This is a genomic window from Streptomyces sp. NPDC059003, assembly GCF_042740445.1.
Lineage (GTDB): Bacteria > Actinomycetota > Actinomycetes > Streptomycetales > Streptomycetaceae > Streptomyces.
This window is the reverse complement of the sequence record NZ_JBHYJH010000065.1, coordinates 1-49,550: the sequence shown is the minus strand read 5'-3', so window position 1 is coordinate 49,550 and position 49,550 is coordinate 1. Positions and strand designations below refer to the sequence as shown.

General features: G+C 72.2%; 39 protein-coding genes, 1 tRNA gene and 1 pseudogene. 10 read left to right on the top strand and 31 right to left on the bottom strand.

Annotated features, from left to right (window positions below):
• Positions 1 to 21: 21 nt before the first annotated feature.
• Entirely contained in the window at positions 22 to 1,350 is a 1,329-nt protein-coding gene (locus ACFWZ5_RS22805; RefSeq protein WP_384798105.1) for a lysine N(6)-hydroxylase/L-ornithine N(5)-oxygenase family protein, read from the bottom strand.
• A 381-nt stretch (positions 1,351 to 1,731) separates the two neighbouring features.
• Here ACFWZ5_RS22805 and ACFWZ5_RS22800 point away from each other — a divergent pair, with 381 nt between their 5' ends.
• The gene (locus ACFWZ5_RS22800) at positions 1,732 to 2,376 is read left to right on the top strand and encodes an FMN-binding negative transcriptional regulator (RefSeq protein ID WP_384798108.1); all 645 of its coding nucleotides are present in this window, start codon (positions 1,732 to 1,734) and stop codon (positions 2,374 to 2,376) included.
• 78 nt (positions 2,377 to 2,454) lie between these two features.
• Here ACFWZ5_RS22800 and ACFWZ5_RS22795 read toward each other — a convergent pair whose 3' ends face one another.
• Positions 2,455 to 3,147: an LmbU family transcriptional regulator gene (locus ACFWZ5_RS22795; RefSeq protein ID WP_384798110.1), complete on the bottom strand. Its 693-nt coding sequence runs from the start codon at positions 3,145 to 3,147 to the stop codon at positions 2,455 to 2,457.
• Positions 3,148 to 4,583: 1,436 nt separating this feature from the next.
• Here ACFWZ5_RS22795 and ACFWZ5_RS22790 point away from each other — a divergent pair.
• Complete coding sequence (locus ACFWZ5_RS22790) at positions 4,584 to 5,774, top strand: IS701 family transposase (protein ID WP_384798113.1); 1,191 nt, start codon at positions 4,584 to 4,586, stop codon at positions 5,772 to 5,774.
• Positions 5,775 to 6,307: 533 nt separating this feature from the next.
• Here the strand turns inward: ACFWZ5_RS22790 and ACFWZ5_RS22785 are convergent.
• Together ACFWZ5_RS22785 and ACFWZ5_RS22780 are read right to left on the bottom strand one after the other, a co-directional pair.
• A complete protein-coding gene (locus ACFWZ5_RS22785; protein ID WP_384798116.1) occupies positions 6,308 to 6,847 on the bottom strand; it encodes a hypothetical protein in 540 nt (179 codons plus the stop codon).
• Positions 6,848 to 7,081: 234 nt separating this feature from the next.
• A tRNA-Pro gene (locus ACFWZ5_RS22780) sits at positions 7,082 to 7,155 on the bottom strand.
• A 128-nt stretch (positions 7,156 to 7,283) separates the two neighbouring features.
• Between ACFWZ5_RS22780 and ACFWZ5_RS22775 the strand changes: the two genes are divergently transcribed.
• Together ACFWZ5_RS22775 and ACFWZ5_RS22770 are read left to right on the top strand one after the other, a co-directional pair.
• Positions 7,284 to 7,979 (top strand): transketolase, encoded by a 696-nt coding sequence (locus ACFWZ5_RS22775; protein ID WP_384798119.1) that lies wholly within the window; start codon positions 7,284 to 7,286, stop codon positions 7,977 to 7,979.
• Between the two features lie 145 nt (positions 7,980 to 8,124).
• Positions 8,125 to 9,048: a transketolase family protein gene (locus ACFWZ5_RS22770; protein ID WP_384798122.1), complete on the top strand. Its 924-nt coding sequence runs from the start codon at positions 8,125 to 8,127 to the stop codon at positions 9,046 to 9,048.
• 21 nt (positions 9,049 to 9,069) lie between these two features.
• Here ACFWZ5_RS22770 and ACFWZ5_RS22765 read toward each other — a convergent pair whose 3' ends face one another.
• On the bottom strand, positions 9,070 to 9,435 hold the full coding sequence (locus tag ACFWZ5_RS22765; RefSeq protein ID WP_384798125.1) for an MmcQ/YjbR family DNA-binding protein: 366 nt from the start codon (positions 9,433 to 9,435) through the stop codon (positions 9,070 to 9,072).
• A 66-nt stretch (positions 9,436 to 9,501) separates the two neighbouring features.
• Positions 9,502 to 10,497 carry an alpha/beta fold hydrolase gene (locus ACFWZ5_RS22760; protein ID WP_384798128.1) on the bottom strand — a complete coding sequence of 332 codons (996 nt, stop codon included), beginning with the start codon at positions 10,495 to 10,497 and terminating at the stop codon, positions 9,502 to 9,504.
• Between the two features lie 271 nt (positions 10,498 to 10,768).
• On the opposite strand from ACFWZ5_RS22760, the gene ACFWZ5_RS22755 reads away from it, so the two are divergent.
• Positions 10,769 to 14,251, top strand: a complete 3,483-nt coding sequence (locus ACFWZ5_RS22755; RefSeq protein WP_384798131.1) for a ThuA domain-containing protein — start codon at positions 10,769 to 10,771, stop codon at positions 14,249 to 14,251.
• A gap of 41 nt (positions 14,252 to 14,292) precedes the next feature.
• Here ACFWZ5_RS22755 and ACFWZ5_RS22750 read toward each other — a convergent pair whose 3' ends face one another.
• The 11 genes from ACFWZ5_RS22750 to ACFWZ5_RS22700 form a co-directional block, all read right to left on the bottom strand.
• On the bottom strand, positions 14,293 to 15,456 hold the full coding sequence (locus ACFWZ5_RS22750; protein ID WP_384798134.1) for a serine hydrolase domain-containing protein: 1,164 nt from the start codon (positions 15,454 to 15,456) through the stop codon (positions 14,293 to 14,295).
• A 162-nt stretch (positions 15,457 to 15,618) separates the two neighbouring features.
• Complete coding sequence (locus ACFWZ5_RS22745; protein ID WP_384798137.1) at positions 15,619 to 18,801, bottom strand: BTAD domain-containing putative transcriptional regulator; 3,183 nt, start codon at positions 18,799 to 18,801, stop codon at positions 15,619 to 15,621.
• Between the two features lie 50 nt (positions 18,802 to 18,851).
• Positions 18,852 to 19,496: a GNAT family N-acetyltransferase gene (locus ACFWZ5_RS22740; RefSeq protein WP_384798140.1), complete on the bottom strand. Its 645-nt coding sequence runs from the start codon at positions 19,494 to 19,496 to the stop codon at positions 18,852 to 18,854.
• Complete coding sequence (locus tag ACFWZ5_RS22735; RefSeq protein WP_384798143.1) at positions 19,493 to 20,071, bottom strand: helix-turn-helix domain-containing protein; 579 nt, start codon at positions 20,069 to 20,071, stop codon at positions 19,493 to 19,495. Before ACFWZ5_RS22735 ends, ACFWZ5_RS22740 begins: the two co-directional genes overlap by 4 nt.
• A 47-nt stretch (positions 20,072 to 20,118) precedes the next feature.
• Positions 20,119 to 20,934, bottom strand: a complete 816-nt coding sequence (locus ACFWZ5_RS22730; RefSeq protein ID WP_384798147.1) for an ABC transporter ATP-binding protein — start codon at positions 20,932 to 20,934, stop codon at positions 20,119 to 20,121.
• A 3-nt stretch (positions 20,935 to 20,937) separates the two neighbouring features.
• A complete protein-coding gene (locus ACFWZ5_RS22725) occupies positions 20,938 to 21,981 on the bottom strand; it encodes an ABC transporter substrate-binding protein (RefSeq protein WP_384798150.1) in 1,044 nt (347 codons plus the stop codon).
• A 67-nt stretch (positions 21,982 to 22,048) separates the two neighbouring features.
• Positions 22,049 to 22,900: an ABC transporter permease gene (locus ACFWZ5_RS22720; protein WP_384798153.1), complete on the bottom strand. Its 852-nt coding sequence runs from the start codon at positions 22,898 to 22,900 to the stop codon at positions 22,049 to 22,051.
• Positions 22,901 to 23,044: 144 nt separating this feature from the next.
• On the bottom strand, positions 23,045 to 23,950 hold the full coding sequence (locus tag ACFWZ5_RS22715) for a LysR family transcriptional regulator (protein WP_384798156.1): 906 nt from the start codon (positions 23,948 to 23,950) through the stop codon (positions 23,045 to 23,047).
• A gap of 252 nt (positions 23,951 to 24,202) precedes the next feature.
• Entirely contained in the window at positions 24,203 to 25,411 is a 1,209-nt protein-coding gene (locus ACFWZ5_RS22710) for a glycine C-acetyltransferase (protein WP_384797371.1), read from the bottom strand.
• Between the two features lie 82 nt (positions 25,412 to 25,493).
• The gene (gene tdh / locus ACFWZ5_RS22705; RefSeq protein ID WP_384797368.1) at positions 25,494 to 26,522 is read right to left on the bottom strand and encodes an L-threonine 3-dehydrogenase; all 1,029 of its coding nucleotides are present in this window, start codon (positions 26,520 to 26,522) and stop codon (positions 25,494 to 25,496) included.
• A gap of 106 nt (positions 26,523 to 26,628) precedes the next feature.
• Positions 26,629 to 27,852 carry a Gfo/Idh/MocA family protein gene (locus ACFWZ5_RS22700; RefSeq protein ID WP_384797365.1) on the bottom strand — a complete coding sequence of 408 codons (1,224 nt, stop codon included), beginning with the start codon at positions 27,850 to 27,852 and terminating at the stop codon, positions 26,629 to 26,631.
• Between the two features lie 199 nt (positions 27,853 to 28,051).
• Between ACFWZ5_RS22700 and ACFWZ5_RS22695 the strand changes: the two genes are divergently transcribed.
• On the top strand, positions 28,052 to 29,956 hold the full coding sequence (locus ACFWZ5_RS22695; RefSeq protein WP_384797362.1) for a DUF2264 domain-containing protein: 1,905 nt from the start codon (positions 28,052 to 28,054) through the stop codon (positions 29,954 to 29,956).
• A 3-nt stretch (positions 29,957 to 29,959) separates the two neighbouring features.
• Here ACFWZ5_RS22695 and ACFWZ5_RS22690 read toward each other — a convergent pair whose 3' ends face one another.
• The 6 genes from ACFWZ5_RS22690 to ACFWZ5_RS22665 all read right to left on the bottom strand — a co-directional run bounded on the left by ACFWZ5_RS22690 (position 29,960) and on the right by ACFWZ5_RS22665 (position 35,784).
• Complete coding sequence (locus tag ACFWZ5_RS22690) at positions 29,960 to 30,571, bottom strand: GAF domain-containing protein (protein WP_384797359.1); 612 nt, start codon at positions 30,569 to 30,571, stop codon at positions 29,960 to 29,962.
• A 16-nt stretch (positions 30,572 to 30,587) separates the two neighbouring features.
• Complete coding sequence (locus ACFWZ5_RS22685) at positions 30,588 to 31,184, bottom strand: ATP/GTP-binding protein (RefSeq protein ID WP_384797356.1); 597 nt, start codon at positions 31,182 to 31,184, stop codon at positions 30,588 to 30,590.
• Positions 31,162 to 31,533 carry a DUF742 domain-containing protein gene (locus ACFWZ5_RS22680; RefSeq protein WP_384797353.1) on the bottom strand — a complete coding sequence of 124 codons (372 nt, stop codon included), beginning with the start codon at positions 31,531 to 31,533 and terminating at the stop codon, positions 31,162 to 31,164. Before ACFWZ5_RS22680 ends, ACFWZ5_RS22685 begins: the two co-directional genes overlap by 23 nt.
• Positions 31,534 to 31,535: 2 nt before the next feature.
• Entirely contained in the window at positions 31,536 to 31,970 is a 435-nt protein-coding gene (locus ACFWZ5_RS22675) for a roadblock/LC7 domain-containing protein (RefSeq protein ID WP_384797350.1), read from the bottom strand.
• 78 nt (positions 31,971 to 32,048) lie between these two features.
• A complete protein-coding gene (locus tag ACFWZ5_RS22670) occupies positions 32,049 to 34,085 on the bottom strand; it encodes a sensor histidine kinase (protein ID WP_384797347.1) in 2,037 nt (678 codons plus the stop codon).
• 538 nt (positions 34,086 to 34,623) lie between these two features.
• Positions 34,624 to 35,784 (bottom strand): MBL fold metallo-hydrolase, encoded by a 1,161-nt coding sequence (locus tag ACFWZ5_RS22665; RefSeq protein ID WP_384797377.1) that lies wholly within the window; start codon positions 35,782 to 35,784, stop codon positions 34,624 to 34,626.
• A 197-nt stretch (positions 35,785 to 35,981) separates the two neighbouring features.
• Here ACFWZ5_RS22665 and ACFWZ5_RS22660 point away from each other — a divergent pair, with 197 nt between their 5' ends.
• From ACFWZ5_RS22660 to ACFWZ5_RS22650, 3 genes are all read left to right on the top strand, one after another.
• On the top strand, positions 35,982 to 36,560 hold the full coding sequence (locus ACFWZ5_RS22660; protein ID WP_384797344.1) for a carboxymuconolactone decarboxylase family protein: 579 nt from the start codon (positions 35,982 to 35,984) through the stop codon (positions 36,558 to 36,560).
• Positions 36,561 to 36,630: 70 nt separating this feature from the next.
• Positions 36,631 to 37,932, top strand: a complete 1,302-nt coding sequence (locus tag ACFWZ5_RS22655) for a Glu/Leu/Phe/Val dehydrogenase dimerization domain-containing protein (protein ID WP_384797341.1) — start codon at positions 36,631 to 36,633, stop codon at positions 37,930 to 37,932.
• Positions 37,933 to 37,984: 52 nt separating this feature from the next.
• A complete protein-coding gene (locus tag ACFWZ5_RS22650) occupies positions 37,985 to 38,596 on the top strand; it encodes a TetR/AcrR family transcriptional regulator (RefSeq protein ID WP_384797338.1) in 612 nt (203 codons plus the stop codon).
• A 36-nt stretch (positions 38,597 to 38,632) separates the two neighbouring features.
• On the opposite strand, the gene ACFWZ5_RS22645 is transcribed toward ACFWZ5_RS22650, so the two are convergent.
• The 3 genes from ACFWZ5_RS22645 to ACFWZ5_RS22635 form a co-directional block, all read right to left on the bottom strand.
• The gene (locus tag ACFWZ5_RS22645; RefSeq protein WP_384797335.1) at positions 38,633 to 39,424 is read right to left on the bottom strand and encodes an SIMPL domain-containing protein; all 792 of its coding nucleotides are present in this window, start codon (positions 39,422 to 39,424) and stop codon (positions 38,633 to 38,635) included.
• 146 nt (positions 39,425 to 39,570) lie between these two features.
• Positions 39,571 to 40,383 carry an SGNH/GDSL hydrolase family protein gene (locus ACFWZ5_RS22640; protein ID WP_384797332.1) on the bottom strand — a complete coding sequence of 271 codons (813 nt, stop codon included), beginning with the start codon at positions 40,381 to 40,383 and terminating at the stop codon, positions 39,571 to 39,573.
• A 113-nt stretch (positions 40,384 to 40,496) separates the two neighbouring features.
• Complete coding sequence (locus ACFWZ5_RS22635) at positions 40,497 to 42,599, bottom strand: alpha-galactosidase (RefSeq protein WP_384797329.1); 2,103 nt, start codon at positions 42,597 to 42,599, stop codon at positions 40,497 to 40,499.
• Positions 42,600 to 42,871: 272 nt separating this feature from the next.
• On the opposite strand from ACFWZ5_RS22635, the gene ACFWZ5_RS22630 reads away from it, so the two are divergent.
• Positions 42,872 to 43,669, top strand: a complete 798-nt coding sequence (locus ACFWZ5_RS22630) for a tyrosine-protein phosphatase (protein WP_384797326.1) — start codon at positions 42,872 to 42,874, stop codon at positions 43,667 to 43,669.
• Between the two features lie 27 nt (positions 43,670 to 43,696).
• On the opposite strand, the gene ACFWZ5_RS22625 is transcribed toward ACFWZ5_RS22630, so the two are convergent.
• From ACFWZ5_RS22625 to dxs, 5 genes and pseudogenes are all read right to left on the bottom strand, one after another.
• Positions 43,697 to 43,819 carry a DUF6126 family protein gene (locus ACFWZ5_RS22625; protein WP_384797374.1) on the bottom strand — a complete coding sequence of 41 codons (123 nt, stop codon included), beginning with the start codon at positions 43,817 to 43,819 and terminating at the stop codon, positions 43,697 to 43,699.
• A 31-nt stretch (positions 43,820 to 43,850) separates the two neighbouring features.
• Positions 43,851 to 44,483: a helix-turn-helix domain-containing protein gene (locus tag ACFWZ5_RS22620; protein WP_384797323.1), complete on the bottom strand. Its 633-nt coding sequence runs from the start codon at positions 44,481 to 44,483 to the stop codon at positions 43,851 to 43,853.
• 142 nt (positions 44,484 to 44,625) lie between these two features.
• Positions 44,626 to 45,687, bottom strand: coding sequence for a hypothetical protein (locus ACFWZ5_RS22615; protein ID WP_384797320.1), 1,062 nt, complete (start codon positions 45,685 to 45,687; stop codon positions 44,626 to 44,628).
• 210 nt (positions 45,688 to 45,897) lie between these two features.
• Complete coding sequence (locus ACFWZ5_RS22610; protein ID WP_384797317.1) at positions 45,898 to 47,292, bottom strand: aspartate aminotransferase family protein; 1,395 nt, start codon at positions 47,290 to 47,292, stop codon at positions 45,898 to 45,900.
• A 226-nt stretch (positions 47,293 to 47,518) separates the two neighbouring features.
• A pseudogene (gene dxs, locus ACFWZ5_RS22605) lies at positions 47,519 to 49,400 on the bottom strand (1-deoxy-D-xylulose-5-phosphate synthase); the annotation flags it as partial.
• Positions 49,401 to 49,550 lie beyond the last annotated feature (150 nt).

Genomic DNA, 49,550 nt, shown 5'->3' with positions numbered 1-49,550 from the left:
GGGGTCCTGGGGGAAGTCGGCCTAGACCGTGCCGGCGGGGACCTGGCCCAGCTCCGCGCGGCGCCGGACGACGGAGTCGGCGATCTCGCCGCTGCGCACGGCGATGTTCGAAAGCAGCGACGACGTCAGGCCGTGCGTGTGCTCGGTGCCGCCCTGGAGGTAGATGCCGCAGGTCAGCTCGGGCCCCGTGACCACGCGGTAGTCACGCTCCACGCTGTGCTGCCCCTGCTCGTCGCGCCGGCAGAAGCCGTCCAGGTCACCGAGCAGGCCGGTGGCGTCCATGGTGCTGTAGCCGGTCGCGAAGACGAGCGCGTCGACGTCCATCTCGTGCTCCGTCTCGCCGTCGAGCAGCGAGTGCAGGACCACGCGCGTGTCGCTCCCGGAGCGCTTCACCTCCTTGACCCGGGTCAGGTTCAGGAAGTGCAGGCGCTTCTCGCCGGCGACCTCTTCCTCGTACGAGCGCCGGAACAGCTCCCGGATGACGTCGGTGTCCACCACGGAGTAGTTCGTGTTCTTGTGGTAGCGCCAGAACGCGTCCCGGGTGTTCTCGGTGCCGAAGTAGTAGTGGTCCACCGCGGCCGGGTCGAAGACCTGGTTGGCGAAGGGGGTGTCGTCGGCGACGGAGTAGCCGTACGACGGCAGGATCGCGGACACCTGCGCGTGCGGGAGCATGTCGTGCAGGTACTTGGTGATCTCGGCCGCGCTCTGGCCCGCGCCGACCACGGCCACGTTCCGCAGTTCCTCGGGCTTCATCTGCCCGTACTTCGTCAGGAACTCCGAGCTGTGCCAGACGCGCTCGTCGCTGCTCATGCCCTCCGGCATGCGCGGCACGAGGCCCGTGGAGACGGCGACGTTGCGCGCCTTCACCACGCGGGTCGCACCGCTCGTGGTGTCCCGGACCACGATGTCGAGATGCTGCTCCGCGCCCGTTCCCGCGTCCTGCGAAAGGCGGATCTCGGTGACTTCCGTGTTGTACGTGACGCGGTCCCTGAAGCCGGCTTCCGCCCATTCCAGGTACTGGTGGAACTCCTGCCGGGTCGGGAAGAAGTCCTGATTGTTCACGAACTGCACAAGGCGGTTCGAGGCGTGCAGGTACGACACGAAGCTGTACCGCGAGAGCGGATTGCGGAAGGTGGCCAGGTCCTTCAGGAACGAAATCTGCATCGTCGCCTGCGGAAGGAGCATGTTGCGGTGCCAGCCGAACGCGGCCTGCCGCTCGAAGAAGGCCGCGGTGACCGGCTTGTCCCCCGCATTGGCCTGGTGTTCTTCGATGGCGATGGCCAGCGACAGGTTGGACGGGCCGAACCCGATGCCAACGATGTCGTATATCTCGTGTTCACGAGTACCCATAGATAATCTCCCGCTGGTGTAGCTTCGACAGGGACTTCCGCGTCTTCGGTGAGGTAGTTGCGGTTACCCAAGAGGACCTGATTCTGAGATGCCGTCAACTCTCGTTCCTCAGATCCGCCTTATGGTCTCGAACATCTCGACCGGTTGGTCCGGGAGATACGCATTGAGTATTGCGCTGGAGAACACCGCCACGCCAACTTAGAGGGGCCGGACGGACCTTTCAAGAGGACCAGGCCGCACCGTGAGCCGGGCGACGTTGTCCCGCCGACGGGACAGCCGAGCCGCTCGTCCGTAGTTTTTGGTCGCTCTCCGCCAATGCGTAGGTGGCATGGGCAACTTGGCACCGTACCGTGAGTGAGATGATGAAAGGGTGAGCTCCGGATGTTCGTTCCGAGCCAGTACCGCCAGCCGGACAGTTCGTGGATGGTCGACCTGATCCGCGGCAATCCGTTGGCACTGTTTGTGAGCAACGGCAGCACCGAGGCGGGGCCGTTCGCCACGCATCTGCCGGTCATCAAGGATCCGGAGTGGACCGGCGAATGGTCCGAGGACCTGTCGGGCGCCCGGCTGATCGGCCATATGAACCGGGCCAACCCGCACTGGAAGGCGCTCGAGTCGGGCACCGTGAACCTGCTCACGTTCACCGGGCCGCACGGCTATGTGTCGCCGACGGTCTATCAGAAGACGCCCGCCGCACCGACCTGGAACTTCACGTCGGTCCATGTGCACGGCGTCGTGGAGAAGATCGAGGGCATCGAGAACACCCTGGAGGTCGTGAAGGCCACCGTGCGGGCCTACGAGGGCGACTTCGGCGCCGGCTGGGACATGTCCGAGTCCCTCGACTACTTCCGGAAGATCGTGCCCGCCGTGGGCGCGTTCCACTTCAAGGTGACGGGCGCCGAGGGCATGTTCAAGCTCAGCCAGGAGCAGCCTGACGAGGTGCAGGAGCGCGTGCGCAGCTCGTTCGGCGGGCGCGAGTGCACCCGGTACCAGGCCGCGGCCGAGCTCATGGGCAAGCTCCCGTAGGGCGCGGACGCGACATGCGGGGCCCGCACTCCCCAGGAGTGCGGGCCCCGTGTGTGGATACCGTCAGTTGACGGTCAGTCAGGCACTGATGCCCGCCTTGTCGTCCGCTTCCTCTTCCTCGACGAGGGCGCGCTCGGCCGCGTTGTCGAGCGTCGCGAGGACCCACTGCTCGAAGTCGATGCCCGACTGCTCCGCGGCCTTGTGCCACCACTGGAGCCTGCTGCCGGGCACGGCGAGCCGCCGCATCGTCTCGGGCGTCTGCGTCCCGTCACGCGCCTCGTCCTCGCGCGCGAGCCGGATGGCGCTGCGCAGCTGCTTGGTCGTCCACTGCATCTGCTCGGCGCGGTCCAGCCACAGCTCCTGCTCGTCGATCGGCAGGGAGGCCAGCTCGGCGTGGTGCTGGAAGCTCAGCGCCGCGCGTCGTCGGCTGAAGTCGAAACGCCGGGAGACCCATGCGTAGTTCCGCAGCGTCTGGTACTGCAGCCCCGCCGCACGGATGCCGCGCTGGTAGCGGTCGGTGTAGTGGTCCTTGCCGTATACCAGCCAGTCCCCCAGCCACCAAGAAGAGGAGTTTACGATTCCGGAGAGCTGGCGTCCGGCCCGCTCCCAGTCCTCGAAGGTCAGCCCGACCGGCATCTGCAGGCCCACCTTGGTTGTCAGGACCTGGCCACGACGCTCGTCCACTCTGCGCTGTCGCGGCATCGCCTGCGCGGTGCGGCGGAACAGCACTACCTTCGAGTCCTCGAGGTCGCTGACCTGGTTCGTCATCATGCCTCCATGTGAATGAACTTCGTACGGACGCAGGCGTAACAGACCGCATCCGAACGGGAAAAGGCCATGCGGGTATGGCCGCCGTGTCCTGATCCGTCATGGATCGGTCGCCTTCGCGCATCGCGAGGCGCAGGCAGGCCAATGAATCACAGCCGATCGGCCGGATGAGAGCTCTCGCAAGCCACTCGCCGAGTCGGGTCGTCAGAATTCCGTCAACATTCCGTCAACTCGCAGATGGACCCGTCGGCGTGGCCGCGTGAGTACATCCCGCCGCCGGGCCGCCCTCATTGATCGAGGCGGCCGCCGGCACAGAGCACGGGCAGGTCCGGCCGTTCGGCGCATCCTTCAGGACTGCGCGGAAGGCATTCAGTCGGCATGTGTGTGGATACGTACATCAACTACTCGCCCCGTTCAACTACTCGCCCCGTTTCGCCTCGACCACATCTTCCCTGCCATCGGTGCGGCGACGTGTCCCCCGTCGGCACCGATGCCCCGGTTTCGTAGTGGTCTCTTCCAAAGGCCTACCCGAGTAGAACCCGGCACCTGTTGGAGATTCAAGGAAGAGGCTGTCGCTCGTCGCGACTTTTCGAAGTTCGAACAAGATAGCCCAGCTTCGCTATCCCTGTCCTGGTGTGACGCGGCTCTCTCCAGGACCCTCGGGGCGACGCTTTACCGATCAACTTCCGCCATCTGCAGTATGAGTTCGGCCAACCATCCGGTGAAGCGGAACAGTTGCAGACGAGAAGGGGACGTACAGGGGACCGGAGCCTGTCGTCGGGGTTGCAGATCCGAACTCTGCAAATGGTGACGATCCGTCACCATTGAAGCCAGATAGCCGAATCCTCGATCCGTTAGGGAACTCTAGCATTTTCCATACGAACTTTTAACGCCGTTGCGCGACAACCTTCTCGGGAGATCGCAGTCGCCCCATCCACCGCCATCGTTCCCCGGCCTATGCGGAGTTCGGCCGATACCGGTGGATGGCGAGGTCCGGGGCGCGGCGAGAGCGGTAGCGGAGCCTTTCGCGGGACGCATGGAGCCGTCCGTGAAGGAACCGTGGAGGAACGTCAGAGGAACCGTCGGTTGCCGGAACGAGGCCTACCGGGGCGCGTTCGGAGCACATTTCCCCGCCCCGCGCCCCTCAGAAGTCATCGGAGCACTCACCGGCGACCGGCCGCCCGTGCACCACCGGCCGCGCCACACACACCCCTTGCCGCTCCGGACCGCCATCGTCGCCGCTGCGGATGTGCGACGAGCGGCCGGGTGCCCCGGGTTTGCTGGCGCGGTTGCCACACCGGTCACGCCCGCAGCAAGATGGTGCGACGCGCTCTCGGATCCTAGACTCAACGCTCGGCAGCCGCCGCTCAGGGATGTCCGGGAGGGATTGCAGCATGGTTGTGCCCTGCGCATTGCCAATATCGACTCCGGTCAGTGAGGTGCACGGCCCTCAACTCTCATCGCCCTTCGGAGACTTTACAGACCGGGTATTCCAAAACCTGCGCCGCTCCGATCAGCGCAAGTGGGCGGGGGCCTATCTGGCGGGGCTGCTCATCACTCCCGGCAAGAAGTCCGTCCGCCGCCTGGCCGGAGCCGTCTCGGCCTCCCCCACCGCGGTGCAGTCCCTGCGCCAGTTCGTGAGCCTCAGCCCCTGGGACTGGGACCCGGTCATGCACGAGCTCACCCGCTGGGCCGAGAGCCACGGCCCCGCCCCCACGTGGGCGATCGGCCGCGCCGTGCTGCCCAAGCGCGGCGACCGCTCCGTGGGCGTGCACCGCTACTTCGACCCCGCCACCGGCCGCACCCTCAACTGCCAGCTCGGGCTCGGCGCCTTCCTGTGCATCGGCGCCCTCCAGGTCCCGGTCGACTGGCGCCTGCTGCTGCCCGCGCCGTGGACCGAGGACGCGCAGCTGCGCCGCCGCGCGCGCATCCCGGACGAGGTGCGCTACCGCCCCCTGTGGGCCCAGGCCCTGGACCTGGTCGACACCCTGGAGGCCCGGACCGAGCCCACCTCGGCGCCCGTCGTCGCCGACATGAGCGACGACCCCGACGTCGGGCTCTTCCTGCGCGGACTCAGCCAGCGGGCGCGGGACTTCGTCATCGCCGTCCCGCAGCACCTGAAGGTCCTGCCGGTGGGCGAGCGGGCGCAGGGCGGCCCGGAGCCGGTCAGCGCCCGGGCCCATGTGGCGTCGGGCCATACCGACACGGTCCTCGTGACCGCTCCGGACGGGCGGCGGCAGAACCTCCGCGTGCAGTCCGTGCTCGTCCGCCTTCCGGGCGAGCGGGCGGGCGCCACTCCCGAATATCCGTACCGGCTGTTCACAGAGGTGCTTCCGGAAAGCCGGTCGGGGGCCATGTGGATCACGAGCCTCACGCACCGGCAGCTCGACAACGTTGCCTCTCTCGCCGCGCATCGCACCGGCACCACCACCGCGGTCGCCGGCATGGAACGCCACTTCGGGCTCCTCGACTTCGAGGGCCGTTCCTTTCCCGGCTGGTATCACCACATGACGCTCGTTTCGTCGGCGTATACCTATCAGCGGCTGACCCACCGGCCCGTTCCGCCGCATCTCCCGTGCTGCCCCGCCCCCCATCCGCGCAATACTCCGGAACGTCTCCATCTGGTCTGATCCGGGCGCCGGTCGCGGGCCCCGCCGTGTGCTTTCGCATTCATGATCCGCATGCGGAATTTCATGTTCATTACAACAGTGTCAATTTGCTCGCCAAGGACACCGCTTGAACGCGTCGGTATTTCGTCAGGGAGGCTTGACACAGGGAGCCGGGGCTTGACAGGGAAAGCACGGGACAGCGGCCGCCGGGAAACTCGGGCCGCATCCGTATCCACGTCCGTATCCGCACACCGCTTGCCCGCGCCCGTGGACGGCTCGCACGCAATTGCGGCACAGGATGTCCGGCGCCTCAGCCCGTATACGGGCGGGCGCCGGCAGGGGTGCGGCCCTGGAGACCGCCGGGGGAGGTCGGTCTCCAGGGCCGCCGAATCGGTTCCGGTGCGCGGCAGCACATCGGACCGAAGCTCGGTCGGGCGCAGCGTGTGCGCCCCCGCGGACGGTCGGGCTCGGTGCTTCTCGGCGTCGCCGACCGTGGCGCGGACTCTGTTGAACTCTGTTGTTCCTCGGCGCCGTGCGCCCGCGTGGCGGCCCGGCTAGTTCACCCAGCCCGTGTGGCGCTGAGCGCCCCCTGGGGGGCGGGGGCCGCGGTCGTCGAACTCGAGCATCGCGGACACGGCGCGGACCAGCCAGGCGTTGACCGAAAGGCGTTCACGTCCGGCGGCCTCCTCGATCCGGTTCTTCAGCTGCTCGGGCGGCCGGAAGTTGATGCGTAGGGTCGGGCCCTCCTCCCCGGTCGCCGTTGCTGGCGCCAATGACACCAGTGATGGCGCCATGCCGTTGCGCGAGCGACCGTACTCGCGGTCGGGCAGGTCACCGAACGGCCGGTCCCGTGGTGGTGGTGTCACCACGAAGGTCGGGTCGAGACCCCGCAGGCGGAGCTCCACCGACCCCGGGGCCAAGTCCCGGGTGATCTCGTCCGCGGCGGCCGACAGGGCGTCGAGGAGCGTGAGCCGGAAAGCGGAGGTCAGCGGCGCGACAAGGCGCTCCGCGAGTTCACGCATCTCCTCGTCACCCCCCTCGACCGCGACCGAAAGCTCCTGGCGCAGGTCGTCGACGTACCGCGCGAGTTCCATGGCGCCATCGTCGCACCACTATGGCGCCATGCGCAAGCGTTCGAGGCATCACTCTCGGATTGGATGACGCTTCCACCATCCCGGCCCCCGGGCGGGAGCGCGGACGGCCCGTCGCCCAGGCGGCCCGCACGGCGCGGCGCCGCTCGCGCGCCACGGCCCCGTACCGGCGTCCGACAACGACAGAGGCCGCATCGGATTCATCCGATGCGGCCTCTGCCTGTCGACTTCGCAAAGTCGGGACGACAGGATTTGAACCTGCGACCCCTTGACCCCCAGTCAAGTGCGCTACCAAGCTGCGCCACGTCCCGTTGCCCGTGTGACCTGGGGTTTCCCCTGGCCGAACGCGCACCGAAACAATACCGCACTCCGGCCGGTGATCGCTCCCGCCTTTCCGACGCTTGACCTGAACCTCGGTTTAGGTTGCAGGCTCGTCGGCATGACGACCACAACGGAGCGCACCTTCACGTATGCGGACCTGCCCGGCCTGATGGGCCTGATGACGGGCGACGAGAAGCACGGACCCGCCGCGACGTCGACGCTCGACGCGCTGTGGGTGCTCTACGACCGCGTGTTGAGGGTCACACCCGACCGCGTCGACGACCCGGGGCGCGACCGGCTCCTGCTCTCCAAGGGGCACGGGCCGATGGCGTACTACGCGGTCCTCGCCGCCAAGGGCTTTCTGCCCGTCGACTGGCTGGCGGGCTTCGGGGCGTACGACTCGCCGCTCGGCCACCACCCGGACCGGGTGCTCGTGCCGGGCGTGGAGATCGGCAGCGGCTCGCTCGGGCACGGTCTGCCCCTCGCGGTGGGCACGGCCCTCGGCCTGAAGGCCCGCGGCCTCACCGACCCACGGGTGTGGGTGCTCGTCGGCGACGCGGAGCTGGACGAGGGCAGCAACCACGAGGCCATCGCCTACGCCGGGGGCACGGGCCTCGAGCTGCTGCACACCGTCGTGATCGACAACGCGTCGGCGAGCTACGCGCGGCCCGGCGGGATCGCCGCCCGCTTCGAGGCGGCCGGCTGGTCCGCCCTGACCGTCGACGGGCACGACCACGACGCGCTGTACGAGGCCTTCACCGCGCCGCATCCCGGGCGGCCGCACGTGGTCGTGGCACGCGTCGAGCCCAGCTAGTCCGCGGCCGGGCCGAGGCCCGCCCGGCCCCTCCGCCCCCCGTCCCGCTTCCTCCTTGCCCCCGTCCCGCTTCCTCTTTGCCCCCCCTTCCTGCCACCACCCGCCTCCCTCTCCCCCAGCCCCCCGACTCCGGAAGGACCCCCTCATGGACACCATGCGTGACCGCTTCACTCCTGTGCTGACGCGGATGCTCGACGAGGACCCGAACGTCGCTCTCGTCCTCGCCGAGATCGGTGTGGCCGCGTTCGACGAGGCGCTGCGCAAGCACCCGGACCGGGCGATCAACGTCGGCATCCGTGAGCAGCTGCTCATCGGCACCGGTGCCGGGCTCGCGCTCGCGGGTCTGCGGCCCGTCATGCACACCTTCGCGAGCTTCCTCGTGGAGCGGCCCTTCGAGCAGCTCAAGCTGGACTTCGGGCACCAGAACGTGGGCGGTGTCCTGGTCAGCGCGGCGGCGTCGTTCGACTGGCCCGAGGGCGGGTACACCCATATGTCGCCGGGCGACGTCGCGCTCTTCGACACGCTCGACGGCTGGACCGTGCACGTGCCCGGCCACCCCGACGAGGCCGAGACGCTGCTGCGGCACGCGGTCGGCCCGGGCACCGGCAAGGACGACAAGGTGTACGTCCGCCTGTCCGTGCAGAGCAACGCGGCGCCGATGCCCGTCGACGGCAAGCGCTTCCTGACGGTGCGCGAGGGCCGGGGCGGCGTCGTGGTCGCGGTCGGGCCGATGCTCGACCAGGTGCTCGCCGCGACCGAGGGGCTCGACGTGACGGTCCTCTACGCGACGACGGTGCGCCCCTTCGACGCGGACGCGCTGCGCCGGGCCGTCGGGTCCACCGCCGACGTCGTGGTCGTCGAGCCGTATCTGGCCGGCACGTCGACGGCCGCCGCGAACGACGCCCTCGCCGACGTCCCGCACCGCATCCTCGGCCTCGGCGTGGGCCGCCGTGAACTGCGCCGCTACGGCCGGTTCGACGAGCACCTGCGCGCGCACGGCCTGGACGCCGGGTCCCTGCGGGAGCGGATCAGCGGATTCCTGGGCGAGCGCGTGGGAGCCGGGGCCTGAGCCCTGCGGCGGGGCGGCGGGTCATCCGGCGGCGGGCACCCCCAACTCCGGGTACGCGTCCAGGAGACGCGTGGGGGCGGCCTGCCGCCAGGAGTCGGCGAGGATGTCGCTCAGCTCCTCCTTGTCGAGGGATCTGAGGCGCACCCGCACCCAGGCGAAGCTCGCCTCGTGGTCGGCGATCCAGAACTTGTCGGGCTCGGCGAGCACCAGTTCGTCGCGCTCCAGCTTCGGGCAGCGCACGGCGATGGACGTCTCGTCCTCGGGCAGCGTGGCGAACATCTTGCCCGCGACCCGGAAGGTCGGCATGCTCCAGGCGATCTTCTCCGTGGTGTCCGGCAGGGCGAGGGCGGTACGGCGTACGTCGTCGGCGTTGACCTTGTTGACCATGGCAAGAACCGTAGCCAAGGGCACTGACACTCACCCGCCGGGCCGCCCGCGGGCCCCGGCCGCCCGTCAGCCCACGTGCGCGCCGAGCCACTCCGTCAGGTCGTCGTGGACCTCCTCGCGGTTGGTCTCGTTGAGGATCTCGTGCCGGGCGCCCTCGTAGCCCTTCCAGGTGAGGCCGCGCACGCCCGCGTACCGCAGGTCCTCCAGGAGCTCGTACACGAGCGTCATCCCCTGGTTGCAGGGGTCCTGCGTGCCGACGACGACGTGGACGGGCAGGCCGGCCGGGGTCCGGGCGAGGTTCCGCGGGTCGTTGACCTTGCGGACGGCGCGCAGCCAGTCCAGGGAGAGGCCCGCCGAGAACGGGAAGCCGCAGCGCTCGTCGGCGACGTAGGCGTCGACTTCCGCCTCGTCGCGCGAGAGCCACTCGAAGCCGGTGCGGTGCGGATAGGGGTCGTTGAAGGACGCGAAGAGGTCGGGGACGAAGGACGAGCGGGCCGCGGGACCCCGTTCGGCGACCTCGCGCTCCAGGCGGGCGATGCCCGTACCGACCTCGGCGCCGGGCAGCGAGCGGAACGTACCGCACAGGATCAGGCCCGCGAGCCCGCCCCCGTACTCCTGGGCGTAGTCCCGCGCGAGCATCGAGCCCAGGCTGTGGCCGAACAGGACGACGGGGACACCGGGGTGCGGGGCGCGCGCCCGGTCGCCGACGGCCTTGAGGTCGTCGACGATCGCCCGCCAGCTGTCGGAGCCTTCGGCGGGGCCCGCCGTGCCGTCGGCGCCGCGCGTCACCCCGTAGCCACCGGTCGCGGGAGCGGTGGCGCCGTGCCCGCGGTGGTCGGAGGCGACGACGCCGTAGCCGTGGGCGGCGAGGTGGCGGGCGAACCGGTCGTAGCGCAGGGCGTGTTCGGCGGCGCCGTGCGCGATCTGCACGACGGCGCGCGGCCGGCCCGCGGACGGGGGCGGCATCCAGGTGTAGGTGGCGACGGGGACGCCGTCCGGCGCGGTCAGCGGCTCCGCCGTGTACGTGACCGGCGTCCCGTGCGTGGTGTCGTGGTCCGGCATCGGATGTCTCCCCTGTGCGGGTTGCGGTCGGCTGTCCTCGCGAACCCTCCCCCGCGCGCGGGCGGCCCATCCCTGCCGTCCCCCGGGCACGCGGGTTCCCTCCGGCCCATTGACCCTCTGCCGCAGCAGAACCTACGCTGAAGCCGCTTACGGAGTAAGCGCTTTCCATACGCACGCACGACGCCTGCACGACGTACGCACGACGCACGACGCACGCACACCCGGCGACCGGCAGCCGACCCTCCGGACAGGTCCTGGCCCAGGGAGCGCTATGAGTGCCACGCGAAGACGTCCCGTCCCCGGCTCCTCCCCCCGCACCGCCGTCACGGCCGTGCTGGCGCTGGTGATCAGCCTCTGCGTGGTCTGGACGCCGCGCGCCGATGCCGCCGCCCCGGCGTTCAGGGTCCTGGTGTTCTCCAAGGTCACCCATTTCCGCCACGAGTCGATCCCCGCGGGCATCGCGGCGATCGAGAGGCTGGGCCGCGAGCACGGCTTCGAGGTGGAGGCCACCGACGACGCGGCGGTGTTCGCCGACGACCGGCTCGCCCGCTTCCAGGCGGTCGTGTTCAACAACACCAACTCCACTCCGGAGAAGGGCGACCTCCTGGACGCCGAGCAGCGCGCGGCCTTCCAGCGGTACGTCCGCGGGGGCGGCGGCTGGGTCGGGGTGCACGCGGCGTCGGCGAGCGAACGGGACTGGGGCTGGTACGAGGGCCTGGTCGGCGCCATCTTCGACAAGCACCCCCAGGTGCAGCCGGGCCGCATCAAGGTCCTCGACCACGCGCACCCGTCCACGAAGGGGCTTCCGGAGCTGTGGGAGCGCACGGAGGAGTGGTACAACTGGCGCGCCAATCCCACGGGGAAGGTGCACACGCTCGCGCAGATCAAGGTGCGGGACGGCGTCACCGGGCTCGACGAGGGCGTCGACCACCCGTGGTCGTGGTGCCAGAACTACGAGGGCGGGCGGTCGTGGTACACGGCGGGCGGACACGCGTCGTCGGCGTTCCAGGAGGACGGGTTCCTGCGGCACCTCCTCGGCGGCATCCAGTGGGCCGCGGGCGCGAAGGCCGGTGACTGCACCGCCACGAAGACGGGTGCCTTCCAGCGCACCCCGCTCGTCACCAGCGACCTCGCCGACCCCTTCGAGCTCGCCGTGGCGCCGGACCGGCGCGTGTTCTTCATCCAGCGCACCGGCAAGCTGAAGATCGTCGACCAGGAGACGCTGAAGGTCACGACGGCGCTCGACTTCGCGTACACGCCGGACATGACGAGCCAGTCGGACGGCCTTCTCGGACTCGCCCTCGATCCGGAATTCCAGGACAACCACTGGCTCTATCTGCTGCATTCGGACAAGACCGAGAAGCGCATCAATCTGTCGCGGTTCACCGAAGCCGGCGGAAGGGTCGATCCCGCCTCGGAGAAGCGCCTGTTGACGATTCCGACGTGGCGGGGCGAGGGGCGTGCCAATTCCCATATGGCGGGCTCGCTCGCCTTCGACAGGAAGGGTGAGCTGTACGTCGCGACGGGCGACAACACGGACCCGTTCGCGTCGGACGGATTCACGCCGATCGACGAGCGGCCGGGGCGGCGCGCCTGGGACGCGCAGGCCACGTCGGGCAACACCGACGACCTGCGCGGGAAGATTCTGCGGATCACGCCGAAGGACGACGGCACGTACGCGGTCCCGGACGGCAATCTCTTCGCGCCGGGCACGGACCGGACGCGCCCGGAGGTCTACGCGATGGGCGTGCGCAACCCGTTCCGCATCACGACGGACCCGGTCAGCGGCGCGCTGCTCGTCGCCGACTACGGCCCGGACGCGCGCCGTGCCGTGCCCGACCGGGGCCCGGAGGGAACGGTCGAGTTCAACCGGATCACCCGGGCCGGGAATTACGGCTGGCCGTACTGCACCGGCGACAACACCCCCTTCCACGACTATGACTTCGCGGCGCAGACATCGGGTGCCGCATTCGACTGCGGACGGCTCGTCAACGATTCGCCGCACAACACCGGGCTGCGTGCACTGCCGCCCGCGAAGGGCGCGGACGTCTGGTACGCGTACTCCGCGTCCGAGAAGTTCCCCGAGCTCGGCACCGGGGGCGGCGGGCCCATGAGCGGGCCGGTCTACGACTACGACGCGTCGAATCCGTACCGGACGAAATTCCCGGAGTACTTCGAGGGCAAGTGGTTCACCTTCGAGCTGACGCGGCAGTGGTTCAAGGTGTTCTCGATGCAGGAGAAGGACCAGTCGTTCACGGATCCGCGCTTTCCGCCCGCCCGGGCCGGGGACCTCCAGTCGATCAACTCCCTCTTCCCCGACATGAAGTGGAACCAGCCCTTCGATGCCGCGTTCGGTCCTGACGGCGCGCTGTACGTGATCGACTTCGGCCTCGGCAGCGGCACGGGCCGCGGCGGCAGCAACGAGGGCGCGGGCCTGTACCGCATCGACTACGTGGCGGACGGCCGTCTGCCCGACGCCCGCGCGGGCGCGGCGCCGGACCACGGCAAGGCGCCGCTGACCGTGCGGTTCTCCAGCGAGGGCTCGGGCCTGCCGGGCGGCGGGCCCGTGTCGTACGCGTGGGACTTCGACGGGGACGGCGGCACGGACTCGACCGATCCGGACCCGACGCACACGTACACGGAGAAGGGCCGGTTCACCGCCCGCCTCAAGGTCACCGGTCCCGGCGGCCTGACCGCGCTCGCCGTGCGGGAGATCACCGTCGGCAACACCCGGCCCACGGTGACGGTCGAGGAGCCGCCCGACGGGGGGATGTTCCGCTTCGGGGACACCGTGCCGTTCACGGTGCGGGTCACCGACCCGGAGGACGGGCAGCACGGCCGGATCGACTGCTCCCGGGTCGTCGTGCAGTCGCAGCTCGGGCACGACACGCATCTGCATCCGCTGGACAACTACACGGGCTGCGCGGGCGAGATCGTCACGGACACCGGCGACAGCCACGGCCCGGGCCAGAACCTGTACTACGGCATCACAGCCCAGTACGAGGACAAGGGCTCCCCCGGCGTACCGCCCCTGACCGGGTCCGACGCGCTGACGCTGCGCACCTCGCTCCGGGAGGCCGAGCACCGCACCGCCACCGGTGGTGCCCACGGCGGGGCCGTCACCGCCGACCGCCCGGACGCGTCCGGCGGCAGGCGGCTCACGGAGATCGAGCACGGCGACTGGATCGCCTTCGACCCGGTGCACCTGAAGGGCGTCGACTCGGTCACCGTCGGCGCGGCCTCGGGCGGCCTCGGCGGCGACGTCGAGTTCCGTGCCGGCTCCCCCACCGGGAGGCTCCTCGGCAGGGTCACCGTGCCGGACACCGGCGGCTGGGGCAACGTCGTGTCGCCCACCACGCGGCTCGCGCGGCCCGACGGCACCGTCGAGCTGTACGCCGTCTTCACGAATCCGCGGTGGGCCGATGACAAGCCGGACCTGTTCACCGTCGACTGGCTGCACTTCAACGGCCCCGGTGTGGAAAAGCGCCCCCACGCGCGCGTGGCGGTGACCGCCACCCCGGACAGCGGTGCCGCACCGCTCACGGTCGACCTCAGGGGCACGGTGGCCCTCCCGGAGGGGCGGGACGTCGCCTCGTACCACTGGGACTTCGGAGACAACTCCCCACCCGGCACTCCGGAGGGACCGGCCGCCGAACACACCTACCCGCGCGCGGGCGCGTACACCGCCCGTCTGACCGTCACGGACACCAAGGGGGACACGACGACCGGATCGGTCCGGATCACCGTGACGTGAGGTCCGCGCGCTCCGGCCGCCCGCCCGCCGCCTCCGTCGTGTCAGAGGTCGAGCCCGAAGCCCGTCGCCCCGAACTCGGCTTCCAGGAGCTTGTCGAAGAAGGGGAAGGCGGAGTAGTCGTTGGCGACGTGGGCGGCGAGCGTGTGGCTGCCGTCCGGGGTGCCGAGGACGAGGGTGCTGGCGCCCACGCTCGCGCCCGTCGCGCCGCGCAGCCGCTGGCCGTCGGAGAGCGTCAGCTCGTAGACGCCGAGGCCGTAGCCGGTGTTGGCCAGCCAGTGGGCGCCCCGGGTGGACGCGGTGGTCCACATCTCCTTGTGCTGGGCCTGAGGGAGCAGGCTCCCGGTGATCAGCGCGTTGAAGAACACGATCAGCTCGTCCAGGGGTGCCACGACGTTGGCCGCGCCCCAGGCGGCGGACGTGTTGACCTCGGTGGTGTCCAGGGGCGGGAGCTTCGGGTCCTCCAGCAGCGACGGCCAGTTGTCCGGCGTGACCTCCTCGGGGCGTACGCCTTCCCTGAGGAACAGCTTCGAGTACAGGCGGGGGTGGCGGCCCCGGTACCCGGTCTCCGCGCGGTGCCGTACGAAGGTGTCGGTCAGGCCGAGCGGCTTGACGACGGTCCGGTGGACCTCGGACTCGAAGCTGCTGCCGGTGACCGCCTCCACGATCGCCGCGGCGAACGCGAAGCCGCCGTTGGAGTACCAGAACGCCTCGCCCGGCCGGGAGACCGGCGGCTCCGACAGCGCGGCCCTCAGCACGTCCGCGCGCTGCCACACGTCGAAGCGGTGCGCCTGGAAGGCAGAGCGGACGGCGTAGCGGCGCTGCACCTCGACGGCCATGTCCGTGGACGGCAGGCCGCCGGTGTGGGACAGCAGCTGCCGGATGGTGACCTCGGCACCGTCGTGGCCGTTCTCCGCCATCGCGCCCGGCAGCCACTCCTCCACGGTGTCGTCGATGCTCAGCCGCCCCTCGGCGGCCAGCTGCAGCACGGTGGCGGCGGTGTACGCCTGGGAGATGCTGCCGGTGTGCAGGTGCTCGCCGGGTATCCGCACGGCGCCCGCCGTGGCGTCGGCGAGGCCCGCGCAGTCGAACCACGAGCCGTCGCTGTCCTGGATCTGCACGGCGACGCTGGGCGCCCCGCCCTCGCTCACGGACCAGTCGAGGATCTCGCACACCTTGTCGCGCTTGGGGGGCGTGAAGTCTTCCACGTCGCTTCCTTCCACAGGGGAACCGCCCGGCCGCGCAGGGCCGGGCGGTTGCCGGTCTTCCGTTCGGCCCCCACAGTGCGCGGCAGCGATTACAGGCGTCTTATACGGCGCTGATACGGGCTGACACGGGCCGGCACGGGCTGACACGGGAAGGGGTGCGGATCAGCGAGGCGGGGTGCGGGTCAGGGCAGGGCCGCGCTCGGCGTCCAGACGGGCGAAAGCGTCGGCGCGGGACAGCCGGGCGCCCTCGCGGTACGCCGCCTCGTAGGCGGACCCGCCCAGGTGCCGGGTGAGGTCGGCGACCAGTTCCCGCAGCTCCGGATCGCCCTCGTCGAAGGCCCCGCGCAGGGCCTCGCTCATGCCGAGCGCGGTCGCCGCGCCCGCCGGGTCGCCTTCGAGGAAGCGCAGCTGGGCCAGCTGCTGCGCGACCGGGGGGAGGTCACCGACGGTCTGGGCCCCCGCAACCGTCGCGGGCAGCAGCTCACGGGCCCGCACGGCGTCCCCGGCGGTCAGGCTGAGGGACATGCGGGCCGGTGCCAGCCAAGTCTCCCGGTCCGCGCGCCCCTCCCGGTGCGCGATCTCGTCCAGCTGGTCGAGGACCCGCGCCGCCTGTTCGAGCTCGCCCGAGCGACGATACATCTCGGCGCGGCCCTGCATCACCACGAACTCCATGTACCACTGGCCGCGCGCCCTCATCACCTGCTCGGCGGCGTCGACGTCGTGCGCGCCGCCGTGCGGGTCACCGGCGCGTGTTCGCTCGATGGCCAGCTCCATCAGGCCGACGACTTCGTCCTGCGTCCCCAGCCCCGCGATCATCCGCAGCCCCCGCCGCAATGCCGCGATCGCCTTGTCGTGCTCGCCCCTGACCGTGTGGGACCGGGCCACGATGATCAGCGACACCGCCGCCCACCGCCGGTCTCCGACCTCGGTGAACTCGCGGGCCGCGCGCGCGGTCGTGCGGGTGTGGGCCGCCCACTCACCACGACTTCCGGCGATCGCGGCCTCCAGCAGCGACATCTGGGCCCGAGGCCAGGCGTCGTCGGCCGAACGGCTGCGCACCCGGGCCATCTCGGCCTCGACCAGGTCGTCGAGGCCCATCTGGTGGGCGACGTGCAGCGTGACCAGCATCATCGGATACCGCTCCATCGCCCCGGTGTCCACGCAGTCGGTGATCAGGGCGCGCACCTTGTCGGCGTCAGTGGTCGGAGCGTTCTCCCCGACCAGCGCGTCGATGGCGGTGAACGCGGCCCGGGCCGCAGCCGGGAGCCCAGCGCCCAGCGCGAGGGCCGCGGTGACGAACGACTCCGTACGGGCGTCGTAGCGCACCGCAGCCCAGTACGCGTACAGCAGACCGAGAAGCGGTGCAACGGCGTCCCCGTCCCGGTCGTCGAGCGCGGACCGTAGCGCGAACACCAGGTTGTCGTACTCGACTTCGAGGAACATCAGCGACGACACCTGTGCCTGGGTCCGCATCCGCGGCTCGTGCTCGGCGGCCAGCGCGGCGAGGGCGGCTATGAACCGGCCCCGGACCGCCTCCCGTTCACCCGCCCGCGCGAGCTCCTCGGCGGCGAAGGCGCGGATGCTCTCCAGCATCCGATACCCCTCGCCGCTCTGCTCCACGAGCGACTTGTCGACGAGGGAGCCGAGGACGTAGACCACGTCTCCGGGGGCCAGGAGCCGCTCGTCGGCGCAGACCGCCTCGATCGCGTCGACGCCGCCGGCCGCGGGGAAGTACGCGAGGCGCCGCGCGAGGACCCGCTCCCGCTCGGCCAGCAGGTCCCAGCTCCACTCGAACACCGCGCGCAGCGTGCGCTGTCGGGGCTGCGCCTCCCGGTTGCCCGTGGAGAGGAGCCGGAACCGGTCGTCGAGCCGCCGGGCGATCTGGCCGACGGTCATCGAGCGCAGCCGCGCGGCCGCGAGTTCCAGGGCGAGCGGCAGGCCGTCGAGGCGGCGTACGACGTCCACGACCGGGTCGACGGTGGCCGCGTCGAGCGCGAAGCCGGGCCGGACGGCCGTCGCGCGGTCCAGGAACAGCCGGACGGCGGGCGCTTCGGCGACGGTGGCGAGTTCCGCCCGCCCTTCGGGGAGCGGGAGCGGGCCGATGCGGCACAGGGCCTCGCCCATGACCTCCAGTGACTCCCTGCTGGTGGCGAGGACGGTCAGCTGGGGCCGCGCCTGGAGAAGGTGCTGTGCGGCCCGCGCCGCCTCGGCGACGACGTGCTCGCAGTTGTCCAGGACGAGCACGGCGTCGCCCCCGCCGAGCAGTTCGGCGACGCGGTCCAGCGGCTCGGCCGGTCCGCCGCCCATGGCCTGGGCGGTGCCCGAGCTGATCACGCCGAGGATCGCTCCGGCGACCCCTTGGGGGTTCTCGACTCCGGCCAGCGGGACCAGCCAGAGGCGGCCGCCGCGGTACGCCGGGTGCCGGGACGCCGCCTCCACGGCGAGGCGGGTCTTGCCCACACCGCCCGGACCGACCACGGTCACCAGGCGCGAGGTGTCCATCAGCCCGGCGAGCAGCTTCAGTTCGTCGCCACGGCCGACGAACGACGTCAGGGGCTCGGGCAGCCGGCCCGGTACGGGTTCGGTGCGTGTCGACGTCCCGTCCACTTCGCCGCGCAGCACCGCGACATGGGTGCGCCGCAGTTCGGCGGAGGGGCCGACGCCGAGCTCGGCGGCGAGCCTGCCCCGGATGTCCTCGTACGCGGCGAGCGCGTCCGACTGGCGGCCCGACGCGCACAGGGCGCGCATCCGCAGCGCGGCCGGGCGTTCCCGCAGCGGGTGGTCCGCGCACACCGCCTCCAGGTCGGGCAGCGCCTCGGCGTGCCGGCCGAGGCGCAACTCCGCGTCCAGGCGGTCCTCGCGGGCCACCGAGCGCAGTTCCTCCAGGCGTACTCCGGCCGCGTCCGCGAACGGCGCGGCGGACACGTCGGCGAAGGCGGCGCCGTGCCACAGCGCGAGCGCGTCCCCGAGCGTCGCCGCCGCCCGCTCGGTGTCGCCCGCCATCAGCTCGCGTCGGCCGCGGGCGGCGAGGACCTCGAACCGGTGCGCGTCCACCCGGTCGGCGGGCAGCGCGAGCCGGTAGCCCACGGCGAGCGACTCGATGACGCCGGGCTCCGGCAGCGCGCGCCTGAGCCGGTGCACCAGCGCGTGCAGGGTGTTGGTGGTCCCGGCCGGGGACGTGGCCTCCCAGATGCCCTCGATGAGCGCGTCGGTCGACACCGACTTGCCCACGGACAGCGCGAGCCGGGCCAGGAGCATGCGCAGCTTGGCACCCGCGACCTCGACCGGCGCGCCGTCGGCGCCGAACACTCGTACCGGACCCAGAACTTCTATGCGCATCCCCATCGGATCTTCATACGCCATCCTCTGTCCCGCCAGCCAGGCCGGCGGGAGCCCTAGGTGGTGTGCACAAGGAGTTTGTAGAAGTACGTGGTCGGGCACAGCGCGCCCGCCGGGTCGGCCGCGTGGCCGGGGACGACGCCGAGCCGGGTCCAGCCCGCCGAGGCGTACAGGGACTCGGCGGGGCTGTCCGTCCGGGTGTCCAGGAGCAGCAGCGTCACACCCGACCGCGCCGCCTCCCGCTCGGCGAGGGCCAGCAGGGACCGGCCGAAACCCTTGCCCCGGGCGTCGCGGTGGACGAGGAGCTTGACGAGCTCGGCGCGGTGGCGGGCGTTGGGCTTGTCGGCGTGGGCGAGGCTGACGGTGCCGGTGAGCCGTTCGCCGTCGCGGACGGCCCAGGTCGCGACGCGGCCCGCGGTGACGTCCGGGGCCCGGTCGCGCCACCAGCGTGCGGCGCTCTCCCGGTCGAGGCCCGCGAGGAAGCCGACGGACGCGCCGTCGTCCACGGCGTCGACGAGGAGGTCGCCGAGGGCGTCGGCGAGCGCGGCCACTTGTGCGCCACTGAGGCGTTCAACGATGTGTCCGCCGCTCAGGCGCGCCACGGTGTGACCGCCGCTCAGGCGCGCCGCGGTCTGTCCGTCGCCGAGGCGTTCCCCGGCTTGCCCTCCGCTGCGGCGCTCCTCGGCGATCTCGCTGGTCATGGTGTCACCACCAGGAGCGCGTACCGCACGGGCCGTTCGTCCCGGCACCGGAAGCGCGTGGCGCCCCACACCCGGAAGCGCAGGCAGTCCCCGGCCCCGAGGGTGTGCGTCACGTCCCGCTCGGTCACGTCGAGGGCGCCCTCCAGGACCCAGAGGTGCTGTTCGAGGCCGGGCACCGGCGGCCGGTCGTACGCCAGGTCGGCGCCCGGCGCGAGCGTGCCCTCGACGACCTCGCCGCGCATCCCCGCGAGCGGCGGGGACACGGAGCGGCGCGTGAACCCGGACGCGGCGTCCGTCCACACGGCCTGGTCGGCGGCGCGCAGCACGTGCGCGGGCTCCGCCTCGACCTCGCTCAGGAGCTGCGACATGGTCCGGCCGTAGGCGCCGCACAGCCGGTTCAGGAGGCTCGCCGTCGGGCTGATCTCGGCGCGCTCGGCCCGCGACAGCGTCGACCGGCTCACCCCGCTGCGGTCCGCCAGCTCGCCCAACGACCAGCCGTGCTCGGCCCGCAGCCCGGCCAGGCGGGCGGCGAGCCGGGCGTCGACGTCGGTGACACCCTCTTCAATGCTTCCCATATTCGAGACTATATCCCAGATACGGGATGAAGGACTGGGGCAGGTGGTCAGTCGTGGGCTCCGGCCGCCCCCAGCAACTCCCTGATCCGCCCCGTCGCCGCCCGGAACTCCGGCGTCGCGAGCGTGGCCGCGTACTCCCGCCGCCGGGGAAGGCCGACGTCGATGACCTCGGTCACCGTGCCGGGGCGTGGGCTCAGCACGACGACGCGGTCCGCGAGGTAGACGGCCTCGGGGATCGAGTGGGTGACCAGGAGGACCGTCGTGCCGGTCTCGCGCCAGACGCGGTGCAGCTCGACGTTCATCTGCTCGCGCGTGAGGGCGTCGAGCGCGCCGAACGGCTCGTCCATGAGCAGCACCGGCGGCTCGTGCAGCAGCGCGCGGCACAGCGCGACCCGCTGCTGCATGCCGCCCGACAGCTCGTGCGGATAGGCGTCCTCGAAGCCGTCGAGCCCGGTCACGTGCATCAGTTCGTCGGCACGCGCGCGTGCCCGTGCGCTCGGCATCCTGCGCATCTCCGCCTGGAGCAGGATGTTCCGACGGGCCGAACGCCATTCGAGCAGGGCCGCGCGCTGGAAGACGAACCCGATGTCCCGGCGCGGCCCGCGCACCGGCTCTCCGCCGAGCACCACCTGGCCCGCCGACGGCGCGAGCAGCCCGGCCACCAGCTTGAGCAGCGTGGACTTGCCGCAGCCCGAAGGGCCGACGAGCGCGACGAACTCGCCCGCGCCGACGTCGACCGAGACGTCGCGCAGCGCGGTGACGTCCTTCCGCTTGGTACGGAAGCGGACGGCGACGTCGGTGAGGCGGACGGCGGAGGCGAAGGCAGTGCGTCGCGCACCGACCACTGCTGCGTCCTTGCCCATGGCTCAGCCCCTGATCCCGTTGGCGGCGTCCCAGTAGTCGGAGACCGGCTTCGCGCTCTCGACCAGGCCCGCGTCGGCGAAGACGGCGATGGTCCGCTTCCAGTCGGCCTCGGTGTTGACGCCGGGCGCCCTGCCGCGGGTGGCGTCGGTGTGGAGCAGCGTCAGCGTCGTCCTGAACTGCTCCGCGAGCACGCCCTGCGGCGGCAGTTGCCCGGAGGCGCCATCCATCGCGGCGACCGCGGGCTTCGGGGCCTGCTCGGCGGCCGCCCAGGCCTCGCTCACCGCCGCCGTCATGCGCCGGGCCACGTCGCCGCGGCGCAGGGCCTTCGGACCCGCGATCAGGCCGTTGGAGTAGAAGTTCAGGCCGTGCTCGGAGAAGCGCAGGTACGAGACGTCCTTCTTGGCCTTGTTCCGCATGATCGGGCCCTGGTCGCTGGCGTAGCCGAGCAGCGCGTCCGTACGGCCCGACATCACCGCGGCGATCTTGCCCGCCGGGTCGGTGTTCCGCACCTTGACGTCGTCCAGGTCCATGCCGTTCTTCTTCAGGAAGACCGGAAAGGTCTTGGTGAGCGCGTCGCCCGCCGTGCCCGCGATCGTCCTGCCCTTGAGGTCGGCGGGTGACGCGATGTCCTTGTCGGCGAAGTACTGCACGGACGCGGGCGTGGTCTGCAGGAAGACGCCGAGGCTCTTGACCTCGACGCCCCGGTCGACCCCGGCGAGCACGGCCGGGGTGTCGGCCCAGCCGAAGTCGGTCCGCCCTGCGCCGGTGGCCTGCACGGTCTTCTGCGAGCCCTGGCCCGCCCTGATGTCCAGGTCGATGCCGTGCTTCTCGAAGATCTTCCGCTGCTTGCCGTAGTAGAACGGCGCGTGCTCGCCGTACGGATACCAGTTGAGCGTCAGCGTCACCTTGTCCAGCTTCCTGCCCGAGTCGCTGACGGTCGTCCTGTCGTCGCCGCCGCAGGCCGTCGCGGTGGCGGAGACGGTGACGGACACGAGGAGCAGCGGGAGGAGTCCGGTGAGGGGGCGGATTCTGCGCGGCGCTTGCATGGGGCGGCCCTTCTCGCGTGCGGCGGACGGGACTTGACGGGGGCTCGGCTGGGGCGGTGGACCGGGGTCAGAGCACGGTCGTGGCGGCCGCGCCACGGCGGCTGGCGTGCCACGGGAGCAGCAGCTTCTCGGCGGCCTCGACGAGGACGAAGAGGACCACGCCGATCAGCGACATGACGAGCAGGCCCGCGAACAGCATCGGGGTGTCGAGGTTGCCGTTGGCCTGCAGGATCACAAAGCCGAGGCCTTCGTCGGCGCCGACGAACTCCCCGACGACGGCGCCGGTGACGGCCAGCGTGACGGCCACCTTCAGGCCGGAGAACAGATGCGGGAGCGAGGCGGGCAGCCGGATCTTCAGGAAGGTCTGCCAGGGCCGCGCGCCCATGGTCGCGGAGAGCTGGAGCATCTCCGGGTCCACCGACTTCAGGCCGGTGACCATCGAGATGACCACCGGGAAGAAGGCGATGAGGACGGCGATGACGATCTTCGGCGCGATGCCGAAGCCGAGCCAGACGACGAACAGCGGCGCGATCGCGATCTTCGGTACGACCTGGGCGAACAGCAGGATCGGGTACAGCGTCTTCTCGACGGTCGTCGAGTACACCATGATCACGGCACTGAGCACACCGACGCCGACCGCGATGAGGAAGCCGAGCACGGTCTCGTACGTGGTGACCCAGCCGTGTTCCCACAGGTAGCCGGGCTTGTCGAGGAGAACGTCGAAGGTGGCGCCGGGCGAGGGCAGGAGATAGGGCTCGACCCAGTCGGCGGCGGCGATCACCCACCAGGCCCCGAAGCAGACGGCGAGCAGAGCGAGCGGCCGCCAGCTGTTCTCGGCCAACTCTGCGCCACGCCAGCGCAGTCCGGGCCGGCGCCGCTCGGCAACGCCCGCCGGGGCGGGGGACGCGGGGGACGACATGGAGTACGAGACGCGCTGGCTCACGGTGAACTCCCTTGGAGTTGCTGCCGGAACAACCTGAGAAAGCGCTTTCTGATGCGGCGTAAGCACGCTAATGACTGGCCGAGCAGGGGGTCAAGAGGTCGGACAGGAATCCGGGTGCCCTCAGTCCTCCGCGGCGGCGTCCCGCAGCGCGTCGAGCACCGGAGTGATCAGCGGATGCTCCTCGGCCCCGCACCGCACGGCCGCGAACACCCGTCGCGTGGGCGCGATCCCGTCCACGGGGCGGATCACCACGCCCGCCACGTCCATGCCCCGCAGGGCGGACCTGGGTACGAGGGCCACCCCGGCCCCTGCCGAGGCGAGCGCGACGACCGCGCGGAAGTCATCCGACGTATGCTCCAGATCCGGCTGGAATCCGGCCTGTTCGCAGGCGAGGACGACCACGTCGTGGCAGGGGTTGCCGGGGAACGGTCCGATCCACGCGTCCTTGGCGAGGTCGGCGAGGGGCACCTGCCCGGAGTCGGCGAGCGGATGCGCCACCGGCAGCACCGCGTCGAACGGCTCCACGTACAGCGGCACCCGCGTCAGCCGCGCGTCGTCCGCTCCGGGCGCGCCCCGGTACTCCACGGCCACGGCCACGTCGATCTGCCGGTCAAGCACCATCGGCAGGCTCGCGTCGCCCTCGGCGTCCTGGACGCGGACCCGGATGCCGGGCGCGGTCGCGGCGAGCCGCGCGAGGGCGGGGGCGACCACGAGGCCGATCCCCGTCGCGAACGACGCGAGCGTCACCGTCCCGGCGGCGCCCGAGCTGTACGCGGCGAGCTCGGCCTCGGCGCGCTCCAGCTGGGCGAGCACGGCGTTCGTGTGGGCGAGCAGGATCTCCCCCGCGGGCGTGAGCCGCACGCCCCGGGCCGAGCGCTCCACCAGGCGGTGTCCCGTCTCCTGCTCCAGCGCGGTGAGCTGCTGGGACACGGCGGAGGGGGTGAGGTAGAGGGCGGCGGCAGCGGCCGTCACCGTACGGTGGTCGGCCACCGCCCGCAGAATATGCAACCGCCGCGCCTCGATCATGACGGCCATTCTTTGCGCCCCCCCCCCCCCCCCCCGGGGGGCCCCCGGGTAGGGGCCCCGCCCGGGGTTGGGGGGGGGGGCCCACCGCCGCAGGGGCGCGGTCTTTTCCCGCCCGCCGGTGTTTGGTGCACGTGGCGCCACGCGGCTTTGTGGGGGGGGCCCCTGGGGGCGCAGCCCCCTGGTTCAGGAAGGGGCGCCCGCGCGCGGAGCGCGCTGATGGATGCAGTGGGGCGCCCCCGCGAGGGAACCGGCCTACGCCCCCGTCCCCTCCAGCTCAGCCCGCGCAGCGATGAACGCGTCGACCGCCCGGTCCACATCCTCCGTCGAGTGCGCAGCCGACAGCTGCACCCGGATGCGCGCCTGCCCCTGCGGCACCACCGGATACGAGAAGCCGATCACGTAGACACCGCGCTCCAGGAGCAGCTCGGCCATCCGCGCCGCCTTCGCGGCATCACCGATCATGACGGGCGCAATGGCGTGGTCGCCGGGCAGGACGTCGAAGCCCTCGGCGGTCATGCGGGACCGGAAGAGCGCGGTGTTCGCGGCGAGGTGCTCGCGCAGGTCACCGGCGGACTCCAGGAGGTCGAGGACCTTCAGGGACGCGGCCGCGATCACGGGGGCGAGCGTGTTGGAGAACAGGTAGGGCCGGGAGCGCTGGCGCAGGAGCGCGACGATCTCGGCGCGCGCGGCCACGTACCCGCCGGACGCGCCGCCGAGCGCCTTGCCGAGGGTGCCGGTGATGATGTCGACGCGGTCCATGACGCCGTGCAGCTCGGGCGTGCCGCGCCCGCCGGGGCCGACGAAGCCGACGGCGTGCGAGTCGTCGACCATCACCATGGCGTCGTACCGCTCGGCGAGGTCGCAGATGTCCGTCAGCGGGGCGACGTAGCCGTCCATGGAGAAGACGCCGTCGGTGACGATCAGCTTGCGCCGGGCGCCGCCCTCGGTGGCCTCCTTGAGCTGCTTCTCCAGGTCGGCCATGTCGCGGTTGGCGTAGCGGAAGCGGCGGGCCTTGGACAGGCGGATGCCGTCGATGATCGAGGCGTGGTTGAGGGCGTCGGAGATGACCGCGTCCTCGGGGCCGAGGAGGGTCTCGAAGACGCCGCCGTTGGCGTCGAAGCAGGAGGAGTACAGGATCGTGTCCTCCTGGCCGAGGAACGCCGAGAGGCGGGCCTCCAGCTCCTTGTGGACCTCCTGGGTGCCGCAGATGAAGCGCACGGACGCCATTCCGTAGCCCCAGCGGTCGAGCGCCTCGTGCGCGGCGGCGATCACCTCGGGGTGGTCGGCGAGCCCGAGGTAGTTGTTCGCGCAGAAGTTCAGTACGTCGCCAGGTCGGCCGCCCGCGGTAACGGCGACCGTCGCGGACTGCGGCGTTCCGATGACGCGCTCGGGCTTGTGCAGTCCGGCGGCGCGGATCTCGTCGAGGGTGGCGGCCAGGTCGTCGCGTACGGAGTCGAACATGCGGAGGTCCTTTGGGAGTTCGGAGGTCGGCGGGTGGGCGGGGCCGGGGCTCGGGCGGCTTGCGGCTCGGACGGCCTGCGGCTCAGGCGGTCCAGTCGAGGATGACCTTGCCGCCGCGGCCGCTCGCCGCGTCGTCGAAGGCCTCCTGGAAGTCGCGGTACCCGTACCGCCCCGTGACCACGGGCGCCAGGTCGAGGCCGCCCTCGATGAGCACGGACATCGCGTACCACGTCTCGAACATCTCACGGCCGTAGATGCCCTTGATCGTGATCATGGAGGTGACGATCCGCGCCCAGTCGACCGCGAACTCCTCGGCGGGCAGGCCGAGCATGGCGATCTTGCCGCCGTGGGTCATGTTGGCGACCATGTCGCGCATCGCGCGGGGGTTGCCGGACATCTCCAGGCCGACGTCGAAGCCCTCGCGCAGGCCGAGCTCGCGCTGTCCGTCGGCGATGGTCGACTCGGCGACGTTGAGGGCGAGGCTGACGCCGGTCTTGCGGGCCAGCTGCAGGCGCTCCTCGCTGACGTCGGTGATGACCACGTTCCGGGCGCCCGCGTGCTTGGCGACGGCCGCGGCCATCAGGCCGATCGGGCCCGCGCCGGTGATCAGCACGTCCTCGCCGACCAGCGGGAACGACAGGGCCGTGTGCACGGCGTTGCCGAACGGGTCGAAGATCGCCGCGATGTCGAGGTCCACCGGCACCCGGTGCACCCACACGTTGCTCGCGGGCAGCGCCACGTACTCCGCGAACGCGCCGTCGCGGCCCACGCCGAGGCCCACCGTCGCCCGGCACAGGTGGCGCCGCCCGGCCAGACAGTTGCGGCACTTGCCGCACACCAGGTGGCCCTCGCCGCTCACCAGGTCGCCCGCCTTGACGTCGGCGACGTCACGGCCGGTCTCGACGACCTCGCCCACGAACTCGTGCCCGACGACCAGGGGTGCCTTGATCGCCTGCTGCGCCCAGCCGTCCCAGGCACGGATGTGCAGGTCGGTGCCGCAGATCCCGGTGCGCAGCACCTTGATCAGGACGTCGCCGGGCCCGATGACCGGCTCCGGCACTTCCATGAGGCGGAGCCCGGGCTCCGCCTTCTCCTTGACCAGCGCCTTCACGCGGCGACTCCTGTCGTCTGGCGGCCTTGTGTACCTCAGCAGCAATCTTCCGTAACCCTGGCCCCGGGTCCATCGAGGATTTCTTAAGCGCTGCCGCAGCTTTCCTTCAGACCCCAGGCACACGGGCCTCTTCCGGGTCTTCCGGCCGGCGCACCTGCCCCCGTTCGAAGTAGGCGGCCAGGTCCGGATCGACCGGCTCCACCTCGCGGGGCCTGCCGCCGTCCCGCAGCGACTGGGTCGCCCGCACACCCGCCGCGACGGCCATCCGGGCGGCCACCGGTGAGGTGTCGGTGCGTCCCCCGTGGCGTACGAAGCGGAGGAACTCGTCGATCAGGAGCGGGTCGGCGCCGCCGTGCCCGCCCTCGTCCTGGATGTCCGGCACCGGATACTCCGCGTCGGCGTCCGCGCGGTGGAGCGAGCGGCGCTTGTTCCACACCTTCACGACGCCGCCCGGTCCGTCGCCGATGTTCTCCAGGCGGCCCGCGTCGCCGATGACCGTGTAGTTGCGCCAGTAGTCGGGCGTGAAGTGGCACTGCTGGTAGGCCGCGAGCACGCCGTTGTCCAGGCGCAGGTTGACCAGGGACACGTCCTCGACGTCGATCACCGGGTTCAGGTCGCGCTGGGTGGCGGGCGGCCAGTGGCCGTCCTCGGTGTACCAGTCCGCCGTCTTGGGCTCGCCGGGCGCGCGGCTGTGCGGGATGCCGCCGTAGACCATGAGGTCGCCGAGCGCCTGCACCTGCCGGGTGTAGCCGCCCGCGAGCCAGTGCAGCACGTCCAGGTCGTGGGCGGCCTTCTGGAGCAGCAGGCCCGTGGTGTACCGCCGTTCGGCGTGCCAGTCCTTGAAGTACCAGTCGCCTCCGTAGCCCACGAAGTGGCGCACCCAGACCGTCTTGACCTCGCCTATCTCGCCGCGCGCCACGATGTCCCGCATCAGGCGGACGACCGGCATGTGGCGCATGTTGTGCCCGACGTACAGGCGCGTGCCGGTCTCGTACGCGGTCCGCAGGACGGCGTCGCACGCCTCGATGCCGACGTCCAGGGGCTTCTCGACGAAGACGGGCCGGCCCGCGCGCAGCGCGTCGCGGGCGAGCGGGGCGTGGGTGTGGTCGGGCGTGAGCACGACGACGGCGTCGACGTCCGGGGCCTCGATCACCTCGCGGGCGTCGCCGTGCGTGCGGGCGCCGGGGAGGTCCGCCGCCGCCCGGTCGCGCGCGGCCGCGTCGGGGTCGGCGACCGCGATGACGCGGGAGCCCGCGCCGGGCCGGTGCGCCGTGCGCGCGAGCGAGCCGCGCATCCCGTACCCGAGGACGCCGAGGCGCAGGTCGGTCATGGGGGGTTCCTTCCTCTCGTGGCTCGGGGGCTCATCGTGACCCGAGGACTTCACGTGCCTCCGGGGCTTCTCGTGGCCCATGGGCCCGGAAAGTAGTAATCGCTTACTGAAGCCGTCAACACCCCACTGCCGCCTCCCCCTTACACTCTGTCCCCGCCGCCCTCTGGCGCACTCCTGACCCGCAGTACACGCTTACTGCATGCCTTCCCCCGCACCCCACCTCGCGCTCCCGCCCACCGACCGCGTCCGCTCGCCCCTGACCGGCTGGACGCGCGCGCACTGGGAGGCGCTCGCCGACCGGCAGTTGGAGGCCCTCGTCCCCTATGCCACACCGCGCTTCGCGCAGTACCGCCTGCCGGGACGCGGGAGTTGGTCGGGGGTCGTCTCGGACGGCCTCGAAGGCTTCGCGCGCTCCTTCCTGCTCGCCTCCTTCCGGATCGCGGGAGCGGGCGGCGACGTCGACCCCCACCTGATCGAACGCTACGCGCAGGGTCTGACAACGGGCACGGACCCCGATCTGCGCGCCCGCGGCGACGGCGAGGCCTGGCCCGAACTCACCGACTGCTCCCAGCAGATGGTCGAGGCCGCGTCGGTCGCGATCGGCCTGCACGAGACCAGACCGTGGATCTGGGACCGGCTCGACGACCGCGCGCGGGACGGGGTCGTGGACTGGCTCTCCGGCTTCGTCGGCGCCCGCACGTGGGACAACAACTGGCGCCTGTTCCAGGTGGTCGCGGAGCAGTTCCTCGCGTCCGTCGGCGCGCCGCACCGCCAGGCCGACATCGACGCGGGGCTCGACCGCATCGAGGACTGGTACGTCGGCGACGGCTGGTACAGCGACGGCGACGGCCGCAACTTCGACTACTACGTGGGCTGGGCACTGCACCTGTACCCGCTGCTGTGGGCCCGCATGGCGGGCCGGGACGGCGACGGCGGGCGCGGCGAGGTCTACCGCGAGCGCCTCGCCCGGTTCCTCGCCGCGTACCCGCACTTCTTCGGCGCCGACGGCGCGCCCGTCCACCAGGGCCGCTCCCTGACGTACCGCATCGCCGCGACGGCGCCGGTGTGGCTGGGCGCCCTCACCGGCTGCTCACCGCTGGCCCCCGGGCTCACCCGGCGCCTGGCGTCGGGCACGGCACGGCACTTCGTGGAGCGCGGCGTCCCGGACGAGCGCGGTCTGCTGCCGCTCGGCTGGTACGGGACGTTCCTGCCGGCCACGCAGGCCTACTCGGGTCCCGCGTCACCGTACTGGGCGAGCAAAGGGTTCCTCGGGCTGCTGCTTCCGGCGGACCACCCCGTGTGGACGGATCGCGAACTCCCCCTCCCCGTGGAGGAGTCGGACCAGTACACGGCACTCCCGGGGCCCGGCTGGCTGCTGCACGGCACCCGGCACGACGGCATCGTCCGCCTCGTCAACCACGGCAGCGACCACGCCCCTACGGAGGGGCCCGCCACCGACGACCCCCACTACGCCAAGTTCGCCTACTCCACGGCGACGGCCCCGGACACCGCCTCCCGCGCGTGGGAGCGGAACATCGACAGCCATCTGGCACTGCTCGCCCCGGACGGCACGCCGTCGCGCCGACGCCGCATCCAGCCGCTGTTCTGCGCGGGCCGCACGGCCGCGTCGCGCTACGAGGCCCGCCTTCCCGGCACCGACGACGTGTTCCCGGTGCTGACCACGAGCCTCCTGCACGGGCCGTGGGAGATCCGCGTCCACCGGCTGAGCGCCCCGGCGGGGGCGACGGTCCGCGAGGGCGGCTACGCGGTGGCGGACACGGCCCGGCCGCACACGGAGGAGGGGCCCGGCTGGGCCCTCGCGCGCACCGGGTGCGGTCTGAGCAGCGTGCTGGTGGGGCTGCACGGCTGGGACGAGGGCGCAGGCGTCGGGCACCAGGTCGAGGCCAACGCCTTCGGCCCGCGCTCGGCGACGCCGTTCCTCCTGGCGCGCGACCACCCGGGCGGCACCAGCGTCCACGTCACCCTCGTGGCGCTCACCCGTGACGCCGTCCATCCGCACGGGCTCAAGGACGCGATCCGGTGCGCCGTGCACGGCGACACGGTGCGGATCACGTTCCCCGACGGCGACGACGTCACCCTGTGAACGTCACCAAGGCGCGTCCAGCTCGCCCTCCGCCTCCCGCCGGTGGATCCGGTCCGTCAGCTCCGCCGCCGTCGACTTGATCGTGTCGAGCCCGGCCCTGCCCCACGGCCGCGGCGCGACGTCCGCCACGCACACCGTGCCCAGCGCGATCCCGGTCCGGTCGATCAGCGGCGCGCCCAGATAGGACCGCACCCCCCACTCGTCGACCACCGGGTTCCCCGCGAACCGCGGGTAGTCGCACACGTCCTCGAGGACCAGCGCCTTGCCCCGCGCCACCACGTGCGGGCAGTACCCGCGGTCCCGCGGCACGCGGCGCCCCACGCCGCCCTCCACCACCGCGTCCGGCACGGCGTCCGGCCCGGCGGCACCGGCCGGTTCCCCGCCGCCGGGCACGCTCTCCGGCGCGTGCAGTCCGGCGTAGAACTGCCCGTTCTCGTCCAGGAAGTTGACCATGGCGTACGGCGCGTCCATGATCCGTGCGAGCCGGTCGGCGAACGCGTCGAGGGCGGGCTCCTCCCGCTCCCCCAGGCCGAGTTCGCGCAGCCGCCGCACCCGCGCCGACGCCTCCCTGTCGACCGGGGTCAGCAGCAGACGGCCGGTCGCTTCGTACATCATGTGCGTGCTCCATGGGTCATGTGTGGGCTCCGGAGGTGGGCGCCGCGGGGGCGTGGGCGAGCAGGTGCTTCACGAGCGTGAGCAGCGTCTGGATGCCGGAGCTCGAGATGCGCGCGTCGCACCGCACGACCGGCACCTGCGGGTCGAGGTCGATGGCGGTGCGCACCTCCTCCGGTTCGTAGCGGTAGGCGCCGTCGAATTCGTTCACGGCCACGACGAACCCCATGCCGCGCTGCTCGAAGAAGTCGACGGCGGCGAAGCAGTCCTCCAGGCGCCGCGTGTCGGCGAGCACCACCGCGCCGAGCGCCCCTTCGGACAGCTCGTCCCACATGAACCAGAAACGCTCCTGCCCCGGTGTGCCGAACAGATACAGCACGTGCTCGGGGTCGAGCGTGATCCGGCCGAAGTCCATCGCGACGGTCGTCGTGGTCTTGTTCTCCACTCCTGAGAGATCGTCGGTGGCTTCACTGACCGTGGTGAGCAACTCCTCCGTACTCAGCGGCGCGATCTCGCTGACCGCGCCCACGAAGGTCGTCTTGCCGACCCCGAACCCGCCCGCGACGAGGATCTTCAGCGCGGTGGGGAAGGGGTCAGAGCTGTCGTCGTAGTCCATCGAGCACTGCCTCCAACAGGGACCGGTCAGTGGGGTTGTGGTAGAAGTCCGGGGGTCTGGTGGTGAGGGCCCCGCAGTCGACGAGGTCGGACAGGAGCACCTTGGTCACGGCCACGGGCAGCTTCAGCTGGGCGGCGATCTCCGCGACCGACGTGGGCGCCTCGCACATCCCGAGCGCCAGCGTGTGCTCGGGGCTCAGATAGCCCGCGGGCGCGGTGCCGGTCGCCATCATCTGGGACAGCAGGTCAAGGCGTGCGGTCGGTCTGGTCCGTCCGTTGCTGACCGTGTAGGGGCGGATGAGGCGCCCGGCGGCATCGTCGAGCCATGGCCCGTCGTGCGGGGCCCCCACGCTCAGCGCCTCATCGACGCGGGCTCACCTGCGGGCTGCCGCGGCGCTGTGACCAGGTACGGGCGCACGCTCTTGACCAGCATCGCCATCTCGTACCCGAGCACCGCGGCGTCCGCGTCCCGGCCTGCGAGCACCGCGAGACACGTGCCGGACCCCGCGGTGGACACGAACAGCAGCGTGGAGTCGAGCTCCACGACCACTTGGCGCACGTCGCCGCCGTCCCCGAAGCGGACGCCCGCGCTGCGCCCCAGCGAGTAGAGCCCGGCGGCGAGCGCCGCCATGTGGTCGGCGCTGTCCGTGTCGAGGCCGTGGACCGACTTCACGAGTCCGTCGCAGGAGAGCAGGACGGCGCTGTGAGTGTGCGGTACGCGCTGCACGAGGCCGCTCATCAGCCAGTCGAGATCGGATACCTGGCCGGTCGGCACGTCGCTCGCCATGGTGGATCGACTCCTTGAAGTACGTATGTCTCGAGATGCTCGAGGTCTGCGGGGCAGACGGGGTGGGGGGTGGTGCGGTCAGCCGCCCTGGTCGCCGCGGTCGGGCCGGGCCGGGTGGCCCGTCCTGTCCGGTCGGTCGCCGTGGCCGGTGGGGACGCCGACCTCGTGGTCCTGCAGGGCCTCACGCGCCTGGGCGGCCTGGGCGAGCCCGATGCCGCGCTGGAAGGCGGCCATCAGACCGGGGTCGTGGCCGACGAGGTGGTCGTCGTCCGGGCGCGGAGCGGGGGCGTCGCGCAGCTGGGGGGCGAGGTGTTCCTGGGCGCGGCGCCGGGGCAGCTGGGGTTTGCCGACGCGGCCGCGTACGGCGCCGTTGCGGGGCAGCGGGGGTGTGGCGGTGTGCTCGGCGGTGACGTGCCGCTCCTCGGGGCGGATGCCGGGCACGGCTTCGGCGGGGGTGGGCCGGTCGCCGCGCGGGGCGCGTACGGGGAGCGGGGCGGGCGGGGTGCCGCCGTTCGCACCCTGGGCCTGGGGGGCGTGGGTCTTGGAGGCGCGGGGCTGCGGGGCCGCGGTGGCCGCCGGGTGGGCGGGGGGCTGGTAGGGGGCTCCGTCGGCGCCGCGCTGCTGGGGCTGAGGGACTTGCGGGGTCTGAGGGGCTTGCGGGGCCTGGGAAGCTTGCGGGGCCTGGGGAGCCTGGGAGATCGAGGGGGCTTGGGGGGCGGGCGGGTGCGCGGCGGTGGGGGCGGGCATCGGCTGCCGCGCGCCGTCCCGTACGCCGCCGGGGGCGCTCGGCGCCGTCCCGTGGGCGGCCGCCGAAGAGCCGAGGGTGCCGAGGGCGCCGTGGGCCGCCGCGCCGTGCGTCCCGTTCGCCCCCGTGCTGCCGCTGCGGCCGGCGGGCGAGCCGTCCTGCTCGGCACCGAGGAGTCCCTGCGGCACGATCAGGACGGCCTGCACGCCGCCGTAGATGTTGGTCTGGAGCCGCACCGCGATGCCGTGCCTGCGGGCGAGCGCGGACACGACGAAGAGGCCGATGCGCCCGTCCTGGAGGAGGCTCGCGACGTTCACCTGGTCGGGGTCGGCGAGCAGGTGGTTCATCCGGCTCTGCTCGGCGACGGGCATGCCGAGGCCGCGGTCCTCGACCTCGACGGCGAGCCCGGCCGTCACCAGGTTGGCGCGCAGCAGGACTTGGGTGTGCGGCGCGGAGAACACCGTGGCGTTCTCGACGAGTTCGGCCAAGAGGTGGATGACGTCGGCGACGGCGTGGCCGCGCAGGGTGCCGTCGATGGGCGGCACCAGCTTGACCCGCGAGTACTGCTCGACCTCGGCGATGGCCGAGCGGAGCACCTCCGTCATGGTCACGGGCCTGCTCCACTGGCGCCGCGACATGGCGCCGCCGAGCACGGCGAGGTTCTCGGCGTGCCGCCGGATGCGGGTCGCCAGGTGGTCGATGTTGAAGAGGCCCTTGAGGAGCTCGGGGTCCTCGACGGCGTTCTCCAGGTCGTCGAGGAGGGAGATCTCGCGGTGCACGAGGGACTGCAGGCGCCGGGCCAGGTTCACGAAGACCTCGACCTTCTGCTCGCTGCCCGCCTGGCTGGAGAGCTTGGCGGCCTGCACGACGGCGGTGACGGCGCCGTCGTGCGCGCGGGCCAGCTCGTCGGCGAGCAGGCCGAGTTCGTCGCCGGGCGGTGCGGGCGCGCGGGTGGCGGGCTCGCGCACCGCGGGGGCGTCGCCGCGGCGCAGCTGCTCGACGAGGGCGCACAGGTCACTCTGGCCGCGCGCGGTGGAGCGGCGCAGGGCGGCGACACGGTCGCGCAGGCCGCGCGCGGTGCGGTTGGCGGCCACCACGGCGATCACGATGCCGGTGAGGGCGAGCAGCGCCGCGGCGCCGAGCACGGCGACGAGCGGCTGCCGCGGCGGGGTCGGGCCGGTGCGGACGAGGTAGAGCACGGCGGCGCTGCCGCACAGGCCGACGGCGACGGCGGGCAGCACCGCGATGCGCAGGAGCTGGGGCCGTATGCGCGCCTCGGGCAGCGGTGGCGCGGCGCGGCTGCCGGTCCTGCCGTGCCGTCCGCCCTCACGGCGGTCTGCGCGTGCTGCCGGTGCGCGAAGGTGAGACATCAGCGTCCTCGGTACGTCGCGACGGGCGCCTCAGCGATGGGCTGCGGCACCTCGTCGATGGCATCGCGGTGCCGGCCGGCAGGCCGTGATGTGACCCCTGCGTCGCCCGACGGCCACACACGGTAGTCGCCAACGCATCACGTGCGGCGGGCAGTTGACAAAGTCCGGCGAGCAGCATCCCGCTCTGGTATGACGCCTCGCACGGCAGCGCGAAAACAGTCGTACGGCTGCGCGAATGCGGTCGTACAGCAGGCCGTACGACAGAACGGCGCGCCCGCCGGACGTCCGTTCCCGTCGCGCGCGCCGGGGCAGTGGCGGGCCCGGCCTGCGGCGGTTCCCCGGATGGCGGAAGCGTCCGTGCGCCGCAGCGCCGAGCCGTCGCGGCGCACGCGCGGGGGCCGCGCGCTGGGGGAACCCTTCGCCGGGTGCGCGAAGTTGACCGGACCTCGGCCCGCTCCGCTCGTCGGCCGACAGATGCGGTCAGGCCCTGTCCGATGGGCGCCGTCAGCGGAAGGGCGCCGTCGGCTGACAGGTGCCGTCAGCCGACGGGCGCGGTCTCCGGGTCGGACGCGTCCAGGGGCGGCTGCCGCCGGGCCTCGGCCGGGCCACCCTCCGCCGGGGCGACGGCGATGTCGCGCCACCACGGGGCGACCGGCATCGCGTCGGACGACGGCTCGAAGGGCTCGCCGGGGATGGGCAGCGCGACCGCGGCGCCCGCCGCACGGGCGGCGGCGAGCGTGCCCTCGCCGGGCTCCGACCAGGCGTGCGGCGCGAGGTTGAACGTGCCCCAGTGGATCGGGAGCAGCACGCCGCGCGGCCGTCCGCCCTGGAGGTCCAGGTGCGCGCGCAGGCCCTCTTCGGGCCGCATGTGGATGTCGGGCCAGAAGTCCGAGTACGCCCCGATCTGGATCATCGTGGCGTCGAACGGGCCGTACTGGGCGCCGATGTCCTCGAACCCCGGGAAGTAGCCGGTGTCGCCGCTGTGGAACACGCGGTGCTCGGGGCCCGTCACGCACCAGGACGCCCACAGCGTGTGCTGCTGGTTGCGCAGGCCGCGGCCGCAGAAGTGCCGCGCGGGCGTCGCCGTCAGGGTCAGGCCCGCGATCCGGGTGGACTCGTGCCAGTCGAGCTCGCGCAGGCGCTCCGCGGGCACGCCCCAGTGCTCCAGGTGCGCGCCGACGCCCAGCGGCACGGCGAACACCGTGTCCGTGCCCGCGAGCGCCTTGATGCTGGGCAGGTCCAGGTGGTCGTAGTGGTCGTGCGAGATGACGACCGCGTCGACCGGGCCGAGGGCCGCGAGCGGCACCGGCACGGGGTGCAGCCGCCGCGGCCCGGCGAAGGAGAACGGCGAGCACCGCTCGCCCCACACCGGGTCGAAGAGCACCCGGCGCCCGTCGATCTCGGCGAGGACGCTGGAGTGCCCCATCCAGGTGAGCCTGAGGCCGCTCGCCGGGGGCCTGGCCAGGTCCGCGAGCGTCGTCGCGTGCACCGGGACGTGGCCCGCGGGGGCGCGGCGGGCGCGGTCCTCCCTGCGGAAGTAGACCCGCGCGAACGCCAGGGCCGAGCCGGACGGTCTGGTCCGCGCTCCCACCGGGTTCTGGAACGAGCCGTTCGCGAAGTGCGGCGAGCTGTGGATGCGCGCGAGCCGCTCCCCGGCGGGCTCGGCGCCGAAGGCGACCGGCCGCAGCGAGCGGAGCATGGGGCTCAGGGAGCGGGACACGGCACCTCCAGGAACAGGCTGCTCAGGCTCCCCCCATTATGTGCGCCCCCTCTGACAGCGGCCGCCGGGACCGGCCTGAGGGCCGGTCTCACCACCGATGTCACATCCGCGCGTCCGTGATCCGTCTCCTCGGTGAAGCGGCGAAAAACGCCCCGTACGCCTTGGAGGTGGCCACCATGGCCCGCATCTCGCTCACCCCGCCCCGCTCGCTGCTCTTCCGCGCCATGGAGTGGTACTCGAAGCGCGCCTACGGCAAGGTCCTCGACCCGGGCAGGGCGATGGCCCACCACCGCCGGGTCCTCTGGTCCTACCTGCGCTTCGAGCAGTCCGTCGCCAAGTGGAAGAAGCTGGACGCGGGCCTGAAGGAGCTCGCCGTGATGGCGTCGGCGGCCTCGATCGGCTGCTCCTGGTGCATGGACTTCGGCTACTGGGAGGGCCACAAGCTCGGCATGGACCCGCAGAAGCTGCACGACGTGCCGCTGTGGCGCGAGAGCGAGGCCTACACGCCGCTGGAGCGCGACGTCATGGAGTACGCGGAGGCGGTGACGGCGACGCCGCCCGAGGTGGACGACGAGCTCGCGCGGCGGCTGCTCGGGCGGCTCGGCGAGCCCGCCTTCGTCGAGCTCACCACCATCGTGGCCGTCGAGAACCTGCGCTCGCGCTTCAACTCCGCGATGGGCCTGACCAGTCAGGGCTTCAAGGAGTTCTGCGACCTGCGCGACGCGCCGGCGCGGCAGGCCCACGAGGCCGGCTGACCGCACCGCAGGCCGCCCGTGGTGTACTGGCTACTGACTGGACATTCAGTAGCCATCCTCGGGAGACCGCATGCCCACGACCTCCGCGCCGACCGACTCGGCACCGACCGCCCCCGCCTCGGCACCGTCCGCCTCCGCCAACTCCGCGCCCTTCCTGTCGCTCACCTGGACCGACCACGTCACCGGCTGCCGGGGCTTCCTCGTCGTCGACCGGCTCGTGCGCGGCGTGTGCAGCGGAGGCCTGCGGATGCGGCCGGGCTGCACGCGCGAGGAGGTCGCCGGGCTCGCCCGCGGCATGACGATGAAGGAGGCCCTGCACTACGACCCGCGGGCCCGCTACATCCCGCTGGGCGGCGCCAAGGGCGGCATCGACTGCGACCCGCGGGACCCGGCGGCGTACGGCGTGCTCGTGCGCTATCTGCGCGCGATGCGCCCGTACGTCGAGTCCTGCTGGACCACCGGGGAGGACCTGGGCCTGACCCAGGACCTCGTCGACCGGGCCGCGGCGGAGGCGGGCCTGACCTCGTCCGTGCAGGCCGTCTACCCGCTCCTGGACGACGAGGCGGCGGCGCGGCGGCGGCTCGCGGACGCGTTCGCCGTCACGGTCGACGGGATCGGGCTCGACGCGCTCGTCGGCGGCTGCGGTGTCGCGGAGTCCGTGCTCACCGCGCTCGACGCGGCGGGCGTCGACCGCCGCCACGCGCGCGTGGCCGTGCAGGGCCTCGGCACCATGGGCGGCGCGACCGCCCGCTTCCTCGCGCGCGCGGGGCTCACGGTCGTGGCCGTCGCCGACATCAAGGGCACGGTCGCCAACCCGGAGGGCCTCGACGTGGAGGCGCTCCTGTCCGCCCGCGACGCGTACGGGACCGTCGACCGCACGGCGCTGCGCCCCGGCGACCAGGAGCTGCCCGACGACGCCTGGCTGAGCGCGGACGTCGAGGTCCTGGTGCCCGCCGCGGTGTCGTACGCCGTCGACGCGGCCAACCAGGACCGGATCACGGCCCGCTGGATCGCCGAGGCGGCGAACATGCCGGTCCTGCCGGAGGCGGAGCGGCTGCTCGCCGGGCGCGGCATCACGGTCCTGCCGGACGTCGTCGTGAACTCGGCCACCAACGCCTGGTGGTGGTGGACCCTGTTCGGCGACATCGGCTCCGCCTCCAGGGGTGCCGCCATGGCCGACGAGGCCTTCGCCCACACCCGCCGGTCCATGCGCGCCCTCGTCGAGCAGGTCCTCGCGCGCGCGGAGCGGGACGACACGACACCGCGCGCCGCCGCGCACGCCGTGGTCGACGACCGCCTGCCGGAGATCGCCGAACGGTTCGGCTGGTACGGCACGGCGCAGGTCCACCGGCAGGGGGCCGTCGCCCCGTAGGTGTTGCCCCGTAGGTACGGTGCTCAGCTGCCCCGTAGGTAAGGTGCACGGCGTGACGAGAGTGCGGCTGAGCGTGGTGGAGCGGCGGGTGGAGCTGCTGTCCGCCACCGTCGAGCAGATCGAGGCGCGGGGCGTGGCGGCCGTGCGCATCGCCGACGTCGCGGCCGCGCTCGGGGTGAGCAACGCGCTCGTCCTGTACCACTTCTCGACCAAGGACGAGCTGGTCGCCGCCGCGTTCGCCCACGCCGCGGAGGGCGACCTCGCGCGCCTGAACAAGCTCCTCGACCGCCGCACGACCACGGTGCGCAAGCTGCGGGCCGCGATCCGCTGGTACGCGCCGACGGGCCAGGCCAAGGGGTGGCGGCTGTGGATCGAGGGCTGGGCGGCGGCCGTGCGGGAACCCGCGCTGCGGGCGGTGACGCGCGATCTCGACCGGCGCTGGAAGGCGGCGCTCGCCGAGGTCATCGCGGAGGGCGTGGCCGCGGGCGAGTTCCGCTGCCCCGACCCGATGGGCGCGGCACTGCGCCTGACGGCCCTCCTCGACGGCCTCGCCGTCCAGATGACCGCCTACCCGGGCGCGCTGTCCCGTGCGCGGGCCCGGGCGTGGACGGACGAGGCCCTGGCCCGCGAGCTCGGCCTGACCCTCGCGGACCTGCGGGCCTGAGCCCCGCTCCTCCCCCGGGCCGACGGTCGGGTCGGGTCAGTCCAGCTCGTACGTGACGGTCAGCGTCACGTGGTCCTCGATCTCGCCGGGCGCGACCGGCACGGCGGCCGCGTCCTTGGCGAGGGCTTCCGTGGGCACGGCCATCGGGCGCGGGTACGCCCCGTCGCTCTCGCTGATCGAGACGACGCGACCGAGCCGCCGACCGCTCAGCTCCGCGTACTGCTCGGCCTTGGCGCGGGCGTCGTGGTACGCGGCCTCGCGCGCCCGCGCCCGCAGTTCGCCCTTGTCGGCGACGTCGAAGCTCACCCCGTGGATCCGGCCCGCGTCGCCGGCCGCGTCCATGGCGGCCTGGGCGACCCTGCCGGTGTCGGCCACCTCACGGACCTTGATCGAGAACGTCTGCGCGGCCTGGTAGCCGGTGAGCTTGGACGTCCCGTCCTTGTGCTCGTACACGGGCGACAGGCTGACGTTCTCCGTGCGGACGTCCCGCTCGGCGACGCCCGCGGCGCGCACGGCGGCGAGGAGCGCGTCGGCCGCCTTCTTGTGCGCCTTGAGCGCCTTCCCGGTCGTCGGCGCGGTCACCTCGACGCCCGCGGTGACGGTCGCCAGGTCCGGTGCGGCGCTCGCGCTGCCCGCGCCGGTGACGGTCACGGTGGCCGCGTCGGGGTCCCGCAGGGCGGCGGAGGCGGCAGGCGCGGCAGCCGCTTCGACCGCGACCGCGGGCGCGGCGGGCAGGCCGAACACGGCGAGCACGGCGACGGCCGCGGCGAGCGGGCGCCCGGGCCGGGCAGGGCGGCGTACGGGCCGAGTGAGGAGACGTACGGGCATGGCGGGGTCCTTCCGATGGGCCGGTCGTGCGCCCCCGAAGGGACGGCTGGCCGACATCCCAGCACCCGCGCACGCGCGCGTGAGGCCGCCACTCCCGCCCTGTCACTGCACCGGTCCAACCCCCCGGTCGCAGGTGCCGCAGGCAACTACAGGGGCATCAAGTCCGGCCGCTTGGCCTCCACATGGTCGCCCGACGACTCCCCGCGCAGCCGTCGCCCGATCCACGGCACCAGGTGCTCGCGCGCCCAGTGGATGTCGTCGCGCCGCTCCTCGAGCGTGCCGCGCGGCGGCAGCGGCGGCCACGGCTGCTCCGGGTCGGCGGGCACCCGCAGGCCGAGGACCTGGGCCGCGCGCAGCGCCACGCGCGTGTGCCCCTCGGGCGACAGGTGCAGGCGGTCGTCGTCCCAGGCCCGCCGGTCCTGCACGGACTTCAGCGACCACAGGTCGAGCACCGGGCAGCCGTACCGGTCGGCGACGGCGCGGACATGGCCGTTGTACGTGGCGATCTTGCCGCGCAGGTGCTTCAGGAGGGCCACGCCGCGGGTGTCGAACCCGGTGGTGACGACGACGGTGCCGACGGCCGACGCGAGGTCGGCGACGGCCCGCTCGAAGCGCTCGGCGACCTCGTCCGGGTCGGTGCCGGGGCGGATGATGTCGTTGCCGCCCGCGGCGAAGGTGACCAGGTCGGGCGCGAGCTCCTTCGCCCGCGGCACCTGGTCCGCGACGATCTGGTCGAGCAGCTTGCCGCGCACGGCGAGGTTGGCGTACCGGAACGTGTGCTCCGGGGCCAGGTCGTCGAGCAGGACGGCGAGCCGGTCGGCCCAGCCGATGAAGGACCCGTCGGGCCCGGGGTCCCCCACGCCCTCGGTGAAGCTGTCGCCGACCGCCGCGTAGGAGGCGAAGGTGTCCGTAGGTGCGCTGGGTGCGTTCTTGGTGAAAGGTGTCGACTCTGCTGTCACGTTGCCACATCTTTCCTGGCGGCAAGTGACCTACGCCATCGTAATAAGGGCTTGACGAGGGGTGATAAAGGCCATTGGTCAAGATTGCGCCAAGCCGGAATACGGTCCACGCGTCAGTCCGGCGTCGGCACGCGTCGCAGCCGGAACACCGCCGCGTCCAGGTCCCCGTGGAGACCGGTGCGCAGGCCGTGGTGGAGCAGCACGGCGCCGCGGTGCACCCGTCCCGTCTCGCGGCACTCGTACGCCGCCGCGGGGTCGAGCCCGCGCAGCCGCACCGGCGGCGGCTCCTCCCCGTACGACTGCGCCTGCAGCCAGGCGAGGACGACGGTCTCGTCCCCGAGGACGTACTGCGTGGCGCTCAGGCCGCCGTCCGGGGCGCGCAGGCGGTACTGCTCGCCGCGCTGCACCACGGGCCTGATCTGCTTGTACAGCTCCACCCAGCCGCGCGCTTCGGCGAGTTCGGCCGCGCTCCACCGGGTCAGGTCGCCGCCCACGCCGAGCACCCCGGCCATCGCGCTGACGAAGCGGAACCGCAGTGAACTCACCCGGCCGTTCAGCTGTGTGTTAGGGCTGTCGGTGACCCAGGCGGCCATCACGCGGGCCGGATGGAGTTGGCTGAAACCGTACTGAATGGCAAGCCGGTCCGACGGGTCGGTGTTGTCGGACGTCCACACCTGGTCGGTGCGGGAGAGGACGCCGAGGTCGACCCGGCCGCCGCCGCCCGAGCAGGACTCGAAGGCGACGGTGGGGTGCGCGGCCCGCAGCCGGTCGAGCAGGTCGTAGAAGGCGTGCACGTGGGCGGCCCACAGCCGTTGGGGGTAGGCGGCGCCCGGCCAGCCCGCGTCCGTGAAGCTGCGGTTGAAGTCCCACTTCACGTAGTCGACGGGCGCGCCGGACAGGAGCGCGTCGAGCTGTTCCCACAGGTGGTCCTGGACGTCGCGGCGGGCGAGGTTCAGGACGAGCTGGTTGCGGAACTCGGTGCGGCCGCGGCCCGGGTGGTGCTGGACCCAGTCGGGGTGCGCGCGGTACAGGTCGCTGTCCTGGTTGACCATCTCCGGCTCGACCCAGATGCCGAACCGCATGCCCAGGGCGTGCACCTCGTCCGCGAGCGGCTTGAGGCCGCCGGGGAAGCGGTCCGGGTTGGGTGTCCAGTCGCCGAGCCCGGCCCGGTCGCTGACGCGCCGTCCGAACCACGCGTCGTCGACGACGAACAGCTCCACGCCGAGCTCCGCGGCCCGCGCCGCGAGCGCCCGCTGCTGGTCGGCGGAGATGTCGAACCCGGTGGCCTCCCAGGAGTTGTAGAGCACGGGCCGCACCTCGTCGGCGTCCGGGATGACGTGCTCCCGCTGGTAGGCGTGCCAGGCCCGGCTCGCCCCGCCGAAGCCTCCGTCGCTCCACAGCCCCGCGAAGACGGGCGTGACCATGGCGGTGCCGGGGGCGAGCAGTGCCTGTCCGGAGTCGTCGTGCCCGGCGCCGCCCGTGATCTGCACGGCGCCGTCCGGGAGTTGGTGCACCGCGACGCGCCACGACCCGGACCAGGCGAGCGCGCAGCTGTAGACCTCGCCGCGCTCCTCGGTGGCGCCGTCGGCGTCGAGCGCCACCCAGGGCAGGTGCTCGTGGCCGGTGTGCCCGCGGCGGCTGCCGATGACCTTTTCGCCGTACGTGAGGTCGCCGCGTACGAGCCGGGACTCCGCCGCCCAGCGCCCGTGCAGCTGCGACAGGCGCCAGCGCTCGCGGCGCGGCAGCGTCCAGGTCGCCGAGTCGGCGCGCAGGACCTCCAGGTCCGGGTCGCCCTCGTCTCCTCGGTGGACGAGGACGGCGTACCGCTCGACGACGTCGCCGCGCAGCCGGTAGTCGAGCAGGACCTCCAGCCGGTGCACGGCGTCGGTGAAGGACAGCTGGAGCTCGTCCGCCTCGGCGCTCGCGCTCGTGAACCGCCACTCGGTGCCGCGCACCCCGCCGCCGCGTACGGAGAGCGCGGGGTGCACGAACCGGGGGCCGCCCTCGACGGGGTACTCCTCACGCCCGTCGAGACGCGACTCGAAGGGCCGCACGGCCCCCGGCGGCCCGGCGGCGAGTGCCTCGGCGTCGGCGAGCGCGAGGCGCGGGCCCCAGTGCAGGTGGAGCAGCTCGTCGCGGTTGGTGAGGTGGAGCGCGTAACTGCTGGTGGGGCCCGAGAGCAGCCAGGTGCGGCCGTCTTCGCCTACCTCGATCATCAAACCCCCAGGGGCCTACAGATCACGGGTCAACAGAAATCGACAGGCACGCGCGTCACCGCACATCTTCGAGCCCATCCGACCGCCGGGGCAACGCCCGTGCACGCCCCTCCGCGGCACTGATTGCCTGAGGAACCCATGTCGTATCGTCGAAGGCACAACCAGTGCGCAGTCCGATCATCGGCGCGGTCGACGACCCGCGCCGCCCGGGCCGCGGGGCGAGCCGCCCCCGCGCGAGTCCTCCGTGCCGTCCCCGATCAAGAGGAGACCCCGTGACGCAGCAGGTCCCGTCGACCGAACCCGACCTTGCCGGTGTGCGCAACTTCCGTGACGTGGGCGGCCTGCCGACCGTCGACGGCCGCCGGGTGCGCCACGGCGTCCTGTTCCGCAGCGGGCACCTCGCCCACGCCACCGCGGCCGACGCGACGTTCCTCTCCTCGCTCGGCCTGCGCACGGTCTTCGACTTCCGCAACGCCGCCGACCAGCGCCTGGAGGGCCCGGACGTCGAGCTGCCCGGCGTGCGCAACGTGAACCTGCCGCTGTCCGACCCGGCGGACGGCGCCGAGTTCTGGAAGATGGTCCGCGACGGCCACGTCGACGAGCTGCGCACGGTCCTGTCCGACGGCAGGGCGGCGGACCGCATGTCGGCCTCGTACCGCGTGATGATCAAGGAGCGGGCGCCCGAGCACAGCCGGGTCCTGCACGCCCTGGCCGAGGACAGCCTGCCCGCGCTCATGCACTGCGCGGCGGGCAAGGACCGCGCGGGCCTGTCGATCGCCGTGACGCTCCTCGCCGTCGGCGTGGAGCGGGAGGCCATCGAGGCGGACTACCTGAAGTCCAACGCGGCCCACCGCCGCTACAAGGTGCACCGCAGCAGCTCGTCGCCCGACGCCATGTCCCCCGAGGTCATGGCGCTCCTGAGCCCGCTGTTCGAGGCCCGCGCCGAGTACCTGGCGGCGGCCTTCACGACCATCGAGCAGACGTGGGGCGACACGGACACGTATCTCGCCCAGGGGCTCGGCCTGGCTCCGGAGACCCGTGACCGCCTGCGCGAGCGCCTCCTGGACTGACGGGCTCGGGGACCCCTACGGGTTCCCCTACTGGTTCTGGCCGCCGAGGACGAACAGCAGATAGATGAAGCCGGCGAACAGGTGGCCCACGGCGACGTAGATGATCAGCCGTATCCACAGGGCGCGCGGGAACTTCTCCTCCAGGACCATGCGGCGGCGGGGCTGGCCCGACTCCTGCGGTTCAGATTCCGTCATGTCGGTCTCCCCTGGTAGGGCCGCCGAGACAGAGCGCGGCGGCAGGGCTCTGCAGCAAGGTGTGCACGAAGAGGAAGTCGGCGCCGCCGTGGTCCACGGCGGCGATCCGGTGCGGTGTCAGCGAGTCGAAGTGCGCGCTGTCGCCGGGTGCGAGGGTGTACGAGGTGTCGCCGAGGCGCAGGCGCACCCGCCCTTGGAGGACGTACAGCCACTCCTCGCCCGGATGTACGCGGACGATGTCGCCCTGCGCGCCGTGCGGCACGTGCACGCGCAGGGCCTGCATGCCGCGGCCGGGAGAGCCCGCCTGCCAGTAGGTCCAGCCTCCGGCGGCGGTGGGCTCCATCTGCGGGGCGCGCACGACGGCGTCCCGGTCGGCGGGCGTCTCGCCGAGCAGCTCCGACACCGTCGTACCGTAGGTACGGGCGAGGGTGAGCAGCATCGGCAGGGACGGCTGGCGCTGCCCGGTCTCGAGCCGCGACAGGTGCGCGGGCGAGAGTCCCGCCGCACGGGCCGCGGCCTCCAGGGTCAGCACGGCACGGCGGCGCAGCTCACGCAGCTGAGGGGCGACGGCAGGCAGCGCGTCGGCCGCCTCCTCGTCGTCCGGGGTGGCATGGCTCATACGGTCGATTGAGCCAGAGCCTTACCTACGGGGCAAATTTATTGCCCCGTAGGCAAACGATCAGGATTCCCCACGGAGTCGGCCGCTCGACGGCTGCTCAGCGCCTCCTCCAGCGGCTCCTCAGGGGCTCCTCAGGAGATCCTCAGCGGCAGTTCCACACCGTCGGCTTGATCCGGCCGTCGGGGTTCTTCCAGCTCCGGCCGCCGAGGCTGTTGTCGCCACTGGTCGCGGCGAGTTCCAGGCCGAGCTCGGAGGTCTGCTTCAGCGTGGAGCTGAGCGTCGCCAGCTGCCACACGCCGTACTCCGTCGTGCCGGACGTATCGGTGACCCCGACGATCTGACCGTTGCGGTTGATGCCCCGGATGCCCTCGTTCCGCGGCAGCACCTGCGGCTGTCCGTCGCGGTCCCACAGCACGCCCAGGTGCGCGTAGCCGGGGTTGTAGGTCTTGACGTCGGCGACGACACGGCCGTTCGAGATTCCGCGCAGGGCGACGTCCCAAGCCCCCTTGGGGAGGGGCAGTGCGCGCGCCTTGCCGTCCTTCCAGAGGTAGGGGACCCGCGCGTTGCTGGGGCCCGCCAGGAGCAGCACGGTGCCGTCCTGGTCGATGCCCCACGGGATCGGCGTCTCCTCGGGCACTCCGGTCAGATCGACCACCTTCCCGGGCTGGTCGGCGGGCCAGATCACCGGACGGAAACGCCTGATGTTGTCGACGACCGTCCCGACGCTGCCGACGATGTCACCCTTGTCGTTGATGCCACGCACCGAAGAAACGTCGGTTCCGGCCGGTTCGGGCAGGCGCTCGATCTTGCCGTTGCGCGAACGAATGGCGTGGTAGTTCCCGTCCTTCCGGCGGGCAATTCCGATGACCGTCCCGGCGTCGTTCACCCCATCGATTTCGACCCCCTTCACATAGTCGGGGTCGTTCAGGTAGCCGTAGTCGGTGACCTTTCCGTTCTTCCACACCACGGCGTGGTTGTCTTTCCCGTAATTCGAGCCGTCCGTGGTCGTGCCCGCGTAACCGCCGCTGCCGTCGGCCGCGAACACCGTGCCGGTCGTCGCGCCGGCGGGTATCGGCAGGTTGGTCGGTGTCCACGCACAGGCCGCCGGTTCGGCGGCAGCGGCGGCGGGTGCCGCGACACCGACCAGCGACGCCACCAGACCCGCCGAAAGCAGGACGCCGGCGACACCATTCGTACGTCTCATGATTCTCCTCGGTTCATGCAACAAGGGCAGCAAGGACAGCGTGTTGCGTTCCCGAGCAAGCGTGTCAGTCACGCCCTCCATCAGAGGCGTCGGCGACGTCAAAAGGCCGCGGAATGGCGCAGGTTCAGCAAAGCCGCCGCTGCGCCATGGAACAGCGGGCCGGTACGTGATAATGCGTGCCGTCCTGCCGCCAGGACAGCCACCCACAAGTCAGCGGTTCGCCACCGCCTGCTTCACCAGCGTCTTCCCGAAGTCCCACATGAGACCGCCCCCGCTGTGCGCGTCATCCATGACCGCCGTGAAGGCCTCGACGAACCGGTCGACCTCCTTCTCCCCCACCGTCAGGGGCGGGATGAGCTTGATGACCTCCAGGTGGTCGCCGGACACCTGCGTGAGGATCCGGTGCTTCTGCAGCAGCGGTACGACGACCATCTGCGCGAACAGGCCCTTGCGCGCGGCCTGCAGCATCGCCCAGCGGCTGCGCAGCTTCAGCGACTTGGGCCTGCCGAACTCGATGCCGACCATCAGGCCGCGCCCGCGCACGTCACTGAGCAGTTCGTAGCGGTCCACCAGGGCCGTGAGCCTGGACTTCAGGAGCTCCCCCGTCACGCGCGCGTTCTCGACGGTCTTCTCGTCCCGCATGACGGCGAGGACGGCGAGCCCCGCCGCCATGGCCTGCGCGTTGGACCCGAAGCTCGCCGAGTGCACGAGCACGCGGTCCATCGACGAGTAGACCTTCTTGAAGATCCAGTCCTTGCCGAGGGTCGCCCCGACCGGGACGTAGCCGCCCGACAGCGCCTTGGCCACGCACACCAGGTCGGGCTCGACGCCCTCCTCGTGCTGGTGGGCGTAGAAGGCGCCGGTCCTGCCGAGGCCGGTCTGCACCTCGTCGGCGATGAGGAGCGCCTTGTGCTGGTGCAGGAGGTCCTGGGCGGCCCGCAGATAGCCGGGCGGAGTCTCGTGCACGCCCTTGCCCTGGATGGGCTCGACGATCAGCGCGGCGACGTCGCCGCGCCGCAGCTCCCGGCGCAGCGCGTCGAGGTCGCCGAGCGGCACCGCGGTGTCGGGGAGCAGCGGCGCGAAGCCGTCGCGGAAGCCGGTCTCGCCGTTCACCGAGAGCGACCCGGTGGTCAGGCCGTGGAAGGCGTGCGCGCAGTACAGGACACGCGGCCTGCCCGTCGCGTACCGCGCGAACTTCAGGGCGGTCTCCACGGCTTCGGTGCCGCTGTTGCCGAAGAACACCCGGTCCAGGTACGGGCTGTGCCGCAGCAGTTCCTCCGCGAGGAGTCCGGGCAGCGGCTGGCAGTCGAAGCGCGTCAGGTCGGCGAGCGAGGCGTCGAGCACGTCGTGCAGCGCCTTGCGTACGACGGGGTGGTGGCGGCCGAGCCCCATCACGCCGAAGCCGGCGAGCATGTCGAGGTAGTCGTTGCCGTCCGCGTCCCAGAAGTAGGCGCCCTCGGCGCGCTCGTAGACCTTGTCGAAGCCGATGGTGTGGAGCATGCGCGGCAGCTGGTGGTTGAGGTGGCGGGTGTGCAGTTCGTACCGCTCTCCGCCGCGCTCGGCGAGCAGTCTGCCGAGGTCGAACTCCTTGCTCATGCTGGTCATGCCCGGTTCTCCTCGCCGGCCGCACCGGCTCGCTCCATGCCGGCCGCACCGGCCCGCTCGTCGCCGGCTGTGGCACCGGCCCGCTCGTTGCGGGCAGTGGCACCGGCCCGCTCCTCGCCGGTGGCACCGGCCGCTTCCTCGGCCCCGGCCTCGACGGCGGCCCCCTGCGCGCCGATGCCGACCGCACCTGCCGTCCCTTCCGCCCCTGCCGTCCCTTCCATCCCTTCCGCCCCGGCCGCCGCCTTGCGGGCGATCGTCGCGCTGATCCGCCCGGCGATCTCGGCCGGGGTGAGTCCCAGGTCCGCGAGGACCTCGCCGCGCTTGGCGTGCGCGAGGAACTGCTCCGGGATGCCGAACCGCCGTACGGGGATGTCCACTTCGGCGTCCGCGAGCGCGAGGGCGACCGCCGCGCCGACGCCGGACGCCCGGCTGTTGTCCTCGACGACCGCGACCAGGCGGTGCCGCGCGGCCAGCGGCGGCAGCTCCGCGTCGACGGGCTTGACCCAGCGCGGGTCGACCACGGTGCAGCCGATCCCCCGCTCCCGCAGCAGCTCGGCGGCCCGGAGGCAGACGGGGGCCAGCACGCCGACGGCGACGAGCAGCACGTCCGGGTCCGGGTCCGCGGCGAGGACGTCCATCCCGCCGACGCGGTCGACCGCCGGGATCGGAGACCCGACCGACTCCTTCGGGAAGCGCAGGACCGTGGGCGCGTCGTCGACGGCGATCGCTTCGCGCAGCTGGACGCGCAGCTGGTCGGCGTCGCGCGGCGCCGCGAGTCTGAGGCCCGGTACGACCTGGAGGACCGACATGTCCCACATGCCGTTGTGTGACGGTCCGTCAACTCCGGTGACTCCGGCCCGGTCGAGCACGAACGTCACCCCGCACCGGTGCAGCGCGACGTCCATCAGGAGCTGGTCGAAGGCGCGGTTGAGGAAGGTGGCGTAGACCGCGACGACGGGGTGCAGGCCGCCGGTGGCGAGCCCGGCCGCGGACACCGCCGCGTGCTGCTCGGCGATCCCGACGTCCCACACGCGGTCCGGGTAGGCCTCGGCGAACTTGGTGAGCCCCACCGGGTGCAGCATGGCCGCAGTGATCGCCACGACGTCGTCGCGCTCGGCGCCGATCCGCACGAGCTCGTCACCGAACACCGACGTCCACGAGGGGCCGTTGGACGGGGCGAGCGGCTCGCAGGTCAGCGGGTCCATGACGCCGACGGTGTGGAAGCGGTCGGCGTCGTCGGCGAGCGCGGGTTCGTAGCCGCGGCCCTTCTCGGTGAGGCAGTGGACGAGCACGGGACCGTGGAAGCGCTTCGCGCGGCGCAGCGCCGACTCCACGGCCCTGGTGTCGTGCCCGTCGATCGGCCCGACGTACTTCAGGCCCAGGTCCTCGAACATGCCCTGCGGCGCGAAGGCGTCCTTGAAGCCCTTCTTGGCGCCGTGCAGCGACTCGTACAGCGTCCGGCCGACGACGGGGGTGCGCTGGAGGACGTCCTTGCCCCAGGCGAGCACCTGCTCGTAGCCGTCGGTGGTGCGCAGCGTGGCGAGGTGGTTGGCGAGGCCGCCGATGGTGGGGGCGTAGCTGCGCTCGTTGTCGTTCACGACGATGATCAGCGGCCGGTCCTTCGCGGCCGCGATGTTGTTGAGCGCCTCCCACGCCATGCCGCCGGTGAGCGCGCCGTCGCCGATGACGGCCACGACGTGCCCGCGCTCGCCGAGCACCTGGCGGGCCTTGGCGAGCCCGTCCGCCCAGCCGAGCGCGGTCGACGCGTGGCTGTTCTCGACGATGTCGTGCTCGGACTCCTCGCGCGACGGATAGCCGGACAGGCCGCCCTTGCCGCGCAGCTTGGAGAAGTCCTGCCGCCCGGTGAGCAGCTTGTGTACGTAGCTCTGGTGGCCGGTGTCCCAGACGATGCGGTCGACGGGTGACTCGAAGACGCGGTGCAGGGCGATGGTGAGCTCCACCACCCCCAGGTTGGGCCCGAGATGTCCGCCGGTCCTCGCGACCGCGTGGACCAGGAACTCCCTGATCTCCTCCGCCAGTTCGCCAAGGTCGGCCTCGGTCAGCGCCTTCAGGTCCCGCGGCCCCCGGATGGTCTCCAGAATGGTCATGCTCGGGCCCCCTTACTGGTTCGTTCCCGGCTCGCCGTTCGGCGTGCCGCTCAGCTCACGGTGATGTCGGGCACCCCGGCGGGGACGCCTGTGGCCTCCATCTGCTCGGCGATCTTCATGGCCTCGTCGATCAGGGTCTCCACGATCTTC

Excerpts from the sequence above, each read along its gene's own strand:
- ACFWZ5_RS22805 (WP_384798105.1), bottom strand. The coding sequence starts at position 1,350 with ATGGGTACTCGTGAACACGAGATATACGACATCGTTGGCATCGGGTTC.
- ACFWZ5_RS22800 (WP_384798108.1), top strand. The coding sequence starts at position 1,732 with ATGTTCGTTCCGAGCCAGTACCGCCAGCCGGACAGTTCGTGGATGGTC.
- ACFWZ5_RS22795 (WP_384798110.1), bottom strand. The coding sequence starts at position 3,147 with ATGATGACGAACCAGGTCAGCGACCTCGAGGACTCGAAGGTAGTGCTG.
- ACFWZ5_RS22785 (WP_384798116.1), bottom strand. The coding sequence starts at position 6,847 with ATGGAACTCGCGCGGTACGTCGACGACCTGCGCCAGGAGCTTTCGGTC.
- ACFWZ5_RS22775 (WP_384798119.1), top strand. The coding sequence starts at position 7,284 with ATGACGACCACAACGGAGCGCACCTTCACGTATGCGGACCTGCCCGGC.
- ACFWZ5_RS22770 (WP_384798122.1), top strand. The coding sequence starts at position 8,125 with ATGGACACCATGCGTGACCGCTTCACTCCTGTGCTGACGCGGATGCTC.
- ACFWZ5_RS22765 (WP_384798125.1), bottom strand. The coding sequence starts at position 9,435 with ATGGTCAACAAGGTCAACGCCGACGACGTACGCCGTACCGCCCTCGCC.
- ACFWZ5_RS22760 (WP_384798128.1), bottom strand. The coding sequence starts at position 10,497 with ATGCCGGACCACGACACCACGCACGGGACGCCGGTCACGTACACGGCG.
- ACFWZ5_RS22755 (WP_384798131.1), top strand. The coding sequence starts at position 10,769 with ATGAGTGCCACGCGAAGACGTCCCGTCCCCGGCTCCTCCCCCCGCACC.
- ACFWZ5_RS22745 (WP_384798137.1), bottom strand. The coding sequence starts at position 18,801 with ATGGGGATGCGCATAGAAGTTCTGGGTCCGGTACGAGTGTTCGGCGCC.
- ACFWZ5_RS22740 (WP_384798140.1), bottom strand. The coding sequence starts at position 19,496 with ATGACCAGCGAGATCGCCGAGGAGCGCCGCAGCGGAGGGCAAGCCGGG.
- ACFWZ5_RS22735 (WP_384798143.1), bottom strand. The coding sequence starts at position 20,071 with ATGGGAAGCATTGAAGAGGGTGTCACCGACGTCGACGCCCGGCTCGCC.
- ACFWZ5_RS22730 (WP_384798147.1), bottom strand. The coding sequence starts at position 20,934 with ATGGGCAAGGACGCAGCAGTGGTCGGTGCGCGACGCACTGCCTTCGCC.
- ACFWZ5_RS22725 (WP_384798150.1), bottom strand. The coding sequence starts at position 21,981 with ATGCAAGCGCCGCGCAGAATCCGCCCCCTCACCGGACTCCTCCCGCTG.
- ACFWZ5_RS22720 (WP_384798153.1), bottom strand. The coding sequence starts at position 22,900 with ATGTCGTCCCCCGCGTCCCCCGCCCCGGCGGGCGTTGCCGAGCGGCGC.
- ACFWZ5_RS22715 (WP_384798156.1), bottom strand. The coding sequence starts at position 23,950 with ATGATCGAGGCGCGGCGGTTGCATATTCTGCGGGCGGTGGCCGACCAC.
- ACFWZ5_RS22710 (WP_384797371.1), bottom strand. The coding sequence starts at position 25,411 with ATGTTCGACTCCGTACGCGACGACCTGGCCGCCACCCTCGACGAGATC.
- ACFWZ5_RS22700 (WP_384797365.1), bottom strand. The coding sequence starts at position 27,852 with ATGACCGACCTGCGCCTCGGCGTCCTCGGGTACGGGATGCGCGGCTCG.
- ACFWZ5_RS22695 (WP_384797362.1), top strand. The coding sequence starts at position 28,052 with ATGCCTTCCCCCGCACCCCACCTCGCGCTCCCGCCCACCGACCGCGTC.
- ACFWZ5_RS22690 (WP_384797359.1), bottom strand. The coding sequence starts at position 30,571 with ATGATGTACGAAGCGACCGGCCGTCTGCTGCTGACCCCGGTCGACAGG.
- ACFWZ5_RS22685 (WP_384797356.1), bottom strand. The coding sequence starts at position 31,184 with ATGGACTACGACGACAGCTCTGACCCCTTCCCCACCGCGCTGAAGATC.
- ACFWZ5_RS22675 (WP_384797350.1), bottom strand. The coding sequence starts at position 31,970 with ATGGCGAGCGACGTGCCGACCGGCCAGGTATCCGATCTCGACTGGCTG.
- ACFWZ5_RS22670 (WP_384797347.1), bottom strand. The coding sequence starts at position 34,085 with ATGTCTCACCTTCGCGCACCGGCAGCACGCGCAGACCGCCGTGAGGGC.
- ACFWZ5_RS22665 (WP_384797377.1), bottom strand. The coding sequence starts at position 35,784 with ATGCTCCGCTCGCTGCGGCCGGTCGCCTTCGGCGCCGAGCCCGCCGGG.
- ACFWZ5_RS22660 (WP_384797344.1), top strand. The coding sequence starts at position 35,982 with ATGGCCCGCATCTCGCTCACCCCGCCCCGCTCGCTGCTCTTCCGCGCC.
- ACFWZ5_RS22655 (WP_384797341.1), top strand. The coding sequence starts at position 36,631 with ATGCCCACGACCTCCGCGCCGACCGACTCGGCACCGACCGCCCCCGCC.
- ACFWZ5_RS22645 (WP_384797335.1), bottom strand. The coding sequence starts at position 39,424 with ATGCCCGTACGTCTCCTCACTCGGCCCGTACGCCGCCCTGCCCGGCCC.
- ACFWZ5_RS22635 (WP_384797329.1), bottom strand. The coding sequence starts at position 42,599 with ATGATCGAGGTAGGCGAAGACGGCCGCACCTGGCTGCTCTCGGGCCCC.
- ACFWZ5_RS22625 (WP_384797374.1), bottom strand. The coding sequence starts at position 43,819 with ATGGTCCTGGAGGAGAAGTTCCCGCGCGCCCTGTGGATACGGCTGATC.
- ACFWZ5_RS22620 (WP_384797323.1), bottom strand. The coding sequence starts at position 44,483 with ATGAGCCATGCCACCCCGGACGACGAGGAGGCGGCCGACGCGCTGCCT.
- ACFWZ5_RS22615 (WP_384797320.1), bottom strand. The coding sequence starts at position 45,687 with ATGAGACGTACGAATGGTGTCGCCGGCGTCCTGCTTTCGGCGGGTCTG.
- ACFWZ5_RS22610 (WP_384797317.1), bottom strand. The coding sequence starts at position 47,292 with ATGACCAGCATGAGCAAGGAGTTCGACCTCGGCAGACTGCTCGCCGAG.